Annotated in this window: 71 protein-coding genes (2 of these 71 running past the window's edge); 58 read left to right on the plus strand and 13 right to left on the minus strand. The window is 46.9% G+C overall.

Annotation, left to right across the window (positions count from 1 at the left end; all coding sequences use genetic code 11):
* Window positions 1-790, minus strand: partial view of a non-homologous end joining protein Ku gene (gene ku, locus E0698_RS00830; RefSeq protein ID WP_149094482.1) — the 5' portion only. 128 nt of this gene lie to the left of the window's left edge; only the first 790 of its 918 coding nucleotides appear in the window; its start codon is at window positions 788-790; its stop codon lies off the left edge, out of view.
* Between the two features lie 424 nt (window positions 791-1,214).
* On the opposite strand from ku, the gene E0698_RS00835 reads away from it, so the two are divergent.
* From E0698_RS00835 to E0698_RS00850, 4 genes are all read left to right on the plus strand, one after another.
* Window positions 1,215-1,613, plus strand: coding sequence for a RidA family protein (locus tag E0698_RS00835; protein WP_025719294.1), 399 nt, complete (start codon window positions 1,215-1,217; stop codon window positions 1,611-1,613).
* 194 nt (window positions 1,614-1,807) lie between these two features.
* Complete coding sequence (locus E0698_RS00840; protein WP_192510285.1) at window positions 1,808-2,047, plus strand: hypothetical protein; 240 nt, start codon at window positions 1,808-1,810, stop codon at window positions 2,045-2,047.
* Window positions 2,048-2,105: 58 nt separating this feature from the next.
* Complete coding sequence (locus E0698_RS00845) at window positions 2,106-2,285, plus strand: H-type small acid-soluble spore protein (RefSeq protein ID WP_044645186.1); 180 nt, start codon at window positions 2,106-2,108, stop codon at window positions 2,283-2,285.
* A 3-nt stretch (window positions 2,286-2,288) separates the two neighbouring features.
* Entirely contained in the window at window positions 2,289-3,269 is a 981-nt protein-coding gene (locus E0698_RS00850; protein WP_192510286.1) for a hypothetical protein, read from the plus strand.
* A gap of 237 nt (window positions 3,270-3,506) precedes the next feature.
* Here E0698_RS00850 and E0698_RS00855 read toward each other — a convergent pair whose 3' ends face one another.
* The 4 genes from E0698_RS00855 to E0698_RS00870 are packed head-to-tail and all read right to left on the minus strand — an operon-like array spanning window position 3,507 to window position 6,851.
* Entirely contained in the window at window positions 3,507-4,163 is a 657-nt protein-coding gene (locus tag E0698_RS00855) for a 3-oxoacid CoA-transferase subunit B (RefSeq protein ID WP_134910781.1), read from the minus strand.
* Entirely contained in the window at window positions 4,160-4,825 is a 666-nt protein-coding gene (locus tag E0698_RS00860; RefSeq protein ID WP_149094485.1) for a CoA transferase subunit A, read from the minus strand. Before E0698_RS00860 ends, E0698_RS00855 begins: the two co-directional genes overlap by 4 nt.
* 43 nt (window positions 4,826-4,868) lie before the next feature.
* Entirely contained in the window at window positions 4,869-5,609 is a 741-nt protein-coding gene (locus E0698_RS00865; protein WP_149094486.1) for an acetoacetate decarboxylase, read from the minus strand.
* Between the two features lie 57 nt (window positions 5,610-5,666).
* Window positions 5,667-6,851: an acetyl-CoA C-acetyltransferase gene (locus E0698_RS00870; RefSeq protein WP_192510287.1), complete on the minus strand. Its 1,185-nt coding sequence runs from the start codon at window positions 6,849-6,851 to the stop codon at window positions 5,667-5,669.
* Between the two features lie 935 nt (window positions 6,852-7,786).
* Between E0698_RS00870 and E0698_RS00875 the strand changes: the two genes are divergently transcribed.
* Window positions 7,787-8,374 (plus strand): DJ-1/PfpI family protein, encoded by a 588-nt coding sequence (locus E0698_RS00875; RefSeq protein ID WP_192510288.1) that lies wholly within the window; start codon window positions 7,787-7,789, stop codon window positions 8,372-8,374.
* A gap of 187 nt (window positions 8,375-8,561) precedes the next feature.
* Here E0698_RS00875 and E0698_RS00880 read toward each other — a convergent pair whose 3' ends face one another.
* Entirely contained in the window at window positions 8,562-8,936 is a 375-nt protein-coding gene (locus E0698_RS00880; RefSeq protein ID WP_192510289.1) for a hypothetical protein, read from the minus strand.
* A 152-nt stretch (window positions 8,937-9,088) separates the two neighbouring features.
* Here E0698_RS00880 and E0698_RS00885 point away from each other — a divergent pair, with 152 nt between their 5' ends.
* Window positions 9,089-9,322, plus strand: coding sequence for a helix-turn-helix domain-containing protein (locus E0698_RS00885; protein ID WP_044645178.1), 234 nt, complete (start codon window positions 9,089-9,091; stop codon window positions 9,320-9,322).
* 162 nt (window positions 9,323-9,484) lie between these two features.
* Here E0698_RS00885 and E0698_RS00890 read toward each other — a convergent pair whose 3' ends face one another.
* The gene (locus E0698_RS00890) at window positions 9,485-10,012 is read right to left on the minus strand and encodes a cysteine hydrolase family protein (RefSeq protein ID WP_192510290.1); all 528 of its coding nucleotides are present in this window, start codon (window positions 10,010-10,012) and stop codon (window positions 9,485-9,487) included.
* A gap of 135 nt (window positions 10,013-10,147) precedes the next feature.
* On the opposite strand from E0698_RS00890, the gene tsaE reads away from it, so the two are divergent.
* Genes tsaE through tsaD form a run of 4 tightly spaced genes read left to right on the plus strand, consistent with a single transcriptional unit; the run spans window position 10,148 to window position 13,061 of the window.
* On the plus strand, window positions 10,148-10,627 hold the full coding sequence (tsaE, locus tag E0698_RS00895) for a tRNA (adenosine(37)-N6)-threonylcarbamoyltransferase complex ATPase subunit type 1 TsaE (RefSeq protein ID WP_192510291.1): 480 nt from the start codon (window positions 10,148-10,150) through the stop codon (window positions 10,625-10,627).
* 3 nt (window positions 10,628-10,630) lie between these two features.
* Complete coding sequence (tsaB, locus tag E0698_RS00900; protein ID WP_134910775.1) at window positions 10,631-11,467, plus strand: tRNA (adenosine(37)-N6)-threonylcarbamoyltransferase complex dimerization subunit type 1 TsaB; 837 nt, start codon at window positions 10,631-10,633, stop codon at window positions 11,465-11,467.
* 17 nt (window positions 11,468-11,484) lie between these two features.
* Window positions 11,485-12,000 (plus strand): ribosomal protein S18-alanine N-acetyltransferase, encoded by a 516-nt coding sequence (gene rimI / locus E0698_RS00905; protein ID WP_192510292.1) that lies wholly within the window; start codon window positions 11,485-11,487, stop codon window positions 11,998-12,000.
* Window positions 11,997-13,061: a tRNA (adenosine(37)-N6)-threonylcarbamoyltransferase complex transferase subunit TsaD gene (tsaD, locus tag E0698_RS00910; RefSeq protein WP_134910773.1), complete on the plus strand. Its 1,065-nt coding sequence runs from the start codon at window positions 11,997-11,999 to the stop codon at window positions 13,059-13,061. Before rimI ends, tsaD begins: the two co-directional genes overlap by 4 nt.
* Window positions 13,062-13,669: 608 nt before the next feature.
* Here the strand turns inward: tsaD and E0698_RS00915 are convergent.
* A complete protein-coding gene (locus tag E0698_RS00915; RefSeq protein ID WP_192510425.1) occupies window positions 13,670-15,628 on the minus strand; it encodes an ABC-F family ATP-binding cassette domain-containing protein in 1,959 nt (652 codons plus the stop codon).
* A gap of 274 nt (window positions 15,629-15,902) precedes the next feature.
* On the opposite strand from E0698_RS00915, the gene E0698_RS00920 reads away from it, so the two are divergent.
* The 7 genes from E0698_RS00920 (at window position 15,903) to groL (ending at window position 21,385) form a co-directional block, all read left to right on the plus strand.
* Window positions 15,903-16,580 carry a 5-formyltetrahydrofolate cyclo-ligase gene (locus tag E0698_RS00920; RefSeq protein WP_134910771.1) on the plus strand — a complete coding sequence of 226 codons (678 nt, stop codon included), beginning with the start codon at window positions 15,903-15,905 and terminating at the stop codon, window positions 16,578-16,580.
* 19 nt (window positions 16,581-16,599) lie between these two features.
* Entirely contained in the window at window positions 16,600-17,088 is a 489-nt protein-coding gene (gene moaC / locus E0698_RS00925; RefSeq protein WP_192510293.1) for a cyclic pyranopterin monophosphate synthase MoaC, read from the plus strand.
* 113 nt (window positions 17,089-17,201) lie between these two features.
* Window positions 17,202-17,684, plus strand: a complete 483-nt coding sequence (locus E0698_RS00930; protein ID WP_013309212.1) for a MogA/MoaB family molybdenum cofactor biosynthesis protein — start codon at window positions 17,202-17,204, stop codon at window positions 17,682-17,684.
* Between the two features lie 179 nt (window positions 17,685-17,863).
* Entirely contained in the window at window positions 17,864-18,115 is a 252-nt protein-coding gene (locus tag E0698_RS00935) for a twin-arginine translocase TatA/TatE family subunit (protein WP_134910769.1), read from the plus strand.
* Window positions 18,116-18,227: 112 nt separating this feature from the next.
* Entirely contained in the window at window positions 18,228-18,998 is a 771-nt protein-coding gene (gene tatC / locus E0698_RS00940) for a twin-arginine translocase subunit TatC (protein WP_192510294.1), read from the plus strand.
* A gap of 402 nt (window positions 18,999-19,400) precedes the next feature.
* On the plus strand, window positions 19,401-19,682 hold the full coding sequence (gene groES / locus E0698_RS00945; protein ID WP_025685233.1) for a co-chaperone GroES: 282 nt from the start codon (window positions 19,401-19,403) through the stop codon (window positions 19,680-19,682).
* A 71-nt stretch (window positions 19,683-19,753) separates the two neighbouring features.
* Window positions 19,754-21,385, plus strand: a complete 1,632-nt coding sequence (groL, locus tag E0698_RS00950; protein ID WP_044647879.1) for a chaperonin GroEL — start codon at window positions 19,754-19,756, stop codon at window positions 21,383-21,385.
* A 23-nt stretch (window positions 21,386-21,408) separates the two neighbouring features.
* On the opposite strand, the gene E0698_RS00955 is transcribed toward groL, so the two are convergent.
* Complete coding sequence (locus E0698_RS00955; RefSeq protein ID WP_192510295.1) at window positions 21,409-22,722, minus strand: tyrosine-type recombinase/integrase; 1,314 nt, start codon at window positions 22,720-22,722, stop codon at window positions 21,409-21,411.
* 121 nt (window positions 22,723-22,843) lie between these two features.
* The gene (locus tag E0698_RS00960; RefSeq protein ID WP_192510296.1) at window positions 22,844-23,236 is read right to left on the minus strand and encodes a helix-turn-helix domain-containing protein; all 393 of its coding nucleotides are present in this window, start codon (window positions 23,234-23,236) and stop codon (window positions 22,844-22,846) included.
* 187 nt (window positions 23,237-23,423) lie between these two features.
* On the opposite strand from E0698_RS00960, the gene E0698_RS00965 reads away from it, so the two are divergent.
* The 19 genes from E0698_RS00965 (at window position 23,424) to E0698_RS01055 (ending at window position 32,949) form a co-directional block, all read left to right on the plus strand.
* Window positions 23,424-23,621, plus strand: a complete 198-nt coding sequence (locus tag E0698_RS00965; protein WP_192510297.1) for a helix-turn-helix domain-containing protein — start codon at window positions 23,424-23,426, stop codon at window positions 23,619-23,621.
* 26 nt (window positions 23,622-23,647) lie between these two features.
* On the plus strand, window positions 23,648-23,851 hold the full coding sequence (locus E0698_RS00970) for a helix-turn-helix domain-containing protein (protein WP_192510298.1): 204 nt from the start codon (window positions 23,648-23,650) through the stop codon (window positions 23,849-23,851).
* Between the two features lie 17 nt (window positions 23,852-23,868).
* Window positions 23,869-24,261 carry a hypothetical protein gene (locus E0698_RS00975; RefSeq protein WP_192510299.1) on the plus strand — a complete coding sequence of 131 codons (393 nt, stop codon included), beginning with the start codon at window positions 23,869-23,871 and terminating at the stop codon, window positions 24,259-24,261.
* Window positions 24,262-24,421: 160 nt separating this feature from the next.
* Window positions 24,422-24,949 (plus strand): hypothetical protein, encoded by a 528-nt coding sequence (locus tag E0698_RS00980; RefSeq protein ID WP_238353810.1) that lies wholly within the window; start codon window positions 24,422-24,424, stop codon window positions 24,947-24,949.
* Window positions 24,950-25,033: 84 nt separating this feature from the next.
* A complete protein-coding gene (locus E0698_RS00985) occupies window positions 25,034-25,453 on the plus strand; it encodes a hypothetical protein (RefSeq protein WP_192510300.1) in 420 nt (139 codons plus the stop codon).
* Window positions 25,450-25,872, plus strand: coding sequence for a hypothetical protein (locus E0698_RS00990; protein WP_192510301.1), 423 nt, complete (start codon window positions 25,450-25,452; stop codon window positions 25,870-25,872). Before E0698_RS00985 ends, E0698_RS00990 begins: the two co-directional genes overlap by 4 nt.
* A gap of 43 nt (window positions 25,873-25,915) precedes the next feature.
* Window positions 25,916-26,905 carry a hypothetical protein gene (locus E0698_RS00995; protein ID WP_192510302.1) on the plus strand — a complete coding sequence of 330 codons (990 nt, stop codon included), beginning with the start codon at window positions 25,916-25,918 and terminating at the stop codon, window positions 26,903-26,905.
* The gene (locus tag E0698_RS01000) at window positions 26,902-27,102 is read left to right on the plus strand and encodes a hypothetical protein (protein WP_192510303.1); all 201 of its coding nucleotides are present in this window, start codon (window positions 26,902-26,904) and stop codon (window positions 27,100-27,102) included. Before E0698_RS00995 ends, E0698_RS01000 begins: the two co-directional genes overlap by 4 nt.
* A 25-nt stretch (window positions 27,103-27,127) precedes the next feature.
* On the plus strand, window positions 27,128-27,313 hold the full coding sequence (locus E0698_RS01005; protein WP_192510304.1) for a hypothetical protein: 186 nt from the start codon (window positions 27,128-27,130) through the stop codon (window positions 27,311-27,313).
* A gap of 88 nt (window positions 27,314-27,401) precedes the next feature.
* Window positions 27,402-27,809, plus strand: coding sequence for a hypothetical protein (locus tag E0698_RS01010; protein ID WP_192510305.1), 408 nt, complete (start codon window positions 27,402-27,404; stop codon window positions 27,807-27,809).
* A gap of 23 nt (window positions 27,810-27,832) precedes the next feature.
* Window positions 27,833-28,540 carry a hypothetical protein gene (locus tag E0698_RS01015; RefSeq protein WP_192510306.1) on the plus strand — a complete coding sequence of 236 codons (708 nt, stop codon included), beginning with the start codon at window positions 27,833-27,835 and terminating at the stop codon, window positions 28,538-28,540.
* Between the two features lie 51 nt (window positions 28,541-28,591).
* Complete coding sequence (locus E0698_RS01020; RefSeq protein WP_192510307.1) at window positions 28,592-28,930, plus strand: hypothetical protein; 339 nt, start codon at window positions 28,592-28,594, stop codon at window positions 28,928-28,930.
* Window positions 28,911-29,132 (plus strand): hypothetical protein, encoded by a 222-nt coding sequence (locus tag E0698_RS01025; protein ID WP_202894707.1) that lies wholly within the window; start codon window positions 28,911-28,913, stop codon window positions 29,130-29,132. The genes E0698_RS01020 and E0698_RS01025 overlap by 20 nt, the downstream gene beginning before the upstream one ends.
* Window positions 29,133-29,164: 32 nt before the next feature.
* A complete protein-coding gene (locus E0698_RS01030) occupies window positions 29,165-30,070 on the plus strand; it encodes a phosphoadenosine phosphosulfate reductase domain-containing protein (RefSeq protein ID WP_192510308.1) in 906 nt (301 codons plus the stop codon).
* Between the two features lie 34 nt (window positions 30,071-30,104).
* Window positions 30,105-30,914, plus strand: a complete 810-nt coding sequence (locus E0698_RS01035) for a DNA adenine methylase (RefSeq protein ID WP_192510309.1) — start codon at window positions 30,105-30,107, stop codon at window positions 30,912-30,914.
* 35 nt (window positions 30,915-30,949) lie between these two features.
* A complete protein-coding gene (locus E0698_RS01040; protein ID WP_238353811.1) occupies window positions 30,950-31,963 on the plus strand; it encodes a hypothetical protein in 1,014 nt (337 codons plus the stop codon).
* Window positions 31,964-32,113: 150 nt separating this feature from the next.
* Window positions 32,114-32,488, plus strand: coding sequence for a hypothetical protein (locus E0698_RS01045; protein ID WP_238353812.1), 375 nt, complete (start codon window positions 32,114-32,116; stop codon window positions 32,486-32,488).
* 2 nt (window positions 32,489-32,490) lie between these two features.
* The gene (locus E0698_RS01050) at window positions 32,491-32,721 is read left to right on the plus strand and encodes a hypothetical protein (protein ID WP_192510310.1); all 231 of its coding nucleotides are present in this window, start codon (window positions 32,491-32,493) and stop codon (window positions 32,719-32,721) included.
* 24 nt (window positions 32,722-32,745) lie between these two features.
* Window positions 32,746-32,949, plus strand: coding sequence for a hypothetical protein (locus tag E0698_RS01055; RefSeq protein WP_192510311.1), 204 nt, complete (start codon window positions 32,746-32,748; stop codon window positions 32,947-32,949).
* Between the two features lie 595 nt (window positions 32,950-33,544).
* On the opposite strand, the gene E0698_RS01060 is transcribed toward E0698_RS01055, so the two are convergent.
* From E0698_RS01060 to E0698_RS01070, 3 genes are all read right to left on the minus strand, one after another.
* Window positions 33,545-33,892 carry a hypothetical protein gene (locus tag E0698_RS01060; RefSeq protein WP_192510312.1) on the minus strand — a complete coding sequence of 116 codons (348 nt, stop codon included), beginning with the start codon at window positions 33,890-33,892 and terminating at the stop codon, window positions 33,545-33,547.
* Between the two features lie 596 nt (window positions 33,893-34,488).
* Complete coding sequence (locus E0698_RS01065) at window positions 34,489-34,896, minus strand: type II toxin-antitoxin system HicB family antitoxin (protein WP_192510313.1); 408 nt, start codon at window positions 34,894-34,896, stop codon at window positions 34,489-34,491.
* A gap of 113 nt (window positions 34,897-35,009) precedes the next feature.
* A complete protein-coding gene (locus E0698_RS01070; protein WP_192510314.1) occupies window positions 35,010-35,225 on the minus strand; it encodes a type II toxin-antitoxin system HicA family toxin in 216 nt (71 codons plus the stop codon).
* A gap of 136 nt (window positions 35,226-35,361) precedes the next feature.
* On the opposite strand from E0698_RS01070, the gene E0698_RS01075 reads away from it, so the two are divergent.
* The 22 genes from E0698_RS01075 to E0698_RS01180 form a co-directional block, all read left to right on the plus strand.
* A complete protein-coding gene (locus E0698_RS01075) occupies window positions 35,362-35,841 on the plus strand; it encodes a BC1881 family protein (protein ID WP_192510315.1) in 480 nt (159 codons plus the stop codon).
* A 145-nt stretch (window positions 35,842-35,986) separates the two neighbouring features.
* On the plus strand, window positions 35,987-36,496 hold the full coding sequence (locus E0698_RS01080) for a hypothetical protein (protein ID WP_192510316.1): 510 nt from the start codon (window positions 35,987-35,989) through the stop codon (window positions 36,494-36,496).
* A 123-nt stretch (window positions 36,497-36,619) separates the two neighbouring features.
* Entirely contained in the window at window positions 36,620-37,417 is a 798-nt protein-coding gene (terS, locus tag E0698_RS01085; protein WP_025684560.1) for a phage terminase small subunit, read from the plus strand.
* Window positions 37,407-38,681, plus strand: coding sequence for a PBSX family phage terminase large subunit (locus E0698_RS01090; protein ID WP_192510317.1), 1,275 nt, complete (start codon window positions 37,407-37,409; stop codon window positions 38,679-38,681). Before terS ends, E0698_RS01090 begins: the two co-directional genes overlap by 11 nt.
* Before the next feature lie 14 nt (window positions 38,682-38,695).
* Window positions 38,696-40,150, plus strand: a complete 1,455-nt coding sequence (locus tag E0698_RS01095; RefSeq protein ID WP_192510318.1) for a phage portal protein — start codon at window positions 38,696-38,698, stop codon at window positions 40,148-40,150.
* Window positions 40,150-41,256: a hypothetical protein gene (locus tag E0698_RS01100; RefSeq protein WP_192510319.1), complete on the plus strand. Its 1,107-nt coding sequence runs from the start codon at window positions 40,150-40,152 to the stop codon at window positions 41,254-41,256. The genes E0698_RS01095 and E0698_RS01100 overlap by 1 nt, the downstream gene beginning before the upstream one ends.
* The gene (locus E0698_RS01105; RefSeq protein WP_192510320.1) at window positions 41,253-41,465 is read left to right on the plus strand and encodes a hypothetical protein; all 213 of its coding nucleotides are present in this window, start codon (window positions 41,253-41,255) and stop codon (window positions 41,463-41,465) included. The genes E0698_RS01100 and E0698_RS01105 overlap by 4 nt, the downstream gene beginning before the upstream one ends.
* Window positions 41,466-41,482: 17 nt before the next feature.
* The gene (locus E0698_RS01110) at window positions 41,483-42,409 is read left to right on the plus strand and encodes a hypothetical protein (protein WP_192510321.1); all 927 of its coding nucleotides are present in this window, start codon (window positions 41,483-41,485) and stop codon (window positions 42,407-42,409) included.
* Between the two features lie 30 nt (window positions 42,410-42,439).
* Window positions 42,440-43,915 carry a hypothetical protein gene (locus E0698_RS01115; RefSeq protein ID WP_192510322.1) on the plus strand — a complete coding sequence of 492 codons (1,476 nt, stop codon included), beginning with the start codon at window positions 42,440-42,442 and terminating at the stop codon, window positions 43,913-43,915.
* A 78-nt stretch (window positions 43,916-43,993) separates the two neighbouring features.
* On the plus strand, window positions 43,994-44,272 hold the full coding sequence (locus tag E0698_RS01120; protein WP_192510323.1) for a hypothetical protein: 279 nt from the start codon (window positions 43,994-43,996) through the stop codon (window positions 44,270-44,272).
* Window positions 44,273-44,274: 2 nt separating this feature from the next.
* Entirely contained in the window at window positions 44,275-45,153 is an 879-nt protein-coding gene (locus tag E0698_RS01125) for a hypothetical protein (RefSeq protein ID WP_192510324.1), read from the plus strand.
* Window positions 45,154-45,897 carry a hypothetical protein gene (locus E0698_RS01130; RefSeq protein WP_192510325.1) on the plus strand — a complete coding sequence of 248 codons (744 nt, stop codon included), beginning with the start codon at window positions 45,154-45,156 and terminating at the stop codon, window positions 45,895-45,897.
* The gene (locus E0698_RS01135; protein ID WP_192510326.1) at window positions 45,872-46,690 is read left to right on the plus strand and encodes a hypothetical protein; all 819 of its coding nucleotides are present in this window, start codon (window positions 45,872-45,874) and stop codon (window positions 46,688-46,690) included. The genes E0698_RS01130 and E0698_RS01135 overlap by 26 nt, the downstream gene beginning before the upstream one ends.
* Window positions 46,691-46,694: 4 nt before the next feature.
* Complete coding sequence (locus tag E0698_RS01140; protein ID WP_192510327.1) at window positions 46,695-47,234, plus strand: hypothetical protein; 540 nt, start codon at window positions 46,695-46,697, stop codon at window positions 47,232-47,234.
* Window positions 47,224-47,481, plus strand: a complete 258-nt coding sequence (locus E0698_RS01145; protein WP_192510328.1) for a hypothetical protein — start codon at window positions 47,224-47,226, stop codon at window positions 47,479-47,481. Before E0698_RS01140 ends, E0698_RS01145 begins: the two co-directional genes overlap by 11 nt.
* Before the next feature lie 10 nt (window positions 47,482-47,491).
* Window positions 47,492-48,592: a hypothetical protein gene (locus tag E0698_RS01150; protein ID WP_192510329.1), complete on the plus strand. Its 1,101-nt coding sequence runs from the start codon at window positions 47,492-47,494 to the stop codon at window positions 48,590-48,592.
* Between the two features lie 21 nt (window positions 48,593-48,613).
* Entirely contained in the window at window positions 48,614-49,048 is a 435-nt protein-coding gene (locus E0698_RS01155; RefSeq protein WP_192510330.1) for a hypothetical protein, read from the plus strand.
* Window positions 49,049-49,114: 66 nt separating this feature from the next.
* Window positions 49,115-49,582, plus strand: coding sequence for a hypothetical protein (locus tag E0698_RS01160; RefSeq protein WP_192510331.1), 468 nt, complete (start codon window positions 49,115-49,117; stop codon window positions 49,580-49,582).
* Window positions 49,583-49,628: 46 nt separating this feature from the next.
* Window positions 49,629-49,838: a hypothetical protein gene (locus E0698_RS01165; protein WP_192510332.1), complete on the plus strand. Its 210-nt coding sequence runs from the start codon at window positions 49,629-49,631 to the stop codon at window positions 49,836-49,838.
* Window positions 49,839-49,853: 15 nt separating this feature from the next.
* On the plus strand, window positions 49,854-53,525 hold the full coding sequence (locus E0698_RS01170) for a peptidoglycan DD-metalloendopeptidase family protein (RefSeq protein ID WP_192510333.1): 3,672 nt from the start codon (window positions 49,854-49,856) through the stop codon (window positions 53,523-53,525).
* 1 nt (window position 53,526) lies between these two features.
* Window positions 53,527-55,284, plus strand: coding sequence for a LysM peptidoglycan-binding domain-containing protein (locus tag E0698_RS26525; protein WP_238353813.1), 1,758 nt, complete (start codon window positions 53,527-53,529; stop codon window positions 55,282-55,284).
* Between the two features lies 1 nt (window position 55,285).
* A protein-coding gene (locus tag E0698_RS01180) for a hypothetical protein (protein ID WP_192510334.1) crosses the window boundary here: on the plus strand, window positions 55,286-55,796 show its 5' portion. 131 nt of this gene lie beyond the right edge of the window; the window shows 511 of its 642 coding nt (coding positions 1-511); the start codon lies at window positions 55,286-55,288; the stop codon falls past the right edge of the window.

Raw genomic sequence — 55,796 nt, forward strand, 5'->3', positions numbered from 1 at the left:
CAGGGCCGGGATCGGTAACGACAGGCTTCACTGCCTCGATGCTGGCCTGGAGTGCAGCCATCAGGTCCACGACATTGGTCTGCGGCTGGGACGGGGCGATTCGGATCTCTTCTCCAGCCACTTTATGCTGAATGAGATCCAGCAGCCGCTCGCGGTACTGGTCCGTATATTTTGCTGCATCAAAAGGTGTAGATAGCTGCTCAATGAGCATTTTTGCCATGGTCAGCTCCTTCTCTTTAACTTCCTCCTGCCCCGGCAGATTAGGAACCTGGGACACTGGGCGAATTTCATCCGGGTAAAACATCGTCTCCACCGCCAAGCATTCATCCAGCACACGAATAGCCGCCAGACTGCTTTTGGATCGGATTGAGATTTGAGCAATGCCAATTTTCCCGGTATCCTTCATCGCATTCATAAGAAGCTTGTAAGCATTGGAGCCTGCCTGATCCGGGGACAAATAATACGTTTTTTGAAAATAAATCGGATCAATCTCCTGCAAGTCCACAAAATCCAAAATAACGATATTTTTATCCGCTTGTCCGCTGATTTGCTCCAGTTCCTCCTTATCGAACATGACAAACTTCCCTTTTTCGTATTCATAGCCTTTTCCAATTTCCTCCCATTCGACCTCCTTGTCACAAACGGGACACTTGCGTACATAACTGAGCGGACTTCCGCATTCCTTGTGAATATAACGCATGGAAATATCCTTATCCTCTGTAGCCGAAAACATCTTAACGGGCACATGAACCAGCCCAAAGCTGATCGCGCCTTTCCAGACTGTATGCATTACGCCGCTCCTCCTTTTCTTTAATCCGCATTTTGTATCCTTCGATTCCAACGCTCGGCTGTGAGCATATCCATTTTTCACTTAGATTTTTCACTTAGTATGCTTCGGAGAAAGGAATGTATGAGGTGTAAAGAAAAGAGCAAGCCAACTAATCTGCCTTCTGAGGTATGACTACATCGCATAACACAATGATTTGAAGTTGTTAAGTTACATGGGTTATATTAAGGTAAGGGATAACCAACGATTTTGACATTTTATAAGAAAGGAGTGTTCATGTCATGAAGAAAAGATCATTAAACTTTATATCTTTTGGATATGGATACTCTACTGCTGTTTTTTTCTAAAATCATTTTTATGGGTGGAGTCTGCCTGAAAATGGTTAGAAGAAACGGTAGAAAAATTTTAAAATGACGAGGTCGATTAAATGAAAAATGAAAAAATAACTAGAAAAAACCCGGCAGGTATGCCGAAACCAGTAGGGAATTACACACATATAACTAAAATTCCCAGAAATTCAGAGCTATTCGTGACTTCGGGTCAAGTTGGAGTAGATCAGAATGGCCAATTCCCAGAAAGCTTTAACCTACAAATCAGTAATACTTTTAATAACATTAAATCAGTTTTGGACGCCGAACAATTAACCGCTGACAATATTATAAAAGTAAATGTATGGGCAACTGAGCAGATAGATTGGGATTACATGTATTCCCAATGGGAAAAGTTATTCGGGAATGATTATCCTGCAATGACTATCGGCTACCTTACTGCTCTAGGATTGCCTGAAATAAAAATTGAAATTGAAATTTGGGCAGCTAAAGCATAAAAATAATACGTACCTCATTTATGGAATGGAATCATAGATAGCCCCGGTCTTCGTGAGAAGCTGGGGCTGTTTGATGTTTAAACTCACGAGTATGAGGTGTAAATGAAGGCTGCGAATTGCTTCCGCTTGCGCATGGTTGCAGCTTTTTTGGTGCATAGTAAGGTATATCCGATTCAAAAGGAGGTACACAATTTATGACCGGAAAATCTTATCCTCGGCAAATCAGGCATCGTGTGGGTCAAAGCCATATCGCTTTTCGGGGACCCGCCGGAGGCGAACAGGATGCATTGCCGCCCGAGTTTGCCCTTTCCCATGGAATCCAGCCGCCTTTTTCCGTAGCTGTGGCTCATGTGGATTTGGAGGCTGTAGTTTCAACCTCTCCTTCTCATAGCATCCCTTCATTGGACATTGAACGGATTATAGATGAGGACTAGGTGAACCTGTATTTCTGAAATAAATGGATACAAAACAAATCATCAGGAGGATATCAACATGAACGTCGAACGAGCAAAAGCGATTTACAATTCATCCGAAAACATTGCCGTGCAATTAGAGGGTAAACCAATCTGGATCGAGCATGTGGATGAAGCAAACGGTATGGCTACCGTACAGGTGGGCAGCAATCCCGGCAATACTCAAACCGTCCGTGTGGATCGTCTGGAAGAGCGATAGGAGATGGGAACCAAACATTTAGTCATTATTCATGGCCGTGACAAAAAGCCCAGATGCGACGAAATGCTTCGTCTCATTAAAAAAGCGCTGATCGCAGGATTGCGTCGAGTGAACGAGGAAGCGGCACAAAAGCTGGAGCAAGAGCAGATTTTACTGACATTTAGTTATTATGGTGACATCAACAATCGGCTCTTATTAGAGAGTCGGCCTCGGTACAGAAAACTTTTTGAAGAAGACGATGGAGATTTCTACGTTCCAGACCATTATTACGACGAAAGTATGGAACAATTAATTAATCGACCAACGGATCATATGACCCCGGAGGAATATGAGCGTCTGATGGCCAATGAACCCACTATACACTTCTATGATGATGCTGCAAAAATACTCAGCCCTTACCTCTCTTTGTTTGGTATGAGTACCCGTGCGATCAAAAGGATTCTCCCTGATCTGGGAGCCTATTTAACCAGTCGTGTAATAGGCTCCCAAATTCGCGAAAGGCTACAGTCCCCTCTAGCCGATGCTTTAAGTAGTGGAGAGGATGTCATGCTGCTTTCCCATAGTATGGGATGCATGGTGGCTTACGATGTTTTATGGAAATTTTCACGTATGAGCGAATACAAACATCTATGGGAACACAAAGTCAACGAATGGCTAACATTGGGTAATCCGCTAGGCGAGCCAGCCGTAAAGCGCAGCTTGTATGATTCCAATGAGCCTGACGACGGTATGTATCCCGCAAATATCAGACATTGGACCAATATTAACGCCGAGGATGACTACATTGCGCATGATGCAACGGTTGAAGATGAATTCCATCTGATGCTGAATCGAAATTTAATAGAAAGTATTGATGATCAGCCGCTTATTCAGACATTCTGGAAAGATAGTCACACTGGGCGTTCCAATCCCCACAACTTCTTTGCTTATCTTAACCATACGAAGGTGGCTGAGCATGTAGCGGATTGGATTTTACGCTCATAAAAGGCGCATTTTATTTGCACAGCTGTAGGCTTTCATCGCAGAATGCTGCTTGAATGGTCCCACTCCAACAAAAAAAGGCTCGCAAATGCTCAATGAGCAATTAGCGAACCCTACTTGTAAAAATGAATGCGGTCAAGAGGACTCAAGCCTCCACGAGGGATTAGCCCACACGGACCTGAAACTTCTTCGGAGTCAGTACCCATCTCCCCTTAAGGGCTTGTTCCGTCCTCATGACCTTTACACTGCAATGGCCTTCAAATGTGGTGAAACCATCAGTTCAGCCTCTGTCGCCATTTGAACATCTTCTACCGACAAACCCGGAGCAATTTCCTTTAGCATCAGCCCTCTACCCGGAATAACATCGATGACAGCCTTTTCGGTTACTATGGTCTTTACAACATTTACAGCGGTCAGGGGCAGCTTGCATTGCTTCAGTATTTTTGGTGCCCCATTTTTGTTCACATGCTCCATGGCTACAATCACTCTCTTGGCTCCAACCACCAAATCCATGGCTCCCCCCATGCCTGGCACCTTTTTCCCAGGGATCATCCAGCTTGCAAGGTTGCCTTTCTCATCGACCTCCAGGGCGCCCAAAACCGTGATATCCACATGCCCTCCGCGGATGATGGAAAATGAAAGTGCACTGTCAAAAAAGCATGCTCCTTCCATAGTTGTAACGTAGTTTCCGCCTGAATCGATACAATCGAGTCTTTCTTTTCCCTGAGCCGCTTTGGGACCTACACCGAGGATTCCGTTCTCCGCCTGCAGCATAATATGAATGTTTTCGGGGATATAGTCCACTACCATTGTAGGCAATCCGACACCAAGGTTGACAACTTCACCATTTTTGAATTCCTCGGCTATTCTTCGAGCAATGAATTCTCTGTTATTCATGCGTTTCCACCCACCTTTACAATTGCGTCAACAAATATGCCGGGAACGTTGACATGATTGGGGTCAATTTCTCCCGTCTTTACGTATTCGTCTATCTGAGCAACTACATACTCTGCCGCTGTAGCCATAACCATATTGAAGTTGCGTGAAGAGCCGTTAATGACAAGATTTCCCTCTTCATCAGCCTTATGGGCTCTGATTAGCGCCACATCCGCTTTAAGCGGCAGTTCGAGCAAATATTCCCTTTCATCAATTTCTATTTTCTTTTTTCCTTCCTCTACAATGGTGCCTACACCTACAGGTGTTAAAACACCGCCCAAACCGGCTCCCCCTGCGCGTATTTTTTCAGCGAGCGTGCCTTGCGGGAAGAGTTGAACCTCTGCTTCTTTCGTCATCAGGAGCCTTCCTGTTTCCGGATTGGAGCCGATATAGGATGCAAAAATCCGCTTTACTCTGCCGCTTTTTACAAGGTTATAGATAGATAATTCCGGTGTGCCTGTGTCATTGGAAATAATCGTAAGATTGCTGGCGGAATTTGTGTCGACAAGCGCACGTACCAGATCCTCCGGAAAGCCTCCTGCCAGAAAACCTCCGACCATCACCGTGTCTCCGTCTTTGACCTTCTTAACTGCTTCTTCAGCGGAGATTACTTTGTTATTCATGGTTCCTTCTCCTTATATATATATATTTTTAGGAAAGCAAACTTTATTGGAGATAATCGTAGAGGACTCTTCCATATGGAAGCGTTAAATCGGCAATAAAATGTTTTCCGCCAATATAAGCTTGAACCGGCAAATCTGCCACAGGAGCATTGACATGGGGGATCAGGCTTAATCTGGCAGGCCCTGACCAGGCGCCTTTTACAGTAATGTTGTCGAGATTATACGCTACTAACTGAGCAATTTTGGGGGTACCGTCAACATCAGGAATTAATTTTAAATTAACTTGCGTTTTTGCGATCGCTTTAGCCGTTTCCTGTTCATCGAGAATGTTATATTTGAAAGGCATGGTTCCCGTGGCCACGAGAACGTGATTATAATGCAATGTACCTGTCAGCGTCTCCGTATCCTCAACGATCAGATGAGGCTTCGCCCATTTTTTCGGAAATCCCCAGATTTCACGTCCCCCAAGAACAGCAGGCGCGTTATCCAAATACATTTGGGCAACAAAATTGCAGGGTTCTCCTTGAAAAGTACACGGAATGACAATGCCGCTTTCCTCATAGCTTCCTAAACCGGATGAATCGGGCATCTTGATCCATTCATAGGAAACCGTATTGCTTCCATCCGGCTGAAGAGGTTCCGGGACCGCTTGTCTAATCGCAGCGGGGTCGGATTCATAGGTAATGATAAAAAATTCCCGGTTGATGAAGCGGCATGGTGGGCGCCCATAACTGCCGCTGGCCGCAGGCATGGATTGGAGTGAAAGTACATCTTTTTGATTCATAGCAATCTCCCTTCCTTTTAAGAGGTAGTTCCAAAAGTCATCTTTTGAACACGCATTTTAAATAAGCGCATTTTCAACCAGCATCGCTATTCCCATTCCCGTTCCGATGCATAACGAGGCTATGCCGTAACGTGAAGATCTTCGCACCATTTCATGAACCAACGTAACCAATATCCTAGCACCGCTTGCACCAACAGGATGTCCGATCGCGATCGCGCCGCCATTGACATTCACCTTCTCCGGACTGACCCCAAGCTCTTTCAATACCGCTAATGCTTGTGCGGCGAACGCTTCATTGATTTCAAAAAGATCGATGGCATCAATGGATATTCCCTGTCGCTTAAGAAGTGACGAAATGGCTTTCACCGGCCCCATTCCCATATATGCAGGATCAACGCCAACAAGTGAATAACCCTTGATATATGCCAACGGCTTTAACGCATGTTCCTTACATTTGTCTTCCGACACTACAAGCATAGCTGCCGCGCCATCATTGATCCCCGAAGAATTTCCGGCGGTAACCGTTCCGTTCTCCTTAAACGCAGTTTTTAAATGAGAAAGTTTTTCTTTCGTTGTATTTCCTCTTATGTGTTCGTCCTCCGTGAAATAAATATTTTCTTTTTTGTTTTTGATCATGACCGGAACAATCTGCTCTTCAAAAACCTTATTGTTTTTTGCTTCTACAGCCTTTAATTGGCTTTCATAGGCGAATTCATCCTGCTCAAGTCTTGAAATTCCATATTTCTCGGCAACATTTTCTGCGGTAATTCCCATATGGTAATTGTTGATCGGGCACGTAAGGCCGTCGGCCACCAGGGAGTCTACCAATTCACCGTTGCCAAGCTTGTAGCCGTTTCTAGCATTCCTTAGCAGATAAGGGGCGTTCGACATGCTCTCCATGCCTCCGGCCAAGACGATGTTGCTTTGTTCCGCCAATATTGAATCGTAGGCTAAAGCAACGGCATGAAGTCCTGAACCGCAAACCGTGTTTATCGTTGATTCGGGTACATCAATGGGGATACCGGCTTTCAGTGCCGCCTGTCTGGCAGGATTTTGGCCATTGCCTGCCTGAAGAACATTTCCCAAATAAATTTGATCAATCAAAGCAGGCTCTAATTTACTTTGCTGAAGGCATGCTGTCATCACGGTTGCTCCCAATTCAGGAGCGCTTAGGGGCGCAAGGGTTTTGTTAAAAGAGCCGACCGCTGTTCTCAACGGGCTTACTAAAGCTACTTTTTTCATAAAAATTCACATTCCTTTCGCTGTGTTCAAGACACAATACATCCATGATTGCAATTCAATTCGTAATTTCCGCGCTTAACTTACGAAACGTAGCGACTGCAAGATACATTTGCATGCGGGCATATCATGGTGCCTAAGACGGTGAGTGTGACGGTTCGATCGCCTTCTTTCTTCCGTTGGAAATTAAAACCAGTTTCATCATAGTCCCAATGCAGATTTTGCTCAATGTTCAAATATTTACATATAATTGTATACAGATGTTTATAAAGCCATATACTCCAAAATAAATAGGCCATTCTAATGTTTTCTGTTAATTTCTCGATTTTTCTGAAAATAATGATCGCAAATTGAATTTTCTGTTAAAAACGAAATTTGTAATCAATACGTGAAAAAACGAGGCCAATCGTTGAGTTTGCACACCTTCCTCTTAATCACGTCCTTCCTTTTCTTCGCAAATAGCACCTAACTTATCGCTGGGAAATAAAAAAAAGCCCTTCAGAATTTTCTGAAGACGGCTTTGCCTTTAAATATTCATGATCTTCGTCATAATTGTGCCAGCTTGCTTCTTGTTAACGGTGTCACCCGAATTACACAAAAAGCTCCTGAATCTCCACAGAAGGAAATTCAAGAGCTCTTTCATTGCTAAGTTGATGCGGCCTAAAGTAAGCGCCCGAAAAGGCGCTCAGAGTGTCGAGAAAGTCCAGAGGACTTTTCGACACTTCTATTTTTATATGGGTAGACGCATCTTTTAAAACAAAAATCGATTTAAAACGATCTGAGGACTCTAGTTTTTAGACCACTAAGACAGTTTTAAACCCCCTGCAAAAAAACAGGGGTTTCTCGACAGCCTGAGCGCCCGAAAAGGCGCTTTTTATATTGTCTAATTCAGGAAACGGGGTGTATAGTATGATTAATCTTTGAGGGAGGTGAGCCGTATGGACTTTAACATATGCTTGTTCGATGATTTTGAAACACTGGATGTATTCGGACCCGTTGAGATTTTTGGTCGCCTACCGGAAGAGTATGACTTAAAATATTTCTCTATGAACGGGGGAATTATTGAGAGTCGGCAAAAAACCAAGATTGTTACAGAACCTATTGCACAAGCAAAGCCCGATGGCATATTCATGATCCCAGGCGGACAGGGGACAAGAAGTTTAATCCATGACGATAAATTTATGAATCAGATCAAAAAGATTGCGGAACAGTCCTGTTTTTGTATAACCGTCTGTACAGGTTCTGCGTTGCTTGCTAAAACAGGTTTGTTAAAAAACAGGCGCGCCACATCCAATAAATTAGCCTTTGATTGGGTGAAATCCATCGACACAGAGGTTGAGTGGATTCCAAAGGCAAGATGGGTAGTAGATGGAAAGTTCTATACTTCATCGGGTGTATCCGCTGGAATAGATATGTCCTTAGGCTTTGTTTCCGACCACTTTGGTCTTGAAAAAGCTCAACAGATGGCTAATCAAATTGAATACATCTGGAATTCCAATAAAAATGATGACCCCTTTGCGAGATAAGTATATTGCAAGAGATAAGGAAGACGCGGCCCATGACGTCATGATTAGCGATCCAGATTTGCTTACGTACGTATTACTCAAGCAAATCTGACCGCTCTGGAAAGCGTCTGCGGTACGGGGTATGATACGTTGAAAAACGGAGTGTAATTGTAAATAGCCTTGATCTTAGTGATAAGATGGGGCTATTTCATGCTCTTACGAAATTCAATTTGATATCTCCACGATTCTCTAGCCACAGCAGCTCGTTGAGTAAAAATGTCATGCTATCCATAGTATGTAGTCTTTCAATAGTATCCGATACAACTGTCATAAGATCACACTGAACGTTTTCTGCAAGTTGTAGTCCACCACTGTCACCGTCGACGAATAAGTGTGTATGTTCAGGATGGTCTATCTTAAGTACATGACGGAGCCACAAGCAACCATGCTCAATGTGAAAGAAGTAGTGTTCACCGTAAATGATTCCCTCAAATATCTCATACATATGTGCTTGATCATAGGGTCCAAATACCATCGCTGCCCGTTCTAGTGCGAGTGAATTAGTTTCTGGTGCTATAAACATATAATTGTGCCTCCTATTGGATAGTTGAAAAATGCTTTGGAACTTTAACATATTGCTAATAACGAATGGTTTTGCTACGATGGGTGTACGTGAATATTAGTTAACATTTCAATATGTCAACATGTAGTGCTTATTTTTTTGGAGGGATTTCTATGGAACCTTTGAGTATACGTTGTCGCCTTGGAGAAATGATGAGAGAACGTGGATTACAAAACAAAGATGTAGTGGAGTTAACAGGCGTGAGTCGAAACACAATTACCTCGCTTGCTGGCAATGCCACCAAACGTATAGATTACGATACGCTCGGTGCATTGTGTCGTGGATTAGGTGTTACTCCCGGTGATCTTCTGGAGTACATACCAAATGCCAAAGAAAGTACTGAATAATAACATGGACCGTTACTATTAACGGTCTTTTTGCATATTATGCTGGGCTGAGTAAACATATAAGGGGCTTAATTAAAAATGCGCAGTGGCGCAATAGTAACTTTTAAGTTGAGGATAAAAAAGCCGACTGCTTGAAAGCAATCGACCTCAAATGGGTTCATATTAAAAATGTACATCCTCCGTTGCAAGCAAACGTACAAAACGATTACCGAGCATCTCATTGTGGTGGGCAACGATTTGTTCGCCGCTCAGCACTTTACTATTAAATGTACTGTGCGCATCCAATACAAGCACGTTGTTCTGGTACCCCAGACTGTAGGCGTTCCGACAGGTCGTGTCGAGGCAGAACTCGGTTTGCATCCCGGCAATGATGAGCCGATCAGCCTTCAATTCCTTTAGCACATCGCCCAATTCAGTTTGGTAAAAGCTGTCCCAGGATGTTTTACGGACAATCCGCTCATGGGGAAGGGGACGCACTACATCTGCTATAGCCCAGCCTACACTGTTTTCCCGGAAATCCTCATCCGCTTCATCGGTATGCTGCACAAAAATCACCGGTGTACCTGCAGCTCTGGCTCTGGTCAAAAGCTGCTGCAAATGCTCTACAACTTCCTGCTCTCGGTACAGCTTCTCATCATACATAAACATAGCTTGCTGCACGTCAATTATGAGTAAAACGTTTTGTCCCATCGTTTCGATTCCCTCCCTGTATGTTTCATCTATCTTACAATAGCATGTCTTCATGCCTTGCGGCGACATAAGGTGAACTATATAATAAAGGACAAGTTGGCACGGTCCGATTCGGACGAAAGGTGATTAAAATATATGACAATTTCGCAGGAACAGTTTACGTTCCGTTCTGCCGGAGAGGCTCAGACCGGGATTTTGGCAGGGTTTTTGGCAGCCAAAGCGGTTCCCGGAACGGTGATCGTGCTGGATGGAGATCTGGGAGCGGGCAAAACCGCTTTTTCCAAAGCCTTTGCCAGTCATCTGGGTGTGCCGGGTATCGTAAACAGCCCAACCTTTACGCTCATTAAGGAGTATGAAGGCCGATTGCCCTTGTACCATATGGATGTGTACCGTATTACACAGGATGAGGCAGCGGATCTTGGGCTGGACGAATATTTTTACGGGACAGGCGTGTGTCTGGTGGAATGGGGCAGTATTATACCGGATATTTTGCCGAAGCAGCGGCTTCACATGTATATAGAAACAACGGATGTAGAGGAGCGCTTGATTCACCTTACCGGGTACGGCGAGCCTTATGAACAATGGTGCCGCAGTTTGCGGGAGAATGGAGTTTGAACCATGCAAAGAGAGCATACAGATGAGAATGTAAAGCCGCGTGAGCGGTTTTTGGCGTTAGATACAGCGACGACCGTGATGGCGGCCGCTCTGATGAACGGAAAAGAGTTACTGGGAGAAAGCAATGTCTATGGCGAACGCAATCACTCGGTGCACGTGATTTCCGAATTGGAACGGCTTCTGAACGAAGACGGGCTGACACGAGATGATGTGGACGGCATTGCGGTGGGTGTGGGACCGGGGTCTTACACAGGCATTCGCATTGCGGTGACCGCAGCGAAAACACTTGCTTGGGCCTGGGGAGTCCCGGTGACATCCGTATCCACTTTGCACGCGCTGGCCTGGGGCGGTTGGAGCCGTGGCACCGAGTCGCAGGGGCAAGAAGCTGGAAGTGAGTTAGCAAGTATACACTCGGCCGGAGAGCAGGCGGCAGACTGGATCGTTCCAGTGCTGGATGCAAGGCGCGGACAGGTTTACACAGGCTTGTTCGCAGCGAATGTGGACGGCAATACCGGGATTCCGCAGCGTCTGGAACCGGATGCGATCCGATTGATGGCCACTTGGACTGAGGACCTGCTGCAACGGCTGGAGGCTTTGCCGTCCGAACAGCGCCCTGCGGTCATTTGGCTGGTCGGTGAAACGGCGGTTCACGCAGAAACAGCCGAGCGCCTGCGTGCATGGAGCGAGCTTCGTATCGTACCGTATGAGCTGGAAGGAAGATGGGTTGGCCGCCTTGGGGCGGATAAGCTGCTTCGTCAGGAACATGACGAGTTACATACGCTGGTTCCAAACTATACCCAGTTGGCGGAGGCGGAAGCCAATCTGCTTCGTCAGCGCTGAAGAGAGCGGTGAACAACATGGCAAAGAACATACAACGGGAAGAAAAGCTAGAGTTTCGACTGATGCAGCTGGATGATATTCCCGATGTGCTGGCAATTGAGCATGAAGCGTTCACGCTGCCGTGGACGGAAGAAGCGTTCCGTAATGAGCTGACGATGAATCATTTTGCTAAATATATGATTATGGAGCTGAACGGACAGGCCATCGGCTACGCAGGGATGTGGACGATTATGGACGAGGCCCATATTACGAATATTGCCGTTCGTGAGGCCTATCGCGGGCGCAAGCTTGGAGATAAGCTGCTGGACGAGCTAATGCAAACGGCCTCTTATCTGGGGATGGAACGCATGACGCTGGAGGTACGGGTGACGAATCGGATTGCTCAGGGCTTGTATGAGAAAAAAGGCTTTAAGCCAGCGGGCGTCCGTAAGGGCTATTATTCGGATAATAACGAGGATGCCGTGATCATGTGGGCGGATCTTCCCGCACATGGGGCATCCGGTAAACAGGAAGGAAGCGTGCAGAAGCAATGATGCAAGAGGAAAAAGCAGGTACAGGCGCCGCCTCTGGCGAGCCTTGCTATATACTGGCAGTGGAGACGAGTTGCGATGAAACGGCTGTGTCTGTCGTGAAAAATGGTACAGAGGTGCTTTCTAATCTGATTTCCAGTCAGATTGAAACGCACAAAGCCTTTGGTGGAGTTGTGCCGGAGGTGGCATCCCGCAAGCATGTGGAGAGCATTACCTACATGCTGGACGAGGCCATGCAAGCATCGGGAATTACGCCCCGCGAGCTATCGGCGGTTGCCGTGACGCAAGGACCGGGACTGGTCGGTGCGCTGCTGGTGGGCATTGTCGCCGCCAAAAGCGCCGCCATGGCGTTCGGAAAGCCGTTGATCGGAACCCATCATATTGCAGGACATATTTATGCAAATCAGTTGGAGCATAAAATCGTATATCCGTGCATCGCTCTGGTCGTATCGGGTGGGCACACGGAGCTGGTATGGATGGAGTCCGAGGGTCATTTTCACCTGATTGGGCGCACGCGGGATGATGCGGTTGGGGAAGCCTATGACAAAGTGGCACGGGCTATTGGATTTCCGTATCCTGGTGGTCCGCACGTAGATCGAGTGGCTCATGAATCCGAGGAAGCTATCACCTTGCCACGTGCATGGTTGGAGCCGGATTCCTATGATTTTAGCTTCAGCGGCTTGAAATCGGCGGTGTTGAATGTGATCAACCAGACGAAAATGCGCGGAGAAACCGTTCATGTCGGAGCCATCGCAAGAGGCTTTCAAGAGTCGGTCGTGGAAGTGCTGGTGGAAAAAGCAATTCGTGCCATGCGTGAATACGGCGCGAAGCAACTGCTGCTATGCGGCGGTGTTGCCGCCAATCGCGGACTGCGGACCGCACTTCGTGAACGCTGTGAACGTGAAAGTATTGAGTTGCTAGTACCATCCATGAAATATTGCACGGATAATGCGGCTATGATTGGTGCGGCTGCTTACGCCAAGTGGAAGCGTGGCGAATTCACCTCACTGGACATGAAAGCCGATCCCGGGCTGTCTCTGGAAGAGTGGTCCGTCCAATCTTAGTTGGAGAAGCATCAGGCAGTGAGCTGAATGCAAGTGAAGATAGTAGATAGGGACACGACTCGTTTGAGTCGTGTCTTTTATGATTTATATTAGGCTGAACACGGAAAATGTAAGTTCAACTTATAGAAATCTATAAATATAAAATTCAACAGGTATAAATACAGGAGTTTGAGCAGGTGAACTTTAGTGTCTAATTCTCCCGCGTCGTTCGTCATGATGTTGCACGATTTTTCAGCATTCATCAAAAAAAACCTGAAATTTAATATTCCCCGAACAATGATATGATTTGTCAAGTTGTGAACAAAGTTATCCACATATCCCGTCCGAAATGTGGATAATTAAGCTCAAAGCAAGCAGCTTAAGACTTTTTTAGGATGCAAGAACAGGGGACATTTTGCATCTTTAGGTTTTGTGAAATCTGTGGATAATGTGGATAAAAGGGTGGATAAATTTGGTTTTCATATGAAAATGGCTTTTTATCAATAAAAAAATGGCCCCAAAGGCCATTTTTCAATACATTCCATGCACATATTCTGTGGATATCTTTGTGTATAAAAAGACGGATGGGGCAAATGTGAAATTTTTAAGTCCATATTTTGAAGCATGCCTTATTCTTCTAACAGTTCCTCCCATGAAGCGTAGGTTGCTGCCAATTCCTGCTTGCGTGCGTCAAGCTGTGCCTGAATCTCCTGAAGCGCCGTGTAATCCTGATAAACCTCTGGCAGAGTCATTTGTTCCTCCAGCCCGGTAATCTGTTCTTCCAGCTCTTTGATTTGATTTTCCAGTGTCTCCAGCTTGCGCAGGCGACTGCGTTCCTCACTCTTGGCTTGTTTGTCTGCGGCATAGGCTGCTGCACCTGTTTTGGGTGCTGTCTCGTCCGTTGCGGATACAGATGATGCTTTGCTGCGTGTTGCCTGACTGGACTCCTGCGCTTCCTGCGCAATTTCCTCCAGCTCCTGCTTTTTGTCTACATAGTCATCATAATTCCCTAGGAAATGTTCTATTCCTTCAGGATGAAGCTCAATGACACGTTCCGCCATTTTGTTAAGGAAATAACGGTCATGGGAGATGAACAGCAGCGTGCCATCATAGTCGATTAGGGCTGCCTCCAGCACTTCTCTACTGAACAGGTCGAGATGGTTGGTAGGCTCATCAAGAATCAGTACATTGGCTTCGCGCAGCATCAGCTTGGCGAGAGAGACGCGGGCTTTTTCACCGCCGCTTAATGTGGCTACCTTTTTGAGCACATCGTCACCGCTGAACAGGAAGTTACCCAGCACTGTGCGGATCCGCGCTTCCTCCATATGGGGGTATTCGCTCCATAGCTCCTCCAGCACCGTATTGGCCGGGTTCAGGTTCGTTTGCTCCTGATCATACAGGCCGATTTTGATTTTTGTGCCCCAGTGAATCGACCCGGCAGCAGGCTTTAACGTTCCGGTGAGGCATTTGAGCAGCGTCGATTTTCCAATTCCGTTCGGACCAATCAGCGCAACGGTATCGCCGCGTTTTAAGTCGAAGGATGCATGCTGAAATAGCGGTTTATTACCTTCGTAGGCTACGGAGAGGTCGCGTACCTCTAGCACTTCCTTCCCTGACATATAAGCTGTTTCAAAGGAAAAATGGGCTTTTTTCAGATCCCCCATCGGCCGATCCATTCGATCCATTTTATCCAGCTGCTTGCGGCGGCTCTGGGCGCGTTTGGTCGTGGAAGCCCGCACGATATTGCGTTGTACGAATGCCTCTAGACGGGCAATTTCCCCTTGCTGCTTCTCATAGTGCTTGAGATTGGTTTCGTACTCGGCAGCTTTTAGCTCCATATATCGACTGTAGTTACCTGTATACCGGGTCGAACGATGACGCTCGATTTCAATAATGGTGGTCACCAGTCTGTCGAGAAAATAACGGTCATGGGATACGACCAGCAGCGAGCCGGAATAGCCGCGCAAATAGTCTTCCAGCCAGGTCAGCGTTTGAATATCCAGATAGTTGGTCGGCTCATCCAGCATGAGTACATCCGGGGCGAGCAGCAGGATACGGGCCAGAGCAAGACGTGTTTTCTGTCCGCCGCTCAGTGTGGATACAGGCGTCTCCGGTGCAAACGAGCCAAAGCCCATGCCATGAAGCACACTGCGAATCCGGGTCTCCATTTCATATCCGCCGTGATCCTTGAACCAGTCCGACCTTCTCGCATATCTTTCCAGCAGATCTGCATAGCGCTTCTCGTTCTGCGCATTGGCGGGGTCGGCGATTTCCTGCTCCATCTGCCGTAGTTCCCGTTCTGCTTCGATTAGCGGAGTGAATACGAGCATCATTTCCGCCCAGATGGATCGGTCGGAATTCAAGCCGCTATTTTGCGCCAAATAACCAATGCTGGTCTCCTTCGCTTTAAAAATTTGTCCACTGTCGTATGATACTTCACCAGCGATGATTTTGAGCAATGTCGATTTGCCCGCTCCATTCACACCTACCAGTCCAATGCGTTCACGTTCCAATATTTGAAGGTTAATCCCGTCCAGAACGGGCTCAATTCCATAGGATTTTGTAATTCCGGTTACTTGCAATAGCATCGCGTATCGTTCCTCCATTACATTATGCGCAGTTTTCCCCGCTTCCTCCGCAGGGTGTCTTCCTTCCAGTTTACATGAAAATACCCACTAATGCACTGCTATCACCCTGTAAACCCTAGAGCCGCGTGTAGTCAATTTGTATAAACAATGATAAACTTAAACGAGAACTGAAAAAAAATGAAAAAAGCTTGCAAGGTACAAGACTTACTGACAATTGGACAAATAGTAACGTTTTAAAGCATTATCGACGATTGTGCGGGAGGATGGATATTCTTTGGATGTCTATAGTGTGAAGAACGCGCTGCGCTTGCAGCAACGGGAGGCGCGGGACTCTATGGACCCGTTGACGCGGCAGGAGGCATCGGCTGTGACCTGTCGGCATGCAATTGAGGCATGGGAGCAGCTTAGAATAGACAGAAACAGAGATAGACTGACGGTATTTAGCTATCTTTCTTTTGGCAGCGAGATTTCGACGACTCCCTTTATTGAGCATTGCTGGTCACGCGGAGACCGTGTGCTGGCTCCGAGAGTGGACCCGGTAACCCGGACCATGGAGCTGAGGCAGATGGGTCAGCACGACGATATCGTGCCCGGCATTTGGAACATTCCTGAGCCTGCGCCCACATGCGAAAAATGGGCGCCTGAAATGTGGTCGGAAATCGATTGGGTTGTCGTGCCGGGATTGGCCTTTGATCGTCATGGGGGCAGAATCGGTTACGGCGGAGGTTACTATGATCGTTTCACCGTACAGGTAGAGGCGCAGAAGCGTGATAACGGTAATGCAGGTCCGCTTTATGTTTCGCTGCTGCTGCCGGGACAATTGCAGGAGCAGGTACCCATGGAGCCGGGGGATTTGAGGGTGGATGTGCTTTTTACCCCGGAAGGTCCCATACATTGCGATATTGCAAAATCAGAAAAACAAACGACGAATGAAGTGAAGTTTGGCATGTGAAAGGAGCTGTGAGGGAGTCGTGGATTCCTTTACTCATTTTAATGAACAGGGACGAGCTCGCATGGTGGATATTTCGGGCAAAGCGTCCACGGTTCGTACAGCAGTCGCCGTGTCGCGGATTACGATGAATCCCGCTACGCTCACGGCTGTGAAAGAGGGTAGGATCGGCAAGGGCGATGTTCTTGCTGTGGCTCAGGTGGCAGGGATTCAAGGCGCGAAAAAAACGTCGGACTGGATTCCGATGTGTCATCCGCTGGCTCTGACAGGCGTGAACATTACGTTTTCTGATAATGGACATGATGTGCTTCATATTGAAGCGGAAGTGAAGACCGAGGGTAAGACAGGTGTGGAAATGGAAGCTTTGACAGCGGCTTCAGCCGCAGCGTTAACCGTGTATGATATGTGCAAGGCGCTGCAAAAAGATATGATCATCGGTCCTACCATGCTGCAATCGAAAACAGGTGGCAAGCATGGGGATTTCCAAAGGGAAGACCACCAGGAACCCTGAAATAGACATACATGTCGCCGAGAGGGTACTGTGATGTGATGGAGGATGCAGCGTGGCTGTTTCTGATTTTCTGAAGAGAAAGTATTCTTTCATGATAGGAGAAGGGTGATCTTATGGTGTGGAAAACGGCGATCCTAACAGCCAGTGATAAAGGGGCGAGAGGAGAGCGTGAGGATACAAGCGCACAGGTCATCCGGGAACTCATCGAAGAAGAGCTGGGCGGAGAGATTGTGGAGTACCGGATCGTTCCCGATGAACCGGATGAAATTATTGCGGCTTTAATCGAAATGACCGATTATTTTCATGCAGACCTGGTACTGACGACGGGTGGAACCGAGCTGGCAATCCGTGATGTGACACCCGAGGCGACTCGGCGGGTCGTGGAACGGGAAGTGCCGGGCATGGCGGAAGCGATGCGTATGATTGTGATGCAGAAAAATCCGGCGGCCATGCTTTTTCGTGGAATCGTAGGGATCCGGGGGCGTACGCTGATCGTGAATTTGCCGGGAACGCCCAAGGGCGTGCATGAAAATTTGGCGGCTATTATGGATCAGTTGCCAGAGGCGCTTCTCATGGTGACAGGCCAGTTCCGGTAGAAGGCAGCACGTCGAGTGTGGTATGATATCCGTAAGAATTTACATGACTGTATGCGGACTAGCTATACAAGAAACATACAACGGACAAGCATGGTCTCCATGGTTGTTTCTGCGTCTGTGCACCAGATGCTGGTTCTTGTTTGTAATTTTGCCCGTTAACATAAGGAGGGTTACCACACATGCCTAATATTGGAGCACCGGGTTATATTTTGTTAATCATTCTGGCGTTGCTGCTATTCGGCCCGAACAAGCTGCCTGAGCTGGGTCGCGCTGTGGGGCGTACATTCCGTGAGTTTAAAAACGGAGCACGTGACATTTTGTCTGAAGACCAACGGACTGAACACAAAGACAGTAAGGATAGTGCGGTCAAAGCATCCCAGACGTCCGCTTCAGAAGTGCGGCCCCAGCCCGAGGATAAACGGTTATCTTAGGTTAGTTTCATTTTTGATGCCTTTTACAATTTCAAGAAGAGCCTCTTCTCCAGGGAAGGGCTTTATTTTTTAGGAGGCGCAGCTGCGTACGATCCAGAAAGGAGGAGCGAGTTTGACCCAACCAGAGCATGAAATGCCGCTAATGGAGCATCTGGGCGAGCTACGGCGCAGAATTATTTATGTGCTAATTGTATTTGTTCTGGCACTGGCTGGTGGTTTGTTCGCCGCTGGTCCCGTCTATGACTGGCTTATTCGCTCTGGTTCGGCGCAGGCTTTTCAGCTGAATGCATTTTCCTTCTGGGATGGAATAGGCATCTACATGAAGATCGCCATGTTGATCGGGATTGCGGTGGCGCTGCCGTTTGCATGCTACCAGTTGTGGAAGTTTGTTAGCCCCGGCTTGCGACCGCAAGAACGAAATGCGACTTTGCGGTATGTGCCTTATGTGCTGCTGTTGTTCGTGATCGGTGCAGCTTTTGCATATTTTATTGTTTTCCCGATGGCGATTCAGTTTACGTCGTCTGTCACTAAAAGCATGGGACTGCATGAAACGTACGGTATCGCTCAATACTTCACCTTTATGTTTAATATTGTGTTGCCTGTGGCTCTGCTGTTTGAATTGCCGCTACTCATCATGTTCCTGACGGGGATTCGGGTACTCACTCCGATGAGGCTTCGCAAATGGCGGAAAATTTCTTATTTTCTGCTTGTCTTTGTTGCTGTCGTCATAACTCCCCCGGATTTTATCTCCGACTTTCTGGTGGCGATCCCGTTACTGGTGCTGTATGAAGTGAGTGTGTATATGTCAGCAGTGGTGTACCGCAGGCAACTGCGTGCAGACGAAGAACGGGAGGCACAACTGCGTGTAGCACCGGAGCGGTAACAGGTAGAACCCGAGTTTCCGTGCAAAACGGTATCTTCGGGTTCTGGAGCTACATGGCAACTTGCAGACCATGAAGATCAGGGATTGGCAGATCATAACCATTTGTAGATCATGAAAAGCAGCAGCTTAGCTGTCTTGAAAACAGATCATAAAAAATAGCAGCATAGCTGCCCTGAAAATAACCATTAGCTTGAGATAACGGTTATTTTTAGGACAGATGGATATAATCGAGAAGGGTCGGCCATAAAAATTCCCATAAAAAATACATCAGGGACTTGAAATTCAATCTCAAGTTGAGTATCATAAAGTTGGTTGTTAGCACTGACGAGTGTCGAGTGCTAATACATACAACATAACAACCGTATAACGGAATAAAACACTTAATAAGGAGGCTATTTTTTCATGATCAAACCTTTGGGTGAACGCGTATTGGTGGAAGCAATTGAGCAAGAACAAACGACTTCCTTTGGAATCGTACTTCCTGACTCTGCTAAGGAAAAGCCGCAAGAAGGCAAAATTATCGCGGTTGGCGCAGGCGCATTGAAAGACGGTGCCCGCATTCCTCTGGAAGTAAAAGAAGGCGACCGTGTAATCTTCTCTAAATACGCTGGAACGGAAATCAAATATGAAGGTAAAGAATATTTGATTATGAAAGAAAGCGATATCCACGCGATCATTGGTTAACCGGAATCCGGACAAGACCTGAATATAGGAATCGAACAGATCATTCATAATCCATGGGAGGTTTATCGCAAATGGCAAAAGACATTAAATTTAGTGAAGACGCTCGTCGCTCCATGCTTCGTGGGGTAGATGCATTGGCTAACGCTGTTAAAGTAACACTCGGACCGAAAGGCCGTAACGTTGTACTGGAGAAAAAATTCGGTAGCCCGCTCATCACAAATGACGGTGTAACGATTGCAAAAGAAATCGAGCTGGAAGACGCGTTCGAAAACATGGGCGCTCAACTGGTTAAAGAAGTAGCAACCAAAACCAACGATGTAGCTGGTGACGGTACGACAACCGCTACTGTTTTGGCTCAAGCCCTCATCACAGAAGGTTTGAAAAACGTAACTGCTGGCGCAAGCCCAATCGGTATCCGTAAGGGGATCGACAAAGCGGTTAAAGCAGCTGTTGCTGAACTGCAAGCGATCTCCAAGCCAATCGAAAGCAAACAATCCATTGCACAAGTAGCCGGTATTTCCGCTGCTGACGACGAAGTAGGCGAACTGATCGCTGAAGCTATGGAAAAAGTGGGTAAAGACGGTGTGATCACGGTTGAAGAATCCCGCGGTTTTGCAACTGAGCTGGAAGTGGTTGAAGGTATGCAGTTCGACCGTGGCTACATTTCCCCGTACATGATTACAGATACGGACAAAATGGAAGCTGTGCTGGACAATCCGTATATCCTGATCACAGACAAAAAAATCACGAACACACAAGAAATTTTGCCTTTGCTTGAGAAAATCGTTCAACAAGGCAAACCGCTCGTGCTGATCGCTGAAGACATCGAAGGCGAAGCGCTGGCTATGCTCGTTGTCAACAAACTGCGTGGTACATTCAACGCTGTAGCTGTTAAAGCTCCTGGCTTTGGTGACCGTCGCAAAGCAATGCTGCAAGATATCGCTGCCCTGACAGGCGGTCAAGTGATCACGGAAGAACTGGGTCTGGACCTGAAAACTGCTTCCGTAGACCAACTGGGTACAGCACGTCAAGTGCGTATTACAAAAGAAAATACGATTGTGGTTGACGGCGCTGGAAACAAAGCCGACATCGACGCTCGTGTTAGCCAAATCCGTACACAACTGGAAGAAACGACTTCCGAGTTCGACAAAGAGAAACTGCAAGAGCGTCTGGCTAAATTGTCCGGTGGCGTAGCAGTTATCAAAGTTGGTGCGGCTACTGAAACAGAATTGAAAGAACGCAAACTGCGAATCGAAGATGCCCTGAACGCAACCCGTGCTGCGGTTGAAGAAGGTATCGTATCCGGTGGTGGTGTAGCGCTCCTGAACGTATACAGCGCTGTTGCAGCCGTTGAACTGCAAGGCGACGAGCAAACAGGCGTGAACATCGTATTGCGCGCTCTGGAAGCTCCAATCCGCACGATCGCTGCTAACGCGGGTGAAGAAGGCTCCGTAATCGTTGAGCGTCTGAAACGCGAAAAAGTTGGCGTAGGCTTTAACGCAGCTACTGGCGACTGGGTAAACATGATCGACGCTGGTATCGTTGACCCTGCAAAAGTAACTCGTTACGCACTGCAAAACGCTGCTTCCGTAGCAGCTATGTTCCTGACTACCGAAGCGGTTATCGCTGACAAGCCAGAACCTGCAGGCGCTGCTGGCGTTCCTGACATGGGCGGCATGGGTGGAATGGGCGGCATGATGTAATAGGGCTAATAAAGCCAGTAGCATCAAGGATTTTCATCCTTCGAAGTCTCTAAGGGTAACATTTGGGTAACATCGGTTTGGTTTTGTAAGCCTCTCATGAGTTCTGCGAACTTGTGAGAGGCTTCTTTCTTCTTCTCCTTGGTAACATGCAGGTATATCTGTTCGGTTGTGTCGTCATCCTTATGCCCAAGTCTGTCCATGATTTCATGAAGTTCTACTCCAGCTTCAGCCAAGAGCGAAACATGCGTATGCCGAAATGAATGGGGGGTCAGGTCGGTATTGAGTCCAGCCAAATCAAGAAGCCTACTCATGCGAATCTGAAATTGCTTAATAGTCCTCGGATAGCCTGGATGCTTCTTAACGTTCGGCATGATGTACCCTTTGTCATAGTACGCCTCACCATATTGGATTTTGACGGATTCGAGTTTAAAAAGATAGTTCTCCAGAGCCTTTGTTACCATCGGATCGACGTCGATAGTACGGGCTGATGATTTTGTTTTTGGTGGTAGAAGCTTATACTTGGTCATGTTGTTGGTGGGATTATAATATGTTTTTGTTATGGATATTCTATGTTCCTTGAAATCAATGTCACTATCTCTCAAAGCTACAAATTCCCCAATACGCATTCCTGTATAAGCCAGTGTAAGGAAGCTTTCGTAGTCACCGTTTAGCCCTTTCTCCTGAGCGGTTTTTAGAAAGAGTGCAAGTTCTTCTTTTTCTAAATACTTTATTTCTTCTCCTTGATTCTCCAATTCATCAATTGTTTTCTGCGTTTTCGGTACATATGCATACTCAGTAGGGTCATTACGGATAATTCCTAATTCAACGGCTTTTTTAAATATCATCCTGCCAGTTCTATGGATTCCATCCATTGTATTGTCAGCGTACCCTATTCCTTCTTTCTTTCCATTAGTTTTAAGATCGTTCAAAGCTTCTTGGTATTGGTCCCTTGTTATATTTTTCAATTTAAGCTTTTTAAAATAAGGCATGAGCCTGCCTACTTCGTGTTTTCTAACCCTGTGCGTGCTTATTTTCGTTCGACCATTCCCTTGGTAGATACCCTCCCAGGTCTTCACGAATTCCTCGAAAGTGATGTCTTTTTCCTCTACATAAGTCCCTTGTGTCAGTTCTGCATATAAAAGTGCAGCGGCGTCCTGAGCCTCTGTTTTTGTTTGAAATCCACCTTTCTTCTTCTGCTTTCTCCTGCCAGTCTCAGGGTCAATACCAACATCCAGGATGTATGACCACGATGCACCGCAATTACACTTCTTCGTTTTTTTACTCTTTTCTTTGGCATCTACGCATTTACAATGTGGTTTGTAAAAATGACCTTTCAAGACAATTCCTCCAAACGTATGTTCTTATTTTTGCGTATGTGAAACCGCCTCGCAGCGGTGAAAGCGCAAGTCTATACTAAAAATATTTGCAAATCAGTTGGAGCAGGACTCCTGCATACTATTATTTGTTTTCCTTTTTTGCGTCCCAGAACATGGCCTCCATAACTCTTCGGATCTTCTCCTTGTCTTCGGGACTGATCGGCACTCCGTCGAACATTACGGGTTCATCTTCTTCGAGTATCTTTTTGAAATCACGAATGTCTCTAGGGGTGGCCCATTCAGGGTATTGTTGTGAATCGCTATTCTCTTCTGTTTCTTCTTTGGTGAAGTAATCCAGCGGCTTATTGAAATAATCAGCGATTTTTTGAAGGGCTGCAATTTGAGGGTTTTTTGTTCTTCCATTCAGTATTTGCGTAACGGTTGTATACGGAATGCCTGTTTCCTTGGACAGTTTATATCTACTTATCCCGCGTTCCTTCATAACTGATTCTATTCTTTCTGGAATACTCACCATTAAACAACCTTTCTATATCTCACATTAGTTATATCTCAATGAAGTTATAGTAACGCGTTATAGTAAGCTTTGTCAAGGAAAAGCGAGTAAAAGAAAGATAAAGGAGTATTTTATAACTTAAATGAGATATATTGCGCTTTGAATATAACTCATACGAATAGTAATATGTGTTCAGGAGGTGAGTACAATGGGGCAAACAATCAAAGAGAACATGCAGAGGATGATTGATGTAAAAGGTTGGACAATCTACCGTCTATCCAAAGAGAGTGGAGTCGCAGTATCTGCATTGTACAACATAGGAGCAAAAAAACAAGGTCCATATGCTGAAACACTGGTAAAGCTCGCTGTTGCTCTTGGATGTACAGTCGACGAATTGATTCGGTAATTGGGCTGCTAAGAAAGGAGGAACTTATGAGCAAAGAAAAAATCAGAACGATCGAAAAGTTGCCAGACATTCTTTCTCCGCAGCAAGTAGCAGATTATGTGGGGATTGCACGACAACGTGTATATGACTTCTGTCAGTACGGTGAAATTAAGAGTTTTACCATTGGGGCTTCAAGGAAGATTCTTAAAACAGAATTGCTGGTTTGGCTAGATCGAATCAAAAGATCCTAATCGAAAGGAGAAACAGCATGACCCAACTGGCATCAATTCAGAAAGGCTATCCCGTAACTTATTTGGTTCCTGTGATAAACGATGAAAACGAGAAATTTTTTATGCATGTGGAATCGGACAGCTATATAAAAGCAGTGATAAAAACACACCGATTCCTGAATTGCCAGCATGAAATTGATATGGAGTTGCTTGGTCCTGTGCTCACTAAATCGGAGTTGGACAAACTGGAGCTTCAGCGAGAAATAGACCACTTGCAACAGAAGCTTAAAACTCTGTACAAGATCCAATATGCCACACTTAACGGCTGGGGATACGAGAGGGTTATCAGAAAAAGAATGCAACCTCTAAAGCAGCAGGAGCGAGAATTGAAGGCTAAAATTGCCGATCTTGAAGCTGAGTTAATGCATTGAAAGGGGAACGACATGACACCTGAAAGAATGGCAGAACGCCGGATGTTATGGAAGCGACTGAGCAAGCTGTGTGCAATGCGCGCAGCTCTGCAAACCGATTTTTTTGATGAAGCAATTGAAGAATTAGAAACGGCATTACGCCAGAAGGAGGGAATACACATTGGAAACACGCTTAATACCAGTAATAGACGCCTCCGGCTATCGCAGTTACATGGAGGTACCGGGCAAAACGTTTTTCGAGGCCGCGTGCCTAATAGACGGACTGCTTAGTGAAGCTGTTCGGCTGGATATGTCCTTGTTGCATTTGACAGAGCAGGAGCTTCATGAACTGGGCGTAAGGAAAGAGTGCAGACAAATCCGTACTCAATTGTTGTACCTATATCAAGATAGCATTGACGCTCTAAACGATGGTCATAGTATTCAGCAGTTACGCACGCGAATAGATGAACTTACTGTGCGGTTGTACGAACTGGAAGAGTCTATCGGGAAAAATGAAGAATATGAAGGGCTGATTGTTCCAAGACCTTCAACCCATAGAATAACCGGGGAAAAGGTAGGGCAATGTCAACAATGCGAGAGAGCGGTTTATTCAGGTCAGAAATACCCGGACCCTGAAGAGGAAGGACTTTTCTGCAATTATCACTGCCGTACATTGTACCGCCGTAACAACAAGAAAAGTCCTTTGTAATAATCGTGTTGGAAGCACGATTAAGTAAAACCTAAACATTGGAATCATAGCACATTTTTAAAATCTTTGAAACAGGGGTCCCTTATGGACAAAAAGGAAATTGAAAAAATCAGGGAGATTAAGCAGTATATCCAGGACATTCAGCGGTACGGGGAAGCGGCGAAAGGAATAGCGGACGACTCTCCCGGCGCACTCATGCAGAAGGTGGAGCTGCTTACCAAATCTCACACACTAATGGGTAGAGTATGCGCTTACATGAACGGGCGGTACATGCAAACCTACAATCGCAGGAAGCGGGTATTTGCTGAAACGGTTCGTGATACGAAGCGGGGAAATAAGCAGAACGCGGCAGAACTGGCGGTGTTGGCTATACGAGATAAGGAAGCGAAAGACCTTGAGCATATGGTGTTATGGAAAAACGAATTCAAGTCTATATCTGAGCAGCTATACGAGTTGCGGCTCCGGCTCCGGGTGGACATGCATATTGGAGGTGGAGGGGCATGACATTACCTTTTCTTCCTTATAGCAAGCAGCAACAGACCCGCAGTAAGCGTGGCAAGAAGAAGCGGGGAAACCACACGGCCATTACGTCAGCCGTTCGTGATGAAGTAGAACGCCGGGCAGCAGAGCACACAGGATACGTGATATGTGAGCGCTGTGGTGTGAGCCGTCCGGCCCTGTGGTTTGAAAAAGCCCACTTGGTTAACGCCAGTCAGTATGGCAGCGGCAGCGAGCCGTGGAATATAGCTAACTTATGTGGTCCACGTTCAGAATCCGGTACTTGCCATCAATTTGCTGACGACACGGCCACCGGGCGAGCTTGGAAGATGAAGAAGCGCAATGAACTAATAGACTATTATTTCCGTGGACCCGGTTTGGACATATGGAAGACGTCCGCCGGACGTCCAACGGACATACGGTAGATATCCATTAAATATCCGCGTTGTCGGAAAGGAGGGAACTGGTTTGGCATGGATTGAAAGCCATCAAGGAACCGATAGACACCCAAAAACACGCAAATTATGCCGCAAACTTGGAATCTCCGTTCCGACGGCTGTCGGACATTTGCATATGTTTTGGTGGTGGGCGATGGATTTTGCGCCGGACGGTGATTTAAGCAAATATGGTGCAGAGGATATAGCAGATGCAATTGAATGGGATGGTGATCCTGAGCTGCTTTACGCTTCCATGATTGAGTCGAGGTTTATTGACAAAACCGAGACAGGGAGCGTGATTCACGACTGGTATGTTTATGCTGGCAAGTTAATAGAAAGCCGGGCAAAGGATGCAGCCAGAAAGAAAAATGATCGTGATAAGAAGAAAGCTGCCGCTAATTCGTCCGCTGTACATCCACCGGACGTCCAGCGGACGGACGAAGGACAGCGGTCGGAGTCCACCCGTGACCTTAACCCTAACCTTAACCCTAACCAATATAAAGATAAAGATTCTTGTCCCGAACCGCCTCCGGCTGGTCAGGACGAGCCGCCTCCTTCAGGCAAGGGAAAAAAGCCTGATAAATACGCAGCAGACAACGTGTATTACAAAATGGCTGTGTACTTCAAGGGCAAGGTGGACGTAATGGCAAAAGGCGAAGGGATAGAGCATCTAACGGCCCGAAGCAATATGCAGAAATGGGCAGACGACTTTCGCAAACTGGTGGAGCTGGACAAGCAATCTGACACCCGACTTATACAGGATGTGATGGATTGGGTAGTCAAGGACAATTTTTGGTGCCGGAATGTGTTAAGCGCAGAGAGCTTTCGCAAGCAGTTTGGTAAATTGGTATTGGCAATGCGTAAACCGGACCGTCAGCCCCGGCCTGCTGGTAGGAGTGATAAGCAGCCAATAGATATTGTGCAAACAACATCGTCAGAAACAGAAGTGTCTCAGGAAGAAATGGACGAGCTTATGAGGCTGGCTGAACGTATGGAATCAGGCAAGGGGGGTCAGCGATGACACCAACAGCATATATGGCAAAGCAGTCTGTTTCCCGGCTGCATGAAATGCTTCATGACGAACGATTGGATTATGACATTCGGGTATATGCCGAAGTGGAGTTATTAAGGCGGATCGGAGGTGCCGGGCTTGGGAAAAAGGATATACACGCCAGAAGATTGGGACAAGCGTCTGGAACAACTGGGGAAACAGACTAGGAAAATTTATGTTGCGTGTGAGGAAATGAATTTTATTTGGTCCGCTGATGATCTGGCGAATTTCCGTGACATGTGGAGGCAGGGGTACAGCGTGGAAGAGATCCGCAGTTACTTTGACCGGGAGAGCTGGCAGGAAGTAATTTTAATCGCAATGGATCAAATGCGGTGGGGATACATCAAAATACGCCCTGACGTTTTGATCGTGGAATAGGACTCTGTTATGGACAGAGGCCGCAGCCCTCCACAGCCGTTAAACCAAACGTATGTACTTATAAATTAATTATTTGGAGGTTTATGTAATGGATAATCATGTGGAATTGAGCGGGTTGGTACAGGGTGGCGTGCAAGAGCAATTCAACAAAGAGTGGGATCGTGTCATTAGGAATATTGACGATCCTAATACGTCTGCAACGGCAGCGCGTAGCATCACAATTACGATAACGCTCAAACCGGATAAAAAGCGGAAGACCATTAATTCTACAATTGCTACTAAATCGACCATCGCGCCAGATAACCCATTGGATACCACATTTGTTATGGGCGCTGACAGCGCTGGAAATGTAGTCTCGAAGGAATTGATGTTCGGTGAAGAAGATCAAACATTCTTTGACAATGAAGGCACTGTACGTACTGGAACTGGCGAAGAGGTTGACAAGAATACCGGGGAAATAAAGTCCGGGGATGGAAATGTAGTCAATTTCAGATAACTAATAACTAGGAGGAATTATAAATGATTAAAGAAGCAATGCAATATATCGCGGGTTTGGCAAACAAGGAAATTAAAGAAGTTGGTGGACAAATGTTTTCTACCGGAAAGCTGGAAGAGATTAATGAACCCACTACCACCGCGTTAAAGGTAAATACTCTTTCCGCAATGGTCACGTATCTGAAAGAAAACTATGACAATGTGGCCCCCGTGTTGATTCATGTGGTTAGTGAAACTGACGTGCGGGTTCTCAGCACCTTCAACCGAGACAAACGCCGTAACGTGTTGATAAATGCGTCTGCTGTGCTTCCAGATATTAGATTTGAACGGTTCATGGATGTAGAGAACTTCAATATCCAATTACAAGCTTGCTTTGTAGATAGCCTTGATCGGGCTGCTGTATTGAAGCTAGTAGGGAACGTCAAGGAAGAGACAGGAAATACCTATGCAGACGATGGAGTAACGCAACAGGTAACAGCCAAAAGCGGTGTCGCCAGCCTTGAAAAGGTAATCGTTCCTAACCCTGTGAGCCTGAAACCATTCAGGACGTTTATTGATATCGCCCAGCCAGAATGCAGTTTTGTATTCCGGCTGCAATCCGGCCCAAGTGCTGCTCTGTTCGAAGCCGATGGGGGGGCGTGGAAGCTCCAAGCAATGGCGAGCATCAAGGAACATTTGAACAAGGAGTTAGCAAAAGAAATTGAATCCGGTTTTGTCACTATCATTGCTTAATACATCCTTGGGGCGGCTAAGGCTGCCCCTCTACCAAGGGAGTGAGAATATATGCCGAATGCAAATGGTTGGCTTTCGAGAGACGAGGTAAAACAAATCAATGTTCCCGTGCTGGTACCGGACAAGGACGCACAGCGGGGCAAATGGCACAATGGAATACCTCCGGCTGGAGGGGTATTGCTTTCCCGCACGCGTTGTGCAGCGCTACTTTGCCCCGTGAATCCTGACGAACCACCAGCGGCGTTCATGTACAGCCCCAAACACCGATCAGAGTACAGATACGCCCCCTTTTATTTTCGGACAACGGATCAGATTCACAGTGCGGCGCTTCTGCCGAGGGAATCCGAAGTGTTGAACAGGAGTGAGCTTCATGCCGCAAATGGAATTTAACTTTGACCAGGCGGAGGTTGTGCCAGAAACACCGGATTCACGCAAGGGGCAGGACGGGCAACCTCTTAACGGCTGTTATTACGAACGCAGCTCCAACAGTTTTGTATCTTATGTGCTGGGGCGGCGGCATCATGTTTTCAACACGGAACATCTTAAAAATGACTGGATGGCCCGGACGAAACGGGAACGGTCAATAGAGTAGCCCCATAGGGGACAAGAAGGAGGGGCAGCACATTGGAAGATCCGGTTAATATAATTTCTCTGTCTGGAGGCAAAGACAGCACGGCTCTATGGCTTCTCGCCTATCAGAGACTTGAACCGCATATTGCAGTCTTCTCAGATACGGGCAATGAACACCAACAAACCTATGAATATATTGATTACCTGGAAAGAGAGATTGGACCGATCCGCCGCATTAAGGCCGATTTCAGTGTCCAAATAACTCGTAAGCGGGAATGGGTGCAAGTAAAGTGGCGCGAGGAAGGGATATCCGAAACTATCATTGAGCAGGCATTGTCAGTACTTCATCCGACAGGTAACCCGTTTCTGGACATGTGCGTCTGGAAGGGACGTTTTCCCAGCACCAAAGCTCGTTTCTGCACCGTCGAATTGAAGGTCAGACCGTTCTTCGACCAGGTATATTTGCCGCTTCTGGAGGAAGGTAAACGAATTGTGAGTTGGCAAGGGATAAGAGCGCAGGAAAGTCTTGCGAGATCCCAAATGCCAGAACGGGAGGAAACGCCGGAAGGATATGAGATATATCGTCCTCTTATTAAATGGACTGTAGAAGACGTTTTTGCGATGCACGCCAAACACAACATTGAGCCTAACCCGTTGTACAAGCTGGGTATGGGCCGGGTCGGGTGTATGCCATGTATTAATGCCGGGAAAATGGAGCTTTTTGAAATAGCCCGTCGCTTCCCAGAAGAAGTGGAGCGGATCGCCCAATGGGAGGAAATCGTAAAGATGGCATCCAAGCGGCACGGTGCATCATTCTTCGCTAGTTCGGACGGGGAGCAGATTTGGGATAAGGTCGAATGGTCAAAAACAGTGCATGGCGGGAAGCAGCTTGATTTGTTCAAAGCGCTGGCATTCGAAGATGTACCAGTCTGCTCCAGTCAATATGGGCTTTGTGAATAAGGAGGCTAGCCCTCCATAAGGGGGAGAGACACACATGCAAGTACGTAGCCCATTGATTTGGTTCGGGGGCAAGAGCAAATATGCACAGCACATCATTAGTCGCTTCCCGACACATCGGAAGTACGTAGAGCCGTTCGGTGGCGCAGCTCATGTTATTGCCCAAAAGCCGCGTATAACCCATGAGGTATACAACGATATCGACGGACTGGTTGTTAATTTCTTATTGGTGAACAGAACGGATCCCGAACGACTTCGGCAAGCTTGTGAGTCGCTGCCGTATAGTCGGCAACTCTATGAACGGTGGAAACGTGAAGCGATGCCGGAGGATGAATTTGAAAGAGCTGTACGTTTCTTTTATCTAAATCGCTCAGCCATAGGCAAAGGCAATGCGGAGGAAGTCCCCCAAACAGGCTGGCGGCACAGTACAGTATCTGGCCAAAGCCCAGCGAACGGATATCTTAGCGCATGTAAGCTGCTGCCGGACTTCGCGGAGCGGATGAAGGGGGTCATGATCGAGCATACGGATTTCCGAACGATAATTGAAAAATATGATGATCCTCATACCTTGTTCTACGTGGATCCGCCTTACGTGGGCAGAGAGAAATATTATGCTGGAAGCTTCACGGAGCGCGACCACCGCGACCTGGCGGACTTGCTGCATCGAGTACAGGGAAAAGTGGTCCTGTCTTATTACGACGATCAGTTAGTCAAGGAACTGTACCCTGATTTTACTCGAGATCCATTCGATGCACATAAACAGGTTGTCGGGGGATCCGGTGCGGACATAGATACTGAGGAAATGCTTCTCATGAATTTTGACAATCGTCAATTAACACTATTTTAGGGGGGCATCCCCTATACCAAAGGAGAGATATACAGATGGAAAATGATAAATTAGAAATTTTGAACAGCATTCCCGTTGAAGACTGGTCTTCTGACGCTGGGACCATAGAGTACATCTATGTTGAAAGTACCAAGGAAAACGTTAATAAGCTGCTGCAAATTGGAGCAACCATGAATGATATTGAGCATAACACGGATTATGAAAACCAACAGATTGATATTTCACCTTTTGCCTTCCGCTTGGTTGATGCAGATTGGTTTGATGATGATCATGGTTTCTGGAAGAAGACGACTATAATGGCTGATAAAAATATTGTATTTAGCCCTGATGAAAAGGCAGTTGCTCTTAAATCAACAAAGGATTTGTTTTTCGCGGCAAAACAGCTTCATGATTGGATAAACACTGATAGCTTATCCCAAGAAATGGCCAGAATACTTCCGAGTCTTGTAGAGAGCCATTTTGCCGATATTTCCAAGCTGCTGAATTATGAAAGTGTGCTCACACGAGAAAAAGAGGAACGGCACCGATTGATACGGGAAGCCAATGGACGTATTCGTGAACTAGAAAGACAAATGGGAGAAAGTAAGCCTGTCGATGGTCTGAAAGAACAACTAAGACACCTTGCCGATACTGTATCTGATTGGTGGAATAATTACGGGTTTCATCATGTGTCAGATGAAGTGTTTACAGAAAACGGACATTATAAAGCAAGGTTCTGTTTCATGTTGGATTACATTTCAACGTTTACAGATACGCCAGTAACGGATAAGAAAAATCGTAAAGAACGGCTTCAAGAACTTAAAGAGGAAGGATACGACATTATCTATGAAGATGGGGACCGTTCCCCAAAATTGATAGACAACGATAACAACCGCCAGCGCCTAATAGGGCTGATAAAGGGCCGCTTTCCTTCGGCGGAAATCGTAAGGACTAGGAATTACAATTCTCGTCGGAGCGGAGTGTACACCTTTCGGGATGTTGAAGTATACATCTATAACCTTCATGACATTCCTGTATCCCAAGGAGAAGATGGCAATGAGGTATTTTAATATCATGGACAAAGGAGAGATTATAGGACTTTTTCAGACGGGTAGCCCAGCTTACATTGGTTATTACACGCGCAGACTCCATCCCCTTTCCGTCGCGGAAATCAAAGAGGGAGAATATAAGGAATTGGTTTTAAAAGGAGGGAGCACGCAATGAAATACGATTTACGTTTAATTGATAACCGATTGGTACTAGACATAAATAATTCAGATGTTCTCAATTTCAAAGGAGACGGATATACAGGATTGCCAGAACGGTTTGACCTGGACGTACTGGGCCAAGCTCCTGTAATCGGCACGGTGGAATTGTCAGACGAGCAGCTTGCCAAGATTACCGCAGAATATAAAAACGGTGGGGAATGCGATTGGTGCGGCGAGATATCTTCCGAATTGACAGGACCACATATGCATGACTTTGCACCGGGAAAACGTATGTGTCGCAACTGCTGGAACCATGACCGGGAAGTATACAAGGGGTCCTGTGGTGATGATATCGGAGAGTTTGAGCCTATTAAGGGAGGAAGATAGATATGTTAATGAAAGAAGCACTTATAAAAGCATTAGAACATGGCGGGGTAAAGTGTCAGCCATTAAATGGAAATCTGCTTGAGATTAGCAAATCTTCCGACAACAAAAAAGGATTTATCAAGGTCGCTGTATCAGATTTTAGAGCGGAAACTCTAACCCGGAAATGGGATGCTCCAGTCGGAATTATGCTGTTCATTGATGGTAGGGTATGGAGTGATATTACTGGGAAATGAAGCTAAAAAGCGGAGGGAATGAGGGTGTCTGAACAAATAGAAACAACCACATATTGGGTTTGGACGGATAAAGCTGTGCAACTTAATAAGTTTCGGGATATCGAAGCAGGCGTTGCGGTTTGGGAAAATTACCGGAAACGTGCTCCCAAAAGATGGGTTGATGAAGGATTGATTCAAGAAGCAACAGAGGACTATTACGACGATGGTCAGATGAAATGGAATTTTTGAACACAACAAAGCCCCCGCATCCTTGGCCGGGCACACGGGGGCATTTAACTTCATTTCTCAAATCCAATTATATCATAAAGAGGAATGAGGGGGATGGCAATGGCATGGGAACAGGTATCACTTTTCCCGACAGCAAACAGGTCAGACATGCAGGCGGCTCGGAGCCTTTTGAATCGGTACACCAGGATGCGTAAAACCGTTGATAGCCTGTCCGCCAGGAATACAATAGGTGAGAAGGAACGACTGGTTATGGAGGAATATAGACAGAAAACAGAGGCTATAGAAATGGCCGTGAGCCTTATTATGGACGACAACGTTCGCCGGGTAATGGAATTCCGATTTATCAGAGGGAATACACGCTGGGGTACTGTGAGCCGGTTCAGTAGCATAACTGACAGGAGTGTTGACAGGAGAATTGTACGTGGGGTCGAATCTGTAGCTGAAACGCTTAAATTAATTGGAGTGATTTGATAAGGGCTTTGGAATGTTTGGTACCTTTATTGCAGATAAAAAATGTGTATAGGAAGCAGTATAGAAAGAGGCATCCACTTTTTTTTGAAATAACTAAAGTGATGCCTCAAACTTTGCAATATAGTTAATTTTTCGCAATTAAAAACAACTGTAAGGATCTTCTTTGATTAGAGTTAACTACTGTTATGACCCATTGATTCATTCCCCTAGGGTAACTTTCCAAAGCGTATAAGCTCTGATAGCCACCAGGTGCCCATCCACCATTTATTACTTTTAATCCTCTAACACTTAGAAAGTAGATCACTGTTTCGTTAGCATCTATCTCCTGATTCCAACTAAATGAATAAAAACCATTCCCTAGATCGGACGAAGACGCGAGCAAGCCTTCGTCTAATTCTACCCTTCTTGATTGTCTTAAATTCTGTTGAGAATTTCCATAATTGTAGTTTGGTTGATAAATATTTTGATACATTTCCCCAACTCCCTTTTATGTTGTTCGTTGTATCTTATTCAAGGGAGCCCATTTAGTGTATGGCCCAAATAAATATTAATGTCTGTAGTACGTCTGTGACGCGTCCACATGGTGTCTGTAGTTCAGCTTTAAAGTAGGGACATAGGGTTAACGCCCGGGTGTCCCTGCTGTCCCTTACCACGGCAGGACTCGTCCATACTGAATCAGCGTTGAAGCCAATTGCGGAACAGAGCGCAAAGGTGGAGCTGTAGCACAAGTAGCAATTAGATGTTGCGGCGGCGTGGAAGCGGGGAAGGTAAGAAGGTTAAAACCCTTCCCACGTGCTCCGCCCGGGCGCGTTTAGAACAAATACGGGCTTTTTAATACACAAGAGAGAGCGACGGGAAACCGCCGCTTTTTTTGCATTCAAAGTCTGGATAACACACACAGGTATTCTTTATCTACATTTGATGGAACGGGAGGAGCAGGACTTTTGTAATGTTTTCCCGACTATGGTCGGGTTTGTGACGTAAACAGGGAACAGCGGTTCAACTCCGCAATACGTCAAAAAAAGGCGCCCACTCCGGACGCCTCATTCATTTTATTTAACTCTTTAATTATTTTTGTTTAATACCCAAAGCATCTTTCATTGAGCTTTGAAGTAGCTGGGAAAAATTCAATCCGGCATCCCGTCCGGCATCCCGCAAGTATTGAGGTACAGTGCAGTTTACTGTGACAGATTTATTTGCTTCGGAATCCCGATAAGGCGGCAGGAATACTTCAATGTATACAATCCGATCACTGGCATCGTTTAATTCAATGCTGGCCGGATCAGATGGTACAGGAATGACCATTTTTTTGTCTTCAAATTCTAAGATTCGATCAATCAGCATGTTCTTAGCCTCAACAACAGCCGTTTGTATATCGGGTGCAAGAACGGCCGTACCGGGAATATCCGGGAAATACAGTCCTAAACCATCATCTGCCTTTTCAACAACAGCAGGGTAAATATAGGTGTTTTTCAATTTATCTCGCTCCTTTTATTTTTGAGACATATGTCTCAATTATATTTGTAAAAAAAATTTACCGAATCGTTAAGCCATACTAGAAGGTAAGCGTTTAGGGAGAAGCGCAGGGGTTAAAAGATAACCCCTGTTGTCTTCTCGATGCTCTTGAGTGTACCAATCGGTATGGTGGCTCCTTCGTTGTGAAAACTGATGTCCGCGTATCTTGTTGGATCATCTTTATGTTTCCAGCGTTTGTGACTACTGGCACCAGTATGAGAGGGAGAAGGCCCAAACCCTTCTTTTCTCAGCCGCTTGGTTAACTCTCTGACTGTTATTTGTTTCGGCATCGCTTACCTCCTTTCTATATTATGATTATAACACGCATTATTATGCGTGTAAAGAAAAAATGCGCATAATAATGCGTGTTTATTTTGCCGTTGAAATACAGCGGTTTTTTTTATTTCTCTGAAAGGGTGATTAGTAATGGCAAATGCAAACATTGTTGACCATATTGGCGGCAAGGTAACGGTCTGGACAAAGGACGGTAACGCCGCAGAGAACCGGACGCTGCACACGGTAGACGACTTTGGTGTTGTTATCTCAAACCAGCAACGGCAATGGACATTCATTCCGTGGGGGCAAATCAAGTATATCGACTATCCGCAGGATGGTGGCCCAGCATTGGTGATTGGCAAGCCATTGAGTGTAGACGAGTTGAACATACTTAAAGGTACAGAATCATTGAAGATTACTCCATTGGAGGTTGCTTCTACTCCTGTATCGTCAAAGTGGTTTTGGGAAGTATTCGAGACACTTACAACGAAGTTTTTATCTGAAGAGTTGAGCAAGCGGACTGGTGTAGAGACATACCAACTGAGTCCTGGTGAATTAATGAGTATGGAACAAGGTGGGGGGATTCGTATATTGAGCGGCCCCGCTATCGTGCTTTTCAATCAAGACTAATGAACAAGTACACACCTAAGCTGCCCCCTCTGCCTGTAATCTCTAAACAGCAACCAAAGGAGTGTAGAGGATGCCCGTGGGGGGAGTGGACAGGCAGTAAGCAGTATTGTGGACGTGGGAAGTGTCAGAGGGAGGGTGTGAAGAAATGATTGTATCTGCTGAGTTTTACCATGAAGGGCTGGAGGACGGTTTCGAGTTCTATGCATTATCAGGTCAATTTATTGGATACATCCCTAAAGATGAAATGGCAAATGGTTACCCAAAGGCGAAGCGTGTTCCTATTGTTCAAACCCCGGAAGGACGAAAGCCAGTAAACGAAGGGGATTGTATTATCACGGATAATCAGGGAAATAGGTACGTGATGGAGCCATGTGGATTCCGTCAAGAAATTGGAACGGTGATTATTACAACGTCGTTTTCTGGAATGATGAAAGAAGATTACGAGCACCTTCAAATGTTGAGGGCAATGCGTCCGCAGGATGCACCATTTAATAAGGAAATAGATGATGCCTTATTAGAATGCAAAGGTGATAAAAAGCTTCTGTTTGAGAAACTTGCCGACATTAGGCGTAGGTTTAACCTAGCAAATGGATTTGAAAACGATGCTACTGATTCTGAGGGATTCAAAAGGTGCGCCAAGCCCTTTACCATCTAACTCTGAAATTAGGGTGTGTGTGAGGCACTGAATGCGTCTGAGAGCCAGCCGTTCACCCCTACTATAGTGCAAAACCAACTCAAACAACCAGCGCAACCAAACCGGGGGTGGTGAAATGTAACTATGAACTGGGAAGAGATCAGAAATGAGTACGAAAATACTGATATCTCCTTATCGGATCTTGCTTCAAAACATGATGTGAAGTACCCGACTATCAAAAGCCGGAAGCAGCGGCAAGGATGGAGTAAGGATGCATCCTCCAGAACAAAAGATGCATCCGGGGGCAAGAAAGATGCATCCAAAAAGCGGGGTCCTCCAAAGGGGAATCGTAATGCAGCGGGTCATGGTGCTCCCGAGGGGAATCAGAATGCTGTGGGGAATAGTGGTGGTCCCGGTGGGCCAGCCCGTAACGACAAAGCCGTTACACACGGTTTTTTCCGCAAGTTCCTCCCTGATGAAACCGCAGAGATCATGGAGCAGCTTGAGAACCGTTCCCCGCTGGATATGATGTGGGATCAAATCACACTCAAATATGCTGCAATACTACGGGCGCAGCCGATAATGTTCGTCAAGGATCATGACGACATGACCAAAGTTGTTAAAAGATCGAAACTATTCACCAATGACAAAACGGATAGTGAAGATACAGAACATGAAATTCAGTTCGCTTGGGATAAACAGGCAACGTTTCTGAACGCTCAAAGTCGTGCAATGGGTAGGTTACAGAGTCTTATAAAGCAGTATGAGGAAATGTGCCGTCTTACCCATGCAGATGAAGAACAGCGGCTACGTATTGAGGTGCTCAAAGGTAAGGTCAAGGCGCTTGAGAAAGACGCCCCTCCTGATGAAAAAGAGACGGAAGACGGATTTATGGCCGCTTTGAAGTCCGAAGCAGCTCAGGTATGGGCTGATGAAGAGTAAAGCGCCTAAATTTAATTGGAAGCCGTTCTCTCGAAAACAAAAGCAGGTGCTTACATGGTGGCTGCCTGAATCCTCTGTGCATGATAAGGATGGCATTATAGCAGATGGAGCGATACGGAGCGGCAAAACGCTGTCCATGTCCTTTTCATACGTTGTATGGGCTATGAGCACCTTTGACCAGCACAATTTCGGGATGGCTGGTAAGACTATAGGCAGTTTCCGGCGTAATGTACTGTTCTGGCTGAAGCTTATGTTGAGATCCCGTGGTTATCGGGTGCATGACGCCCGCACTGATAACCTGGTCACCATATCCAAGGACGGCAAGGAAAACTATTTCTATATTTTTGGCGGTAAGGATGAAAGCTCTCAAGACTTGATTCAGGGTATCACGTTGGCGGGAATGTTCTTTGATGAAGTGGCCCTAATGCCAGAATCATTTGTCAATCAGGCAACTGGCCGTTGTTCGGTGGATGGATCTAAATTTTGGTTCAACTGCAACCCTGACGGTCCGTACCATTGGTTCAAGACCGGATGGATTGATAAGGTAACGGAAAAGTCTTTGCTGCATCTTCATTTCACGATGGAAGATAACCTGTCACTGTCAGAACGTATCAAAGCTAGATACCGGGCCATGTATAGTGGTGTGTTCTTTAAGCGCTACATACTGGGTCTGTGGGCGATGGCGGAAGGCGTTATCTATGACATGTTCGACGAGGATATCAGTGTCAAGAAGCCGGAAGAACTGCCACAGGAGTTCTCCAAATACTATGTAGGCGTTGACTATGGTCACACCAACGCTACCGTGTTCCTTTTGTTCGGTCAGCAGGATAAGAAGCTATATCTGATTAAGGAATATTACCATTCAGATGTGACTTCCCCCAAAGCGCCGAGTGACTACGCCAGAGACTTTCTGGAGTTCATTGCAGGGATCGACAATATCAAAAAGATATTTATTGATCCAAGCGCTAAGGGATTCATAACAGAATTGAAAAAGATGGGTGTACGGCGGATAGAGGAAGCAGATAATGACGTGCTTCCGGGTATTGAGTCCGTAGCCGTATCCATAAAGGAACAAGAACTCTTTGTGTCCTCACAATGCCGTGAGACGATCAAAGAGTTTTTTAGTTACATTTGGGATGCAAAAGCGTCTCAGGACCGGGGCGAGGATAAGCCAGTCAAGAAGCATGACCATGCTATGGATGCTTTGCGGTATGTAGTCTATACCGTGCTTGGTAAGCCGCGTCGTTCGAGATTCTTTACGTAAGGGGGTGAACACTATTGAAAGCTGAGGAAGCCAAACCACAAGCTAAGGCTAAATCAGCCGTTATCCTGCCCAACCAAAATTTGAGTGTGGGCGGTACACGTACTAAGCCGTCCCTGCTGCCATTCGCCACACTACGGCAGATGGCTAAGGTCCCGGCCATAGCAGCTATCATCAATACGCGGCTTAATCAGGTAGCCCGTTTTGCACGCCGCCCCCGGTTTGATGGGGATTTAGGGTTTCGAATCGGCCTGAAGAACCCCCAGCAGACCATGAGTAAGGCAGCGCAGGCAAGGGCCTTCGAGTTGGAAGAATTCTTTTTGCGTACTGGTAGCTGGGACAACCCGCAGCGAAAGGACAACTTTAATAGTTTCCTTCGTAAAATCACGAGGGATACACTTACGCTGGATGCAATGGCATGGGAGAACGTATTTACGCGGGCTGGAAACATTACAGACCTGTTTGCGGTGGATGCTGCCACTATAGAGCTGTTGCCAAACGCCCCAACGTCAGAAATATTTCTGCCAGCCCCATATATGCCCGTTACAGCTCAGGGATACCTTGAGCCTATTGCCTATGTGCAGCGAGTGGATGGACGGATAACGGCTGAATATACACGCCATGAGCTGTCGTATGGTATCCGTAATCCGCGTACCGATGTGGAATATTCCGACTTCGGTATGTCAGAGCTGGAAACGCTGGTGGAGATCGTTACAGGGATAATGAACGGTGTCCGGTACAATACAACTTATTTCTCTTACAATTCCTTGCCGCAAGGTGTGCTTGAGGTCATTGGTAAGTATGAGGAAGAGGATATTGAAGCGTTTACCCGTCACTGGAAAACACTCACAGATGGAGCACAAGGAAAATGGGCTGTTCCGGTAATGGGAATGGAAGAGGGGAGCGGCTTCAAGTTCACCCCATTTAAGAGTAGTAACCAGGACATGCAGTTTAATGAGTTCCTGGAATTCCTGTTCAACCTTGCGGCGGCAGTCTATCAGATTGACCCCAACGAAGTCGGTTTTAAAAGCTGGACCAGTAGCACCAGCATGAGCCAAAGTGACAACACGGCTGAAAAAATGGACTCCAGTAAGGATAAAGGGTTTATCCCGCTCATGTATTTCTTATCAGATTCATTGAATACGAATGTTCTGGACGTTATCGCCCCTGAATTCGCTTTATACTGGGCGGGGCTGGACGATGAGAGCGAGGACCGAAAAGCGGAGCGATTGAAGAATGACATTGACTCCGGTGTGCTGACCATTGCGGAGGTACGTAAACAAAGGGGGCTTGAAGTTCCCCCCGATGCTAAGTGGATGCACGCCCCTGCCAATGCTGTACTTATACAGGCGTATATGGCAGAGCACCAAGCGGCTACTGAGGAAGATTCGCCGGATAATCCGAAAAAGGATGATGAAGAGGAACCGTTACAAAAATCCTTTGAGTTGGATATAACGTGGGAGGGGTATTGATGGCTAAGCTAAAAATTAATCTACCCCCCGCCCTACGTTCTTTCAGGCTGGAGGATAAGCGGCTGGTAATGGAAACATTATCCAAGGCTCTTGAGCTACCATCCCACCGGGAAAGTGGCGGACGTAGCATGTGGGAGCGGTCAGATGATCCGTTGATTGCTCAATTGGAGGATGATTTTTATTCGGAGCTGGACGCGGAGACGCAGGAGGCTATTGCGGAGATTGTTGTACTGTTGGGATTGCCAGTAGACGATATTCAGAAGTCGAGAGATGGCAAGAATGCCATAATCGAATGGATCAAGAGGCTACGGAGCAAACGCGGCCTATTCAAACGGGTTATAGAGCGCGGTAAAGACTCCTTTGCGGTCATTCGGAAGATTGACGACACTATTCGTTCCAAGTTTAAGAATCTGGACAAGCTGGCTGAAAAGTATATTGTCCGAGCTGCTTTACTTGGCAGGCTCCGTATAGAGGCAGAGAAAGCCAATTTGGTCCTTACTGCTGCGATCATTAGCAAGCTGCCGGATACGATCAAGGCGGCTCGTAAGGACCCGTTTCCGTTTGAGTTGTGGAATGGTGAAGGCGAGGGGCAGGAAGAATTTATTTCACTCTCTCCGCTGGAGATCCGCAGCATGGAACATTCTGTGCTTCACACGGCTGAGAAGATTACGCAGATATCAGACAAACACCGGGCCGGAGTCAAGGAACTGGTAATACAGAGTCAAAAGGAGCGCTGGGGAGCGAACAAGCTATCTCAGGCGCTCTTTGACGTATATGGGGATCAGAATAGGGATTGGCGGCGCGTGGCGATCACAGAGCTTGCCATGAGTACAAATGATGCTTTTTTGGCGGGCTGTCAGGAAGGCGATATTGTTCAGGTCGCTACTGTTCCCGGTACATGCAAGCACTGTCAACGGCTGCTGGAGGGCAAGACATTTATCGTCTCCCACAAAGCGGCTAACGGTGATACCCATATATGGCCCGGCAAGAGCAATAAGGGCCGAATAACAGCCAGTTGGTGGCCCTGTGTACCGCTTCATCCCCATTGTCGGCATAGATGGTTCAGAGTACCGGGAAGAAACCGGAGGGAGGTGATTAAGCGATGATACCGACAGTAGGGCGCATGGTTCATTATTTTTATTGCAGACAAAAGGATAACAAGACTGTAATTGCACCAGCCGCAGCGACAGTTACGGATGTGGTTGACGATACAACGGTTCATTTGTGTGTTACCTATCCGAACAGTATGGTTTTTGTCGAAAACGTTCAACAAGGTCAGTCTATCGGGCAATGGGACTGGCCCCAGCGAGTCTGAGAAAGGAGTGATTTGTCTTGGAGGAAATTAAAGACACTTTCCGCCTATTTGTGCCTTTGGAAAAGTCGATAGAAATGGATGCCAACGGTGATTACATCATTCAGGGTGTTATTTCTTCTGACGACACAGACGCACAGGCAGATAGTATCTCTCCAGACGGCATGGATACATCCTATTTTCTCGAAAAGGGATGGATCAAGTGGGAACACGGTAATAGCCCGGATCAATTTATAGGCGAGCCGGAAGCTGTGCATGTCGGGAGATTCAATCATCCCACGCTTAATAAATCGGTTAATGGAGTGTTCATCAAGGGCCGTTTATATGCGAACCGGGAAATGTCATTAAAGGCCGTTGTTGCTATTGAGGATTTGCAGAAGTCCCACAGCACGCGGCGTGTCGGCTGGAGCATTGAGGGCGGTGTAGTCGAACGTGATCGACTGACAGGGAAAGTTATAAAGTCTGTACTGCGAAACGTTGTGCTGACGATGAACCCAATTAACACCATGACGTATGCGGAATTAGTTAAATCTTTTAACAATATTAAGGAGGATGGCGAGATTATGGGAGACAATCAAATTGAAGTTAGCGCTCAATTGGGAGGGCTGGAAAAATCATTCACACACATGATTAAGCAGCAAACGGAGGTAAATGACCTAGTTAAATCCATGTCTACTAAGTTGGATGCATTGAGTGCAGAGAATGAAGAATTGCGTAAGTCGCTGAACGTGCCTCAAGGCCGTAAAAGTGTGACTGGTCAGCGTGATTTAAATACCATCAAACGTCCCGATGGCAAGGAAATGAACAGAACAGAAGTGTTGGAAGTGCTGGAGAAGTCCTTTGAAACTGGTGAACTCGCGGGCAGCGAGGTAGTTCGCTTTGAAACAGGTACACCGCTTCAAGCGCTTAACTTGCCGTCCACCGTTAAAGAAAAACTCGGGCTGTAATTCAGCCTTTAGAATTGGAGGATAATGACTATGGAATTGGATAATCTGCAAGATGGCTTGGGTCAAATGTCTGTTGGTGACCTGGAGCAATTAACAAAAGCACTGGGGAGTGGTGTAGACGGTCCGGCATATGGAGACGGTTCTTTTGCCGATATGTCCGCCCTGCGTCCGCAATCGCTTGAATCTACTCTTAAAGTCGTAACGGCCAAAGAGGAAAACTTGGTGTTCTGGCGCTCTATCAACAAATCAAAGGCTAATGGCCTTGTAGAAGAATTTAACGTCATGGACAGCTACGGACAGGACGTTGATCCGTATATGGTAGAGGGCGGAGTGCCTACCGAAACGGATAGTAACTACATCCGTCAAACCGGATTTGTTAAGTTCTTCGGTACACTTCGGAGAATTACACTACAGGCCATGCTTACTCAGACGGTTGGTGTGGGGGATATTAAAACTCGTGAGACGATGAACGGAACAATGACTGTACTCCAACAAATGGAGCGTGCTTTGTACTTCGGAGATAGCTCCAAGAACCCTTTAGCAATGGATGGATTGTTGGCACTTGTTAAAAAGTATGTCATTGGCAAGCCTTACGCGTCTCAGCATATCATCGACCTTAAAGGTGGATTGATTACCGAAAATGTTCTTGAGGATGCAGCAACGATTATCGCGGATAACTGGGGTAGTCGTAGACTTGATTTGCATATCTCGAATCAGGTACACAAGGACTTCTCTAAATTGTTTACTGGTCCTACTGGTCGCCAACGGATCGTGAATCCGGGTGAAGATATTATGATGGGGCAGCCTATCCGTGGTTACGCGGCTAACTCAGCGAATATCACATTCCTGAATAACGTATTTTTGAAACCGGAGGGCGCACCAAAACAAAAATCACAAAAGGATGCTCCGGCTATCCCGGTACTGGATTCCGCCAAAGGTGTGGCTGATACTAATTCTACTGTGCCAGCAGGAACATATTACTATTTCATTAGCGCTAAAGGCAGAAAGGGCGAATCTGCCCCAGTACCAACGACAGCCATTGCGATTACTGACAAACAACGGGTTGAAATTACTATTCAACGGGTGGACTCTGGCGATGCGGATTTGAAAGCCAACAGCTACAAAGTTTATCGCGGGTACTCCAGTAATCCAGCTCAAGCATTATTCATGACTGAGGTTGCGGATAGCGGCAGCGATACAACACAGGTCATTGTGGACAATGGCGCTGATATTCCGGGTACAGAACATGCTTTCCTAATTGATAATGACGGAGAGAATGTTCTGCGCTTCAAACAGTTTGCCCCACTCATGAATTTGGCAATGGGTCGTGTCGATACATCCGACCGTTTCATGATTCTACTTTTCGGGATGTTGCAAGTCTACAACCCGCGCCGAATTGTGGTATTCAAGAACGTTGGCAAGATCGGAGAAAACAGCAATAGAGAACTGTTTGGTCCTTCCTACGACCAGCAAAGCTTTGGTACGATCAAGCCAGTATACCGTTAAAAGAGAGGGCGACCCCCTCTCTTTTCTTTTGGTCACTAAATTGATCAGGAAAATTTTCCTGAGCGAAGGAGATACGGCATGAAAATCAAAAAAACAAGTGGTGAACTGCCTGCTGAGGTGGTTGTGCTGGACCAGACAGTCCAATTTGATGATAAGGGACAGGCTGAGGTGGAGGACGGGATCGGGGAGGTACTTCTTCAAATTCCCGGCTACGAGGAATATAAGGAGAAGCCGAAAAAGGACCCTATTCCAAAAGACGACAGCAAGGGCAAGAAGGATGACACCAGTGTCAAACAGGCCCCACCACTAGATGATCAAGGGGCGGGTACGGCGACTCCACCTGAAAGTAAGGAATAACCATGGCGATCATTCCTTATTATGAAACCCGTGAGAACCCGGATACTGGAGAGATAACCTATAGCTCTCCAGTAGGATTGCCCACGCCTGAAGAGGTGCGGAAACGATGGTGTTATGGTCTTACGCTTGCTGACAAGTTCGGTCAGCCGATGGATGATCGGGATATACTGGGCTTCCTGATGGCAGCTGTTAAGGACACGGAGCGGCAATTAGGTATCTTTTTGAAGCCTACTGTTATCCGTTGCAATGCAGAAGCGCGGGGGTTGGAGCAAGGTGTCGATTACGAGGTCGAGGAACCAGCCTATGACTATGATGTACAGCGCTGGCGTAATTTTGGCTTTATACAGCTCCGGCAGCGCTTTGCTTCCAAGATCGAGGCGTTCCGGCTGGTTACCTATGGCGGGCAAATAAATATTGACTTCATGGAGCACCAGGACTGGATTAAGTTGTATAAAAAGTCCTCTCAACTGCATGTGGTCACCAAGGGCGGGGGTGTGCCTGTGCTTGCTGGATATCCGGCAGGCTACAGCGCAGCCCCATTCGCTATTGGCTTGTTGTCTCAGACGCCACAGGTGTTCCATATCGACTATACGGCTGGTTTGACCAAAGAGCAGCTAACGGAGGATATCCGGGCCGTAATCGGTAAGCAGGCGGCGGTAGCTGTTCTGGGCGTTGCTAGTGATGCGGTAATGGCTGGTGTCTCAGGGTACTCGCTTACGTTGGATGGCGTGGCAGAGTCATTTACATCAACGGCATCTACCATTTATGGCAAGTACGCAGCGCACATCACGCAGCTAAAGCAGGAGGTAAATGACTTCTTTAGCCCGGCAGGGGGCGGCGCACGTACCAAAATGCGCGGCTTTACGATGGGGGGAATTTAATTGGTTGATATCCGGTTAAATGCAACTGAATTTGAGAATATGATCGCAAGGCAAGGCCGGGACGTGATGTGGCAGGAAGCCGTTCGGTGCTCTTGTTTTAATTTTGGTAGCGGGAACCCGATGTATGGCTGTCCTTTCTGCGGAGGAACAGGGTATGTATATGAACCATCCGTAATATGCCGGGGGTTGGTTCAGAGTGTCACAACGTCCAAGGACTACCTTGCTTATGCAGGGATGTTTGAAGTTGGTGATGCCCTCATGAGCGTACCCGCCAACATGTTTAAGCGTACCGAGACGGGCGGGTTTGATCTTTCTGAGAGGGAGCCTGTTCCTATGTTTAATATCGGTACTGGGGATGTCGTCACTTTAATTGACGATGAAGTAAAATCTTCCGAGTTACTGATTAGAGGTATGGAAGTAAACCAACGTCCTCCTGACACGTTACTGAATCCCAAGGTAACAAAGGTATTATCTATTCGTCGTCATGATCTAGACGCCGCCACAGTCACCCCGTACCTTGCTGGAGAGGATTACAAGGTTGAGGGAGCAACTATCCAATGGATAGGCAACCAGCCGCCAGAGGGAGCACAGTACAGCGTAATGTACATGCATCGTCCGGTGTACACGGTGTATGCCGTACTTCCACGGCCCCGGCATCAAAACGGGCAGGACCTACCGCGTGCAGTTGTACTCCGGTACTATCCGGGGGGTGTCCTCCGTGAACATGCTGTCAATTCAGGCTGAGTTACCCGCGCTCGATGATATTATTAAGCGTTTATCCACCGGGCACCGACTACCCTTTACACGGGCTGCCGTCCAGGCTGCTACCACGGAGCTCATACAGGCCACATGGATTCAATATGCATCCGGTGCGCAAGTAAGCTTCAGCGGCGGGAATTTTCGTGTCGGTGTTCAGACTGGCGATTATGTTCGTAGTATTCAGGATGGCGTGCGTTTTCCCGACGACTTGACCGGGGAAGTCTTCACGACTTCTGCCCACGGCGCAAGCATAGAGTCGGGGCAGGATGCAAGGGATATGAAACCGTCTCTACTAGCATCCCCGAAAGCCAAGACCGGGGCAAATGGTAAGAAATATATCACGGTCCCGTTTCGTCATGGTACGCCAGGAGCTGCGACAATGCCTGCCATGCCCAAGTCCATATACACACAAGCCCGGAGCCTTAGCTTTAGCCGGGTTCTTTCCCCTTTGCCCACACGTACCTATAGCTGGGGCGGGCGGATAAAAGAGGACGACACGGGCAAGCGCAGCCACGTCGGGGAGCATCCGGGCGCAGGATATACCTGGAAGGCTGGTAAGTATCAGGGGCTTGTCAAGATGGGCCAACCAGGACATACGCAGTATCTTACGTTTCGGCGGCTGTCGGAAAACTCCAGTAAAAAGAGCTGGATGCGTCCGGCCATCAAGCCTAAACCGATCCGGCAGGCGGTTATTGAAAATACGCGGGATCAGGTGCAGGACATTATTGTACAGGGCTTTCAACAAGATCTGGCCGCTATGGGCTTGGGAGGCGATTAGTTAAGTGGAGTTCAGTAGCGTTGATGTTAAAGAGGAATTACTTCAATTCCTGAAAAAAGGATTCAAAGATAGTGCTGTTCGGATGAATGTATTCAAGGCCGATCCGCAAACAGAGACAGAATTACCGTGTGTGGGCATTAACCGGGTATCTGATAGCGAGGCAGCTCACATTTTGGGTGACTTCGGCGGTGAGGACTTCGATAGGGAGAATTTAGAGCTTTCGGAGATCCATAGCACGCATTTTCAGGAATCAATGGAAGTGCGTATTTGGCATACCAATGCAGACGAGCGAGAGCGGGCCTATAGGATATTAAAGGCTCTGCTTATGCTATTCCGTCCGGTGTCTGTGCAAAAGGGTTTACTGAGTTTTAGCATGGAGGCGGGCAAGGATGAAAGCGACTTTACCGGGCAAGTAGCCCCGTTCCCTGTTTATTGGGCCAGTATCGTTATTACGTATCTCAACCCACTAGATGTTCAAACGTCCGAGCATGTGGAGGCGATCAGTGGATTTACATCAAGGGGAGGTGTAAGCATTGGCGGATGAAGAGAAGAAAAACGAGCAAGGCGCACCAATTCCGGCCCCAGCTCCCAAGACGGAGCCTGTCAAAAAGACGGAGCCTGTTCCTACGTCGGTAACACTAGATGATTATTTATCCCGTGTGTCCGTGCATATGGGGCTGGTAGCGAGCTTTCGTTATGAGGCCCGCAGCAAGCCAGAATTGCTGAAAGACAAGACGGACGAGCAATGGGTGAAAGCCTTTCAGCAACAGTCCGAGACACGATATGAATAGGAGGTAAACGATGGGTATTGATATTTCTTTCGGTGGGGCTAACATCAAACAGCCGGGCTCTTATTCCACTGTAGATTCAACTGGAATGATTCCCGTCACATTGGGATCTAATAAAGTTTTGGCTGTAATCGGTGTTGCTCCTTCCGGAAATAAACTGCCTGATGGAAGAGCATCGTATTTTAACGATCCGAAGATTGCGGCAGCCGCCACGGGTGAAGGTGAAATGTTGGAGGTAATGAGGGTGGCTTGGCGGCACGGGGCGGATCTTATTGCTGTTGTACCCGTTAAAATCACGATTCCTGCAATCGCTCCGACAGACGAACAGTGGCAGGAAGCGATTGACCTATTGCAGACAGAGGATGTGACTGGTTTTATCCCGCTTACGACTCAAGCTGCAATTTGGGCGAAAGTGGATACACATATTACATTCATGTCCAGTACAAAAAATCGGATGCGCCGTCGAGCGTTTTACGGCCACAAGCCTGGAGCGACGATTGCAGAGATTAAAGATTTGGCTATAGGCATTCCGACAGAGCGGGGTTTACTTGTTACGCCTTGCCCGCTTGTCGCTGACAATGACGGTAACAAGGTAGCTAAGCCGGGGTATTATATGGCGGCTGCTGTAGCGGGTAGATGGGCAGGACAACCTTCGCAATTACCTGTTACGTACAAGCTTGTCAAGTTTGACGGATTGGAAAAAGTGTATATCGGTCTGGAGATCGAAGAATTGTTGGAGGCCCACATTTGCCCTGTCAAACAGGTAAAGAATGTGGGCTTTCGCATTGTTCAGGGCATCACTCTTTCACCGTCCGAGGATCTGACCAAAAGCGAGTTATCTGTTTCAACCCTGAGTGATGATATGTCACTGGCTATTGAAACGTATTTTGAAAACAAATATGTAGGACAAGCAGGGAAAAAAGGGATCGAGGTAACAATTTACAACGATCTTGTATCGCTTATTCAAGAGTTTCAAAAAAATGGATGGATTAGCGGATTTGTGCCGGAATCTATCAAGGTTACTCGAAATGGTACGGCTTTTTGGCTGGAATGGGAAGGTAAACCAACGCTACCGATTAACAACTTCCTGATAACTTCACACTTCACTCTGTAATTAAGAAAGGGGGAATAAACTTTGAGTATTGTAAAAGACCAACCAGCTCATGCCGGGCATACGATACGCCTTAAAATCGGTGGGATCGAAGTCGGCCGGGGGCAACGGCTCAGTGGTAACCGTTCTTTCGGGACGGAAAACCAGTATGAAATCGGCTCTATTATGCCACAAGAGTCCGTTCCATTGAAGGTAGACGGGACTATCAGTTTGGAGAAATATCGTATCCGCAAAAAGTCTTTAGCTGAACTTGGGCTGTCTTCATACGGCGCGGGCATTTTGAATATGAACGTAATTGACATTGAGGTAACAGACAAGTACACGGGCGATATTGTTATCGTATATCGAAGCTGCACATTGTCTGAATCGTCTGAAGACTTCAGCGCAAACGCAATGTCTGGTGAAAATGCAACATGGAAGTATCTTTCTGCCGACTACGGTACGCCGGAAACTGAATAATTCTTAATCAGGCCCTTTCATTTGAGAGGGCTTTTTATATTCCAAATTTAAAGGAGACGATCATTAATGGCTGAATATACAGAGGAACAAAAAGCCGCTGCTCTGGCGGCGGTTGAAACTGCTCAGAAGGTGCAAGCTGGTGGAGAACTGAAAGAAGCGGAAACCTTGGACTTTACTTCTGATGAGGGAAAGCACTATACAGGCGTGCTTGTATTTAAAAAACTCACCATGGCTGACATCCTGAAAGCAGGAGCTATTAAGTCGGAGATTTTGCGGGAAGCTGGTGTACAGGAGATACAACTGGTAGACAACGATGTACTGTTTATGGCCCATGTCATTTCCTTTCTTGAAGTCGCCTTGGAGAAACGTCCTGAGTGCCTTTTGAAGCTCAAAGAAATTACAGAGGCAGAATTGCTATTCCACGTTTATAGCAAATATAAGGCATGGGAGGGAACGTTTCGCAAGGACTTTCGAAACGCACCTAAAGACAATAGCGAGGCTACCACAGGAAAGGAAACTGTGGATACTCCGTAAATACGTATATGGCGGTGTTCCGCCTACCGATCCGAGAATCCTTGCCATGACACCTGAGCAAATAGACTTAGAATTTGAACATATGGAAAACGATCGGAAGGCTAGGGACGGTAAGGGAGAGGAATATGACGATCCGGAATTTGACGATTGGGCAAATGAAACGGAGGAAACGGACGGTAAACTGTCATATGACTATACGGTTTCTAAAACTCCTGCTGAAATCCCGGATGATGATTGGGAAGACGTCGAACCATAGAAAGGAGGGAGTATTTTGGCAGCAGAACAAACCATACGAGTATCCGCTAAGGGTGAGTTTGGACAACTACAGCGTGGACTAAAGCAGCTCCAACAGGATTTAAAGGGTGTTGCTGGCGTAGTGGACAAAGGAGCCGGAAAAGGCGGTTTTTTCGATGAAAAACAGCTCCGGGCCTTGGATATATATAAAAGCCGTTTCAGCCAAACCATGAAGGAACTTGACGCTGAATTTCGTAAGCAAAATAATGTGGTCGAATCTCTTTATTCCAAGCTTCAAAACGCACAGCGTTCCGAACGCGAGGAAATAAAGAAGACCATCCAACAGCGTGAGCGCCAATTGGACGTAATTCGCAAAGAGCTGATGATTACCGAACGTTTGTACAATCAGCGTTCCAAAGAGGCTGGCGGTTATCGCACTGTGCCTGTAAATGGCGGTGGTTCGCAATCTTCGGGTGGTGGTCTGGATTCCGATAGCATAAATAATAAGCTGAATGATGGTGTTTTTGGAAAGTTTCTCAAAGGAGCTGCGGGCCGCGCTCTGACCGCTGGTAAGATGGGGCTTGGTCTTGCAGGTATAGGTGGGATAGGGGCTATCGTTTCCCAAGCTTATAGCCTTGCGTATGCCCGCCAAGTCGGTTCGCTTGATCTTGCACAGCGTATTCGTGGACAAGCGGGTTGGAATGGATCTGCAACTGACATGTGGGACCGTTCATCCGCTGTTGGCCGTTCTGACCGTATGGGATACAGCGCAGCAGAAACTTGGGGTTTCTTGGACCAGTACAGCCGAACCGCTGGTAACATAAACACCGACCAGCAAAAAGGACTTCTTAAATTTGGCCGTGCTTATGGCTTGGACATTTCCGAAGTAGCTGGTCTGACTGGTACCAACCGGGCGGCTGGTGGTATGCAGTCTCCAAAAGGTTTTGCGGACGCAATAGCTGGTAGCGTTGCGAAGTCAGGTATGACCCCACGTATTGTGGAAGTTATGGAAACCAACAATGCCCTTTTGCAGCAAATGAGCACCACATTAAAAGATGGCAGCTCCAAGCAGATTTTGGCCTATCAAACTACATTAGATCGGATAGGTACAGAGCAAGGCATGGCGCAGCTAACGGGTGCTCAGGGTGGTAACCTTATCGGCGGGCTTGGCGGAATATTCCAACCTGGCAACGACAACTGGAAGTGGATGGGGGTACAGGCTCTACGGGAGTATAACCCGAAAAAATATGGCAACATGGACCTCTTTGGGCTGGAAGAGTCGTTTGAAGACGGTCTGATGAATGCTGATAATGTTCCGGCTATGGCTAAGTATGTTAAATCGCAAACGGGTGGCAACGAAAAGCTTACCAAGCGTATTATGCAGCGCTGGCTTACAGATGGCGGCTTCGCTGCGACCAAACGAGAAGCGTCTGAATTCTATGATTCTACGAAGGGTCTTTCTGTTTTCAGTCCTGACCAGCTCAAGGCTCTGGAGAACGGCAGTATTGATTCTGGATCTAAGTATGATGCCGAGCGTAAAGGAGCTAAAGGACAGGGGTTCCTTGATACTGACGCACAATATCAGAACAGCCTTACGGGTCTTGGTGATGAATTTGTCGGGATTGTAAGCAATCTTAAAAAAGGTGTTGGCGGTTTCGTAACCGAGTTCGTTGAAGATTTAAACAAAATCGAAAATGCTGTTAAAGTTGCAGGCGATGGTTTAAGCGAAGCAGTCAAAAAAGCGATGGAGTCCTTGGGTGTTCCTTCGGATACATCCGAAAGTATTAGCAATTTTGTTGGTAATGTTCCCGGTATTGTAGCGGACAATCCTGCTGAAACGTTTTTAGGGGCTGTGCTTGGTTGGAAAGGTTTTAAAAAAGCAAAAGAACTACTGAGCAAGTCTTCTGGCGGCACTGTTGCTGATGTGGGTGAAGAAGTAATAAAAGACGCGACTTCCAGCACAGGTGGCAAGGTTTTGAGTGGTGTCAGTAAAGGGATCAAAACAGGCTCCAAGGTTGGAGGGGGCGCTCTTCTTGCTACCGATATTTTTAATATTTTTACGGAACACATTGAAGATAAGAATAGAGCACGTAGACTTTTTGAGATTTATGAAGGTATAGAGGAAAATAATGCTTCACCTCTTACAAAAGGGACCCCGTTGTTCGGACAGGGCGGAGAAATTAAAGCAGATACCCGTTCATGGTGGCAAAAAAATGTGTCTGATCCGACTACATCCAAGATGAATTCATGGAAAGATTATATTGAATACTTTGGTAATGGGGCAGGAGATAGTGATATCGGGCGTATGCCTGATCAAGTAACTCGCAATGTCGAGGATATGTCCACAATCGGCCAAAACAAATTCAGGCAAATGGATCGGACGACCAGTGACATGGCCGCTGATGCTGCGACAAAATACATGTCTATGGAACGCAACAGCAGCAGCCTATTAGACAAGACGGTATGGATTTTCAGGAACATGTTGTACACCGTGCAAAATGGCACAGCGGACATGTTGGCCGAATTCCAGAGCTTACGAAGTTCGATGGCTGCCAGTATGGGCGGTAATGGCGTAACAGCCATGGGTAACGGGTTCAGCCTTTCAAGCAAAATAACGACTATGAGCGGGATCAGCGCCGAACAGCTTAATAAAAAGTTGGGCGGCGCGTTGGCTGGAAAAGGCGCTCAATTTGTGCAGGCCGGGCTGCAATTCGGAATTGATCCGGCTGCATTGGCGGCTATCAGTATGCACGAAACAGGTAACGGCACATCCGCCGCCGCGAAAAATCGCCATAATGTGGGCGGTATGATGGGGTCACACGGATTGATGAATTTTTCATCAATTGACGACGGAATTACAGCAATGGCGCGTAATCTCAAAGTCAATTATGCCGATCAAGGAATTGATACGATAGAGGGCGTTCAGCGTAAATATGCCCCTATAGGCGTGAAGAACGACCCTGACAATAAAAATAATTACTGGTCTTCCGGTGTCGTAAAATTCATGAACGACCTTACTGGGGGCATTTCAACCGGATCAGGTAGTGGATTCTTTAATAACTGGCAAGGTCGTATCACCAGTAAATTTGGAGAGCAAGAAGGCTTTCGCAAGAAAGCTCACGGTGGTTTGGACATAAAGGGTGCGCAAGGAGATCAGCTTCAGGCGCTTACGGGCGGAACGGTCTCATTTGTGAAAATGGATGATGGAGGTCCGCTAGATTCGGATGGTAAGAAAAATACCCGAGGTGGCGGAACGGAAGTCGGCATAAAAATGTCTGATGGCAGTACCTACTTTTATAGTCATTTGTCCGCTGTTAACCCCGGATTGAGGACCGGGCAGACGGTAAACACAGGAGATTTTATTGGGAATGTTGGTGGTACACCTGGAGTGGCAGGTAGTGGGAGCAGCACGACCGGCAGCCACTTACACCTGGGCTATATGAATAGTTCAGGTAAGTTAATGAACCCAGTGGACTTATTGAATTCTTTAGGGGCTGGAGACAGTGATATTGGGAATATGCCTGCTGCGTCTAGTTCGAGGGAGATCCGTCACAAGTCTGAAATCACCGTAAATCTGAATGTGAGTGGAGAAGGAGCCAAGACGCTGAATGCTTCCACCCAAAGCCAGCTTGAAAAACTGGTGAAACGTATTATGGCAGAGCAGGAGAGACAGCGACTCCGCATGTCTCCAGTAAAGGCAGGGTATTGACATGATCGAACGCTATGATTGGGCGCCAGTTGGCGGCGTGGAGGGTAAACGGTACGTCCCTATCATCCGGGTTAGTTTCCACACAGATAAAACCTGCTACCAGCTCAAAGGTAGTTTGACTGAGGATACAGGCCAAGACCCCACCAGCCAGGTGCTTTCTGTGACTACACAAAAGACGCTGGATGCTCCAGCCGGGACCATGAATATCGTACTGGCAGGGGATAAATGGTTTCGCTCTCAGCTCATTATGCCTAATGACCTTGTGGTTGTGCAGATGGGCTATAAGACAGTTAAGGGCGAGGAACTATCTACGGTCATGGTTGGCTTGGTAGATCGAGTTCGCCGGACCCGCAGCGTGGACAATGGCATGACAACATCCGTTCAGGCGCGGGACTTCGGTAAGGTGCTTATCAAATCCAACATTAAATTTTATCCCGAGATATCTGGCGGTACCGATAAGTTTTTCCTGACTGAAAATGGTTGGTTGGCGATGGCTAAATACTTTCAATCAGAAAGCATTGCTAAAGGTAGCCCCGCTGTCATTTTAGATGTCATTATGCGTTTCATTCTGCCTAAGCTGAACAGTGTAAAATGGACTGTTTGGGATGAAAAAAAGGCAGAGCCGGTTGCAAAGAAAGTTGATGTTACCAATATACTCAGGTATAACTTTGCAGCGGTCCCGGTATTCCTTCCGCAATTTTTTACACTGGACCGTTATGAAGGTTCCTTATGGAATCTGATGGAACGAACATCCACAAAGCCCTTCACGGAGTTATTTGTCGATGTTCGTGAGCCACTAGAAGCGTGGAATCCGGGCGGGAAGCCGCGAGTGGTTAACGAAACTATTGAGCAGTCCAGCGATCAAACAAAGGCCAAGTATCCTAAGGGAGAGGGCTACTACCCGTTCCCGCGCTTCCCGTTTGGCAAAGACAACAGCGTAGTGTCCGTATTTTTACGAAATACACCATTCAGCAAGGATGCCTGGGACAAGTTGGCCGTTCATGAAGTGATTGCAGCGGACGTAATTGATGAAGATTTATCTTACGCAGACGACGAGCATTACAACCTATTCTGGGCCGGGACTACGATCAATCCGTTTGGATTTGACTTAAAACGGGTAGCTCCCCCAGTCATGAACAAGACTGCCGTCGAACGATATGGCCTTTCACCATTGGAGGTTGAGATCGAGGGATTGGCTATAGATCCGAGCAAGCCGGAGGACACTACGAAGCTGGAGCAGATGAGCAAAGCATACACGGCCAAGCTGAAGGAGTGGTTTGAAAACAATCACAAATTCCTGAACGGCTCCATGACTGTACGTGGTAAAGGCAGCTATAAAATAGGGCAAAAATTACAAGCGCCTGGGATTATGAAAGAGTTTTACATCGAATCCGTAACGCAGACCTTCAACGTTTTTGACGGCTGGACTACCAGCTTGCAGCTAACCCGTGGCCGGGACTATAAGCCACAAACAGCGGCTAAAACCTCCAGCGCGGCAACAGTAGCGGCGAACGCAGCAGCCGGGAAAAAATCTGCTTCTGCAAAAACCACAGCTGAGGTAAAAGCTGATTATTATACCGTCAAGCGGGGTGACAGTCTATGGAGTATCGCCGCCAAGGTATACGGCAAAGGCGATGACTGGACCAAACTGTGGGAAGCCAATAAGGACATGCTTATTAAACGGGATGACCGTAACGCTTCTCAACATGGGAAATACATTTATGTTGGTCAGATTCTTAAATTGCTGGGAGGAAAATGACATGAAGGATCAGAGCGCCTTGGGGGGCAAGTCAGTTAATCGACTTCCAGAGTTTAATTCCACCCGGCTTGCCCACGTGACCAGCACCAAGAACTACGAGAAATATGGTCGTATTGAGGTTGTTTTTTTGGACTACAGCCAGCCCGTTCCTGTGTGGGTGATCGGAGGTATTGACCGGGAGCCAGTGGAAGGGGATACGGTAATTGTCGGGTATTTGGACAACCGCAAAGACACTCCCTATTTGGCCGGATTTTTGCGAAACAGCAGCTACGGAACCAACTTTATTACCGTTAAGCGGGATTTGATAAAGCTTCAACTGCCCGTTTATGAAATAGGAGTAAAGGACGGTATAGCCGATAAGGATGTTCAGGGGCATTTGCTGAATGAAAGTAAACAACAGCAGCGTGCCTATGTGGAGCTGACCCCTGAACACGCTTTGTTGAGCTATCCCACCGATAAAGATGGAGAATTACCACCCGTCACTGTAAAAATCACGTCCGGCGGAGCAGAAA

The organism is Paenibacillus sp. 23TSA30-6, assembly GCF_014858585.1.
In the GTDB taxonomy this organism is placed as follows: Bacteria; Bacillota; Bacilli; order Paenibacillales; family Paenibacillaceae; genus Paenibacillus.

Excerpts from the sequence above, each read along its gene's own strand:
- E0698_RS00835 (WP_025719294.1), top strand. The coding sequence starts at position 1,215 with ATGAAAAATGAAAAAATAACTAGAAAAAACCCGGCAGGTATGCCGAAA.
- E0698_RS00840 (WP_192510285.1), top strand. The coding sequence starts at position 1,808 with ATGACCGGAAAATCTTATCCTCGGCAAATCAGGCATCGTGTGGGTCAA.
- E0698_RS00845 (WP_044645186.1), top strand. The coding sequence starts at position 2,106 with ATGAACGTCGAACGAGCAAAAGCGATTTACAATTCATCCGAAAACATT.
- E0698_RS00850 (WP_192510286.1), top strand. The coding sequence starts at position 2,289 with ATGGGAACCAAACATTTAGTCATTATTCATGGCCGTGACAAAAAGCCC.
- E0698_RS00855 (WP_134910781.1), bottom strand. The coding sequence starts at position 4,163 with ATGAATAACAGAGAATTCATTGCTCGAAGAATAGCCGAGGAATTCAAA.
- E0698_RS00860 (WP_149094485.1), bottom strand. The coding sequence starts at position 4,825 with ATGAATAACAAAGTAATCTCCGCTGAAGAAGCAGTTAAGAAGGTCAAA.
- E0698_RS00865 (WP_149094486.1), bottom strand. The coding sequence starts at position 5,609 with ATGAATCAAAAAGATGTACTTTCACTCCAATCCATGCCTGCGGCCAGC.
- E0698_RS00870 (WP_192510287.1), bottom strand. The coding sequence starts at position 6,851 with ATGAAAAAAGTAGCTTTAGTAAGCCCGTTGAGAACAGCGGTCGGCTCT.
- E0698_RS00875 (WP_192510288.1), top strand. The coding sequence starts at position 7,787 with ATGGACTTTAACATATGCTTGTTCGATGATTTTGAAACACTGGATGTA.
- E0698_RS00880 (WP_192510289.1), bottom strand. The coding sequence starts at position 8,936 with ATGTTTATAGCACCAGAAACTAATTCACTCGCACTAGAACGGGCAGCG.
- E0698_RS00885 (WP_044645178.1), top strand. The coding sequence starts at position 9,089 with ATGGAACCTTTGAGTATACGTTGTCGCCTTGGAGAAATGATGAGAGAA.
- E0698_RS00890 (WP_192510290.1), bottom strand. The coding sequence starts at position 10,012 with ATGGGACAAAACGTTTTACTCATAATTGACGTGCAGCAAGCTATGTTT.
- tsaE (WP_192510291.1), top strand. The coding sequence starts at position 10,148 with ATGACAATTTCGCAGGAACAGTTTACGTTCCGTTCTGCCGGAGAGGCT.
- tsaB (WP_134910775.1), top strand. The coding sequence starts at position 10,631 with ATGCAAAGAGAGCATACAGATGAGAATGTAAAGCCGCGTGAGCGGTTT.
- rimI (WP_192510292.1), top strand. The coding sequence starts at position 11,485 with ATGGCAAAGAACATACAACGGGAAGAAAAGCTAGAGTTTCGACTGATG.
- tsaD (WP_134910773.1), top strand. The coding sequence starts at position 11,997 with ATGATGCAAGAGGAAAAAGCAGGTACAGGCGCCGCCTCTGGCGAGCCT.
- E0698_RS00915 (WP_192510425.1), bottom strand. The coding sequence starts at position 15,628 with ATGCTATTGCAAGTAACCGGAATTACAAAATCCTATGGAATTGAGCCC.
- E0698_RS00930 (WP_013309212.1), top strand. The coding sequence starts at position 17,202 with ATGGTGTGGAAAACGGCGATCCTAACAGCCAGTGATAAAGGGGCGAGA.
- E0698_RS00935 (WP_134910769.1), top strand. The coding sequence starts at position 17,864 with ATGCCTAATATTGGAGCACCGGGTTATATTTTGTTAATCATTCTGGCG.
- groES (WP_025685233.1), top strand. The coding sequence starts at position 19,401 with ATGATCAAACCTTTGGGTGAACGCGTATTGGTGGAAGCAATTGAGCAA.
- groL (WP_044647879.1), top strand. The coding sequence starts at position 19,754 with ATGGCAAAAGACATTAAATTTAGTGAAGACGCTCGTCGCTCCATGCTT.
- E0698_RS00960 (WP_192510296.1), bottom strand. The coding sequence starts at position 23,236 with ATGGTGAGTATTCCAGAAAGAATAGAATCAGTTATGAAGGAACGCGGG.
- E0698_RS00965 (WP_192510297.1), top strand. The coding sequence starts at position 23,424 with ATGGGGCAAACAATCAAAGAGAACATGCAGAGGATGATTGATGTAAAA.
- E0698_RS00970 (WP_192510298.1), top strand. The coding sequence starts at position 23,648 with ATGAGCAAAGAAAAAATCAGAACGATCGAAAAGTTGCCAGACATTCTT.
- E0698_RS00975 (WP_192510299.1), top strand. The coding sequence starts at position 23,869 with ATGACCCAACTGGCATCAATTCAGAAAGGCTATCCCGTAACTTATTTG.
- E0698_RS00985 (WP_192510300.1), top strand. The coding sequence starts at position 25,034 with ATGGACAAAAAGGAAATTGAAAAAATCAGGGAGATTAAGCAGTATATC.
- E0698_RS00990 (WP_192510301.1), top strand. The coding sequence starts at position 25,450 with ATGACATTACCTTTTCTTCCTTATAGCAAGCAGCAACAGACCCGCAGT.
- E0698_RS01000 (WP_192510303.1), top strand. The coding sequence starts at position 26,902 with ATGACACCAACAGCATATATGGCAAAGCAGTCTGTTTCCCGGCTGCAT.
- E0698_RS01005 (WP_192510304.1), top strand. The coding sequence starts at position 27,128 with ATGAATTTTATTTGGTCCGCTGATGATCTGGCGAATTTCCGTGACATG.
- E0698_RS01010 (WP_192510305.1), top strand. The coding sequence starts at position 27,402 with ATGGATAATCATGTGGAATTGAGCGGGTTGGTACAGGGTGGCGTGCAA.
- E0698_RS01015 (WP_192510306.1), top strand. The coding sequence starts at position 27,833 with ATGATTAAAGAAGCAATGCAATATATCGCGGGTTTGGCAAACAAGGAA.
- E0698_RS01020 (WP_192510307.1), top strand. The coding sequence starts at position 28,592 with ATGCCGAATGCAAATGGTTGGCTTTCGAGAGACGAGGTAAAACAAATC.
- E0698_RS01025 (WP_202894707.1), top strand. The coding sequence starts at position 28,911 with ATGCCGCAAATGGAATTTAACTTTGACCAGGCGGAGGTTGTGCCAGAA.
- E0698_RS01035 (WP_192510309.1), top strand. The coding sequence starts at position 30,105 with ATGCAAGTACGTAGCCCATTGATTTGGTTCGGGGGCAAGAGCAAATAT.
- E0698_RS01040 (WP_238353811.1), top strand. The coding sequence starts at position 30,950 with ATGGAAAATGATAAATTAGAAATTTTGAACAGCATTCCCGTTGAAGAC.
- E0698_RS01045 (WP_238353812.1), top strand. The coding sequence starts at position 32,114 with ATGAAATACGATTTACGTTTAATTGATAACCGATTGGTACTAGACATA.
- E0698_RS01050 (WP_192510310.1), top strand. The coding sequence starts at position 32,491 with ATGTTAATGAAAGAAGCACTTATAAAAGCATTAGAACATGGCGGGGTA.
- E0698_RS01060 (WP_192510312.1), bottom strand. The coding sequence starts at position 33,892 with ATGTATCAAAATATTTATCAACCAAACTACAATTATGGAAATTCTCAA.
- E0698_RS01070 (WP_192510314.1), bottom strand. The coding sequence starts at position 35,225 with ATGCCGAAACAAATAACAGTCAGAGAGTTAACCAAGCGGCTGAGAAAA.
- E0698_RS01075 (WP_192510315.1), top strand. The coding sequence starts at position 35,362 with ATGGCAAATGCAAACATTGTTGACCATATTGGCGGCAAGGTAACGGTC.
- E0698_RS01080 (WP_192510316.1), top strand. The coding sequence starts at position 35,987 with ATGATTGTATCTGCTGAGTTTTACCATGAAGGGCTGGAGGACGGTTTC.
- terS (WP_025684560.1), top strand. The coding sequence starts at position 36,620 with ATGAACTGGGAAGAGATCAGAAATGAGTACGAAAATACTGATATCTCC.
- E0698_RS01090 (WP_192510317.1), top strand. The coding sequence starts at position 37,407 with ATGAAGAGTAAAGCGCCTAAATTTAATTGGAAGCCGTTCTCTCGAAAA.
- E0698_RS01100 (WP_192510319.1), top strand. The coding sequence starts at position 40,150 with ATGGCTAAGCTAAAAATTAATCTACCCCCCGCCCTACGTTCTTTCAGG.
- E0698_RS01105 (WP_192510320.1), top strand. The coding sequence starts at position 41,253 with ATGATACCGACAGTAGGGCGCATGGTTCATTATTTTTATTGCAGACAA.
- E0698_RS01115 (WP_192510322.1), top strand. The coding sequence starts at position 42,440 with ATGGAATTGGATAATCTGCAAGATGGCTTGGGTCAAATGTCTGTTGGT.
- E0698_RS01120 (WP_192510323.1), top strand. The coding sequence starts at position 43,994 with ATGAAAATCAAAAAAACAAGTGGTGAACTGCCTGCTGAGGTGGTTGTG.
- E0698_RS01125 (WP_192510324.1), top strand. The coding sequence starts at position 44,275 with ATGGCGATCATTCCTTATTATGAAACCCGTGAGAACCCGGATACTGGA.
- E0698_RS01150 (WP_192510329.1), top strand. The coding sequence starts at position 47,492 with ATGGGTATTGATATTTCTTTCGGTGGGGCTAACATCAAACAGCCGGGC.
- E0698_RS01160 (WP_192510331.1), top strand. The coding sequence starts at position 49,115 with ATGGCTGAATATACAGAGGAACAAAAAGCCGCTGCTCTGGCGGCGGTT.
- E0698_RS01165 (WP_192510332.1), top strand. The coding sequence starts at position 49,629 with ATGACACCTGAGCAAATAGACTTAGAATTTGAACATATGGAAAACGAT.
- E0698_RS26525 (WP_238353813.1), top strand. The coding sequence starts at position 53,527 with ATGATCGAACGCTATGATTGGGCGCCAGTTGGCGGCGTGGAGGGTAAA.